Annotated in this window: 56 protein-coding genes (2 of these 56 running past the window's edge); 30 read left to right on the top strand and 26 right to left on the bottom strand. The window is 29.7% G+C overall.

What is annotated here, in order from left to right:
• Together rsmI and HUE53_RS13395 are read right to left on the bottom strand one after the other, a co-directional pair.
• On the bottom strand, positions 1-505 hold the 5' portion of the coding sequence (gene rsmI / locus HUE53_RS13400) for a 16S rRNA (cytidine(1402)-2'-O)-methyltransferase (protein WP_014164403.1). It extends 170 nt beyond the left edge of the window; the window shows 505 of its 675 coding nt (coding positions 1-505); the start codon lies at positions 503-505; its stop codon lies beyond the left edge, outside the window.
• Between the two features lie 154 nt (positions 506-659).
• Positions 660-1,541 (bottom strand): hypothetical protein, encoded by an 882-nt coding sequence (locus HUE53_RS13395; protein WP_192188571.1) that lies wholly within the window; start codon positions 1,539-1,541, stop codon positions 660-662.
• A 144-nt stretch (positions 1,542-1,685) separates the two neighbouring features.
• Between HUE53_RS13395 and HUE53_RS13390 the strand changes: the two genes are divergently transcribed.
• The 8 genes from HUE53_RS13390 to HUE53_RS13355 all read left to right on the top strand — a co-directional run bounded on the left by HUE53_RS13390 (position 1,686) and on the right by HUE53_RS13355 (position 11,529).
• Positions 1,686-2,312: a thymidine kinase gene (locus HUE53_RS13390; protein ID WP_014164405.1), complete on the top strand. Its 627-nt coding sequence runs from the start codon at positions 1,686-1,688 to the stop codon at positions 2,310-2,312.
• Positions 2,312-4,756 carry a bifunctional UDP-N-acetylmuramoyl-tripeptide:D-alanyl-D-alanine ligase/alanine racemase gene (locus HUE53_RS13385; RefSeq protein WP_192188570.1) on the top strand — a complete coding sequence of 815 codons (2,445 nt, stop codon included), beginning with the start codon at positions 2,312-2,314 and terminating at the stop codon, positions 4,754-4,756. The genes HUE53_RS13390 and HUE53_RS13385 overlap by 1 nt, the downstream gene beginning before the upstream one ends.
• 65 nt (positions 4,757-4,821) lie before the next feature.
• Positions 4,822-5,232, top strand: a complete 411-nt coding sequence (gene mscL, locus HUE53_RS13380; protein WP_014164407.1) for a large-conductance mechanosensitive channel protein MscL — start codon at positions 4,822-4,824, stop codon at positions 5,230-5,232.
• Positions 5,233-5,372: 140 nt separating this feature from the next.
• Positions 5,373-6,191 carry a 3-methyl-2-oxobutanoate hydroxymethyltransferase gene (gene panB, locus HUE53_RS13375; protein ID WP_014164408.1) on the top strand — a complete coding sequence of 273 codons (819 nt, stop codon included), beginning with the start codon at positions 5,373-5,375 and terminating at the stop codon, positions 6,189-6,191.
• A gap of 99 nt (positions 6,192-6,290) precedes the next feature.
• Entirely contained in the window at positions 6,291-6,983 is a 693-nt protein-coding gene (locus tag HUE53_RS13370; protein WP_065213657.1) for an RluA family pseudouridine synthase, read from the top strand.
• A gap of 10 nt (positions 6,984-6,993) precedes the next feature.
• Entirely contained in the window at positions 6,994-8,313 is a 1,320-nt protein-coding gene (locus HUE53_RS13365; protein ID WP_065213656.1) for an aldehyde dehydrogenase, read from the top strand.
• Between the two features lie 7 nt (positions 8,314-8,320).
• Positions 8,321-9,040, top strand: coding sequence for a hypothetical protein (locus tag HUE53_RS13360; RefSeq protein WP_065213655.1), 720 nt, complete (start codon positions 8,321-8,323; stop codon positions 9,038-9,040).
• 299 nt (positions 9,041-9,339) lie between these two features.
• Positions 9,340-11,529: a glutamine synthetase III family protein gene (locus tag HUE53_RS13355; RefSeq protein WP_014164412.1), complete on the top strand. Its 2,190-nt coding sequence runs from the start codon at positions 9,340-9,342 to the stop codon at positions 11,527-11,529.
• A 93-nt stretch (positions 11,530-11,622) separates the two neighbouring features.
• Here the strand turns inward: HUE53_RS13355 and HUE53_RS14560 are convergent, their stop codons facing one another.
• On the bottom strand, positions 11,623-11,712 hold the full coding sequence (locus HUE53_RS14560; protein WP_077225431.1) for an IS3 family transposase: 90 nt from the start codon (positions 11,710-11,712) through the stop codon (positions 11,623-11,625).
• A gap of 841 nt (positions 11,713-12,553) precedes the next feature.
• Between HUE53_RS14560 and HUE53_RS13350 the strand changes: the two genes are divergently transcribed.
• From HUE53_RS13350 to HUE53_RS13320, 7 genes are all read left to right on the top strand, one after another.
• Entirely contained in the window at positions 12,554-14,962 is a 2,409-nt protein-coding gene (locus HUE53_RS13350) for an outer membrane beta-barrel protein (protein ID WP_107317823.1), read from the top strand.
• Positions 14,963-15,096: 134 nt separating this feature from the next.
• On the top strand, positions 15,097-15,321 hold the full coding sequence (locus HUE53_RS13345; protein ID WP_014164414.1) for a hypothetical protein: 225 nt from the start codon (positions 15,097-15,099) through the stop codon (positions 15,319-15,321).
• 189 nt (positions 15,322-15,510) lie between these two features.
• Positions 15,511-15,750 (top strand): hypothetical protein, encoded by a 240-nt coding sequence (locus HUE53_RS13340; RefSeq protein ID WP_014164415.1) that lies wholly within the window; start codon positions 15,511-15,513, stop codon positions 15,748-15,750.
• A gap of 91 nt (positions 15,751-15,841) precedes the next feature.
• On the top strand, positions 15,842-17,170 hold the full coding sequence (locus tag HUE53_RS13335; protein WP_077225329.1) for a radical SAM/SPASM domain-containing protein: 1,329 nt from the start codon (positions 15,842-15,844) through the stop codon (positions 17,168-17,170).
• Positions 17,148-19,364 (top strand): peptidase domain-containing ABC transporter, encoded by a 2,217-nt coding sequence (locus tag HUE53_RS13330; RefSeq protein WP_077225328.1) that lies wholly within the window; start codon positions 17,148-17,150, stop codon positions 19,362-19,364. The genes HUE53_RS13335 and HUE53_RS13330 overlap by 23 nt, the downstream gene beginning before the upstream one ends.
• Before the next feature lie 859 nt (positions 19,365-20,223).
• Positions 20,224-20,664, top strand: coding sequence for a hypothetical protein (locus HUE53_RS13325; protein ID WP_014164418.1), 441 nt, complete (start codon positions 20,224-20,226; stop codon positions 20,662-20,664).
• A gap of 3 nt (positions 20,665-20,667) precedes the next feature.
• On the top strand, positions 20,668-20,859 hold the full coding sequence (locus tag HUE53_RS13320; protein WP_014164419.1) for a hypothetical protein: 192 nt from the start codon (positions 20,668-20,670) through the stop codon (positions 20,857-20,859).
• Here HUE53_RS13320 and HUE53_RS13315 read toward each other — a convergent pair.
• Positions 20,854-21,321, bottom strand: coding sequence for a hypothetical protein (locus tag HUE53_RS13315; protein WP_014164420.1), 468 nt, complete (start codon positions 21,319-21,321; stop codon positions 20,854-20,856). The two genes, HUE53_RS13320 and HUE53_RS13315, sit on opposite strands and share 6 nt — an antisense overlap.
• Positions 21,322-21,824: 503 nt before the next feature.
• Positions 21,825-22,178, bottom strand: coding sequence for a hypothetical protein (locus tag HUE53_RS13310; RefSeq protein ID WP_014164421.1), 354 nt, complete (start codon positions 22,176-22,178; stop codon positions 21,825-21,827).
• A 110-nt stretch (positions 22,179-22,288) separates the two neighbouring features.
• Here HUE53_RS13310 and HUE53_RS13305 point away from each other — a divergent pair, with 110 nt between their 5' ends.
• Positions 22,289-22,483, top strand: coding sequence for a hypothetical protein (locus HUE53_RS13305; protein WP_014164422.1), 195 nt, complete (start codon positions 22,289-22,291; stop codon positions 22,481-22,483).
• A gap of 640 nt (positions 22,484-23,123) precedes the next feature.
• On the opposite strand, the gene HUE53_RS13300 is transcribed toward HUE53_RS13305, so the two are convergent.
• The 5 genes from HUE53_RS13300 to HUE53_RS13280 all read right to left on the bottom strand — a co-directional run bounded on the left by HUE53_RS13300 (position 23,124) and on the right by HUE53_RS13280 (position 29,630).
• Positions 23,124-25,343, bottom strand: a complete 2,220-nt coding sequence (locus tag HUE53_RS13300) for a RelA/SpoT family protein (RefSeq protein WP_014164423.1) — start codon at positions 25,341-25,343, stop codon at positions 23,124-23,126.
• Between the two features lie 388 nt (positions 25,344-25,731).
• Positions 25,732-26,346: a DUF937 domain-containing protein gene (locus tag HUE53_RS13295; RefSeq protein ID WP_014164424.1), complete on the bottom strand. Its 615-nt coding sequence runs from the start codon at positions 26,344-26,346 to the stop codon at positions 25,732-25,734.
• Between the two features lie 53 nt (positions 26,347-26,399).
• Complete coding sequence (locus HUE53_RS13290; RefSeq protein WP_065213651.1) at positions 26,400-27,350, bottom strand: NAD(P)-dependent oxidoreductase; 951 nt, start codon at positions 27,348-27,350, stop codon at positions 26,400-26,402.
• 17 nt (positions 27,351-27,367) lie between these two features.
• The gene (serC, locus tag HUE53_RS13285; protein WP_041253321.1) at positions 27,368-28,438 is read right to left on the bottom strand and encodes a 3-phosphoserine/phosphohydroxythreonine transaminase; all 1,071 of its coding nucleotides are present in this window, start codon (positions 28,436-28,438) and stop codon (positions 27,368-27,370) included.
• Positions 28,439-28,571: 133 nt separating this feature from the next.
• The gene (locus HUE53_RS13280) at positions 28,572-29,630 is read right to left on the bottom strand and encodes an acyl-CoA reductase (RefSeq protein WP_192188569.1); all 1,059 of its coding nucleotides are present in this window, start codon (positions 29,628-29,630) and stop codon (positions 28,572-28,574) included.
• 141 nt (positions 29,631-29,771) lie between these two features.
• Between HUE53_RS13280 and HUE53_RS13275 the strand changes: the two genes are divergently transcribed.
• Together HUE53_RS13275 and HUE53_RS13270 are read left to right on the top strand one after the other, a co-directional pair.
• Positions 29,772-30,122 carry a 4Fe-4S dicluster domain-containing protein gene (locus HUE53_RS13275; RefSeq protein WP_014164428.1) on the top strand — a complete coding sequence of 117 codons (351 nt, stop codon included), beginning with the start codon at positions 29,772-29,774 and terminating at the stop codon, positions 30,120-30,122.
• Positions 30,123-30,329: 207 nt separating this feature from the next.
• Complete coding sequence (locus HUE53_RS13270) at positions 30,330-31,049, top strand: lysoplasmalogenase family protein (RefSeq protein WP_014164429.1); 720 nt, start codon at positions 30,330-30,332, stop codon at positions 31,047-31,049.
• 581 nt (positions 31,050-31,630) lie between these two features.
• On the opposite strand, the gene yidD (HUE53_RS13265) is transcribed toward HUE53_RS13270, so the two are convergent.
• The 15 genes from yidD (HUE53_RS13265) to HUE53_RS13195 all read right to left on the bottom strand — a co-directional run bounded on the left by yidD (HUE53_RS13265) (position 31,631) and on the right by HUE53_RS13195 (position 46,491).
• Positions 31,631-31,858 (bottom strand): membrane protein insertion efficiency factor YidD, encoded by a 228-nt coding sequence (gene yidD, locus HUE53_RS13265; RefSeq protein WP_014164430.1) that lies wholly within the window; start codon positions 31,856-31,858, stop codon positions 31,631-31,633.
• Between the two features lie 193 nt (positions 31,859-32,051).
• Entirely contained in the window at positions 32,052-33,533 is a 1,482-nt protein-coding gene (gene cysS / locus HUE53_RS13260) for a cysteine--tRNA ligase (RefSeq protein ID WP_192188568.1), read from the bottom strand.
• A 73-nt stretch (positions 33,534-33,606) separates the two neighbouring features.
• Entirely contained in the window at positions 33,607-34,278 is a 672-nt protein-coding gene (gene folE, locus HUE53_RS13255) for a GTP cyclohydrolase I FolE (protein ID WP_014164432.1), read from the bottom strand.
• A 75-nt stretch (positions 34,279-34,353) separates the two neighbouring features.
• Entirely contained in the window at positions 34,354-35,547 is a 1,194-nt protein-coding gene (locus tag HUE53_RS13250) for a pyridoxal phosphate-dependent aminotransferase (RefSeq protein WP_065213650.1), read from the bottom strand.
• Positions 35,548-36,232: 685 nt separating this feature from the next.
• The gene (locus HUE53_RS13245; protein WP_014164434.1) at positions 36,233-36,727 is read right to left on the bottom strand and encodes a c-type cytochrome; all 495 of its coding nucleotides are present in this window, start codon (positions 36,725-36,727) and stop codon (positions 36,233-36,235) included.
• Between the two features lie 86 nt (positions 36,728-36,813).
• Positions 36,814-37,059, bottom strand: coding sequence for a cytochrome C oxidase subunit IV family protein (locus HUE53_RS13240; protein ID WP_065213649.1), 246 nt, complete (start codon positions 37,057-37,059; stop codon positions 36,814-36,816).
• A gap of 3 nt (positions 37,060-37,062) precedes the next feature.
• Positions 37,063-37,644 (bottom strand): cytochrome c oxidase subunit 3, encoded by a 582-nt coding sequence (locus HUE53_RS13235; protein ID WP_014164436.1) that lies wholly within the window; start codon positions 37,642-37,644, stop codon positions 37,063-37,065.
• A gap of 39 nt (positions 37,645-37,683) precedes the next feature.
• Positions 37,684-39,441: a nitric oxide reductase activation protein NorD gene (locus tag HUE53_RS13230; RefSeq protein WP_065213648.1), complete on the bottom strand. Its 1,758-nt coding sequence runs from the start codon at positions 39,439-39,441 to the stop codon at positions 37,684-37,686.
• Positions 39,442-39,537: 96 nt separating this feature from the next.
• Entirely contained in the window at positions 39,538-40,317 is a 780-nt protein-coding gene (locus tag HUE53_RS13225) for a CbbQ/NirQ/NorQ/GpvN family protein (protein ID WP_063743921.1), read from the bottom strand.
• A gap of 96 nt (positions 40,318-40,413) precedes the next feature.
• A complete protein-coding gene (locus HUE53_RS13220) occupies positions 40,414-40,992 on the bottom strand; it encodes an SCO family protein (protein ID WP_077225324.1) in 579 nt (192 codons plus the stop codon).
• A gap of 54 nt (positions 40,993-41,046) precedes the next feature.
• Positions 41,047-41,886 (bottom strand): formylglycine-generating enzyme family protein, encoded by an 840-nt coding sequence (locus HUE53_RS13215; protein ID WP_014164440.1) that lies wholly within the window; start codon positions 41,884-41,886, stop codon positions 41,047-41,049.
• 27 nt (positions 41,887-41,913) lie between these two features.
• Entirely contained in the window at positions 41,914-43,353 is a 1,440-nt protein-coding gene (gene nirK / locus HUE53_RS13210) for a copper-containing nitrite reductase (RefSeq protein WP_014164441.1), read from the bottom strand.
• A gap of 37 nt (positions 43,354-43,390) precedes the next feature.
• A complete protein-coding gene (locus HUE53_RS13205) occupies positions 43,391-44,647 on the bottom strand; it encodes an alginate export family protein (protein ID WP_014164442.1) in 1,257 nt (418 codons plus the stop codon).
• A 62-nt stretch (positions 44,648-44,709) separates the two neighbouring features.
• Positions 44,710-46,041, bottom strand: a complete 1,332-nt coding sequence (locus HUE53_RS13200) for a cbb3-type cytochrome c oxidase subunit I (protein WP_014164443.1) — start codon at positions 46,039-46,041, stop codon at positions 44,710-44,712.
• 15 nt (positions 46,042-46,056) lie between these two features.
• Positions 46,057-46,491, bottom strand: coding sequence for a c-type cytochrome (locus HUE53_RS13195; RefSeq protein WP_041253154.1), 435 nt, complete (start codon positions 46,489-46,491; stop codon positions 46,057-46,059).
• A gap of 200 nt (positions 46,492-46,691) precedes the next feature.
• Between HUE53_RS13195 and ric the strand changes: the two genes are divergently transcribed.
• From ric to HUE53_RS13175, 4 genes are all read left to right on the top strand, one after another.
• Positions 46,692-47,417, top strand: a complete 726-nt coding sequence (ric, locus tag HUE53_RS13190; protein ID WP_173668582.1) for an iron-sulfur cluster repair di-iron protein — start codon at positions 46,692-46,694, stop codon at positions 47,415-47,417.
• Between the two features lie 220 nt (positions 47,418-47,637).
• A complete protein-coding gene (locus HUE53_RS13185; RefSeq protein ID WP_097609640.1) occupies positions 47,638-49,341 on the top strand; it encodes an OstA-like protein in 1,704 nt (567 codons plus the stop codon).
• 222 nt (positions 49,342-49,563) lie between these two features.
• The gene (locus HUE53_RS13180) at positions 49,564-50,748 is read left to right on the top strand and encodes an aspartate aminotransferase family protein (protein ID WP_014164447.1); all 1,185 of its coding nucleotides are present in this window, start codon (positions 49,564-49,566) and stop codon (positions 50,746-50,748) included.
• Between the two features lie 136 nt (positions 50,749-50,884).
• Complete coding sequence (locus HUE53_RS13175) at positions 50,885-52,285, top strand: tetratricopeptide repeat protein (protein WP_014164448.1); 1,401 nt, start codon at positions 50,885-50,887, stop codon at positions 52,283-52,285.
• 160 nt (positions 52,286-52,445) lie between these two features.
• Here HUE53_RS13175 and HUE53_RS13170 read toward each other — a convergent pair whose 3' ends face one another.
• Positions 52,446-53,249, bottom strand: coding sequence for a hypothetical protein (locus tag HUE53_RS13170; RefSeq protein ID WP_065213644.1), 804 nt, complete (start codon positions 53,247-53,249; stop codon positions 52,446-52,448).
• Between the two features lie 324 nt (positions 53,250-53,573).
• Here HUE53_RS13170 and HUE53_RS13165 point away from each other — a divergent pair, with 324 nt between their 5' ends.
• From HUE53_RS13165 to HUE53_RS13130, 8 genes are all read left to right on the top strand, one after another.
• On the top strand, positions 53,574-53,789 hold the full coding sequence (locus tag HUE53_RS13165; protein ID WP_014164450.1) for a hypothetical protein: 216 nt from the start codon (positions 53,574-53,576) through the stop codon (positions 53,787-53,789).
• Positions 53,790-53,840: 51 nt separating this feature from the next.
• The gene (locus HUE53_RS13160) at positions 53,841-55,544 is read left to right on the top strand and encodes a tetratricopeptide repeat-containing sensor histidine kinase (RefSeq protein ID WP_065213643.1); all 1,704 of its coding nucleotides are present in this window, start codon (positions 53,841-53,843) and stop codon (positions 55,542-55,544) included.
• Between the two features lie 9 nt (positions 55,545-55,553).
• Positions 55,554-56,222, top strand: a complete 669-nt coding sequence (locus HUE53_RS13155; RefSeq protein ID WP_014164452.1) for a response regulator — start codon at positions 55,554-55,556, stop codon at positions 56,220-56,222.
• 245 nt (positions 56,223-56,467) lie between these two features.
• Positions 56,468-56,626, top strand: a complete 159-nt coding sequence (locus tag HUE53_RS13150; protein ID WP_155761353.1) for a hypothetical protein — start codon at positions 56,468-56,470, stop codon at positions 56,624-56,626.
• Position 56,627: 1 nt separating this feature from the next.
• Positions 56,628-56,858 (top strand): hypothetical protein, encoded by a 231-nt coding sequence (locus HUE53_RS13145; RefSeq protein WP_041253324.1) that lies wholly within the window; start codon positions 56,628-56,630, stop codon positions 56,856-56,858.
• A 1-nt stretch (position 56,859) separates the two neighbouring features.
• Positions 56,860-57,150, top strand: coding sequence for a membrane protein insertion efficiency factor YidD (yidD, locus tag HUE53_RS13140; RefSeq protein ID WP_065213642.1), 291 nt, complete (start codon positions 56,860-56,862; stop codon positions 57,148-57,150).
• 5 nt (positions 57,151-57,155) lie between these two features.
• A complete protein-coding gene (locus HUE53_RS13135) occupies positions 57,156-57,371 on the top strand; it encodes a hypothetical protein (protein WP_014164455.1) in 216 nt (71 codons plus the stop codon).
• Positions 57,372-57,436: 65 nt separating this feature from the next.
• Positions 57,437-57,671, top strand: partial view of an SH3 domain-containing protein gene (locus HUE53_RS13130; RefSeq protein ID WP_065213641.1) — the beginning only. It continues 272 nt past the right edge of the window; 235 of the gene's 507 nt are visible here — the first part of the coding sequence; its start codon is at positions 57,437-57,439; its stop codon lies off the right edge, out of view.

The raw sequence follows: 57,671 nt of genomic DNA, 5'->3' as shown, positions 1-57,671 counted from the left end.
CTAATGTTTTGATTAGTTTATGAGGAGAAACGTATAAAATCATAGTTCTGCTTTCTTCGGCTAACTGTAAAAAGCGGGTTTGTCTTCCTTTTTTATCGGGTAAGAAGCCTTCAAAGACAAATTTATCATTAGGCAAACCACTGTTTACTAATGCAGGAACAAAAGCAGTTGCACCTGGTAAGCACTCAACTTCTATACCGTTTTCTACACAAGCCCTCGTTAATAAAAAGCCAGGATCGGAAATAGCAGGAGTGCCCGCATCACTAATTAAGGCTATATTTTGTCCTGCTTGCAAACGCTGTATTATTTGATCAACGGTTTTGTGTTCGTTGTGCATGTGATGGCTTTGCATGTGAGTAGCAATTTCAAAGTGTTTAAGTAATTTGCCACTAGTACGGGTGTCTTCCGCCAAAATACAATCTACTTCTTTTAGAATTCGAATGGCTCTAAAAGTCATATCTTCTAAATTGCCAATAGGGGTCGGGACTATGTATAGTTTACTCATTTGTTGAATCGTAAATAGAGAGCAATAATTTATTAATTATCTTGAAAAGAAAAAGTTTAAAAAAGGAATGACTAAATAAGTTTATGAAAACAAAAGTAATAGTCGGAATTTTTATTCCGACTGTCTGTCTCTTTATTAGAAGTTGAGAGGGCAATTATGTAAACTTGCTTATGATATATTCCATAAAACGTTCCTCATAATCTTCTCGACCCAACCAGTTGTTGTAATCAGGTTTTACCATTTCTTCTATAAAATCTTTGGCTTCTTGATAGTTTTTAAAAGTTTCTAATTGTGATAGGACACGATTTAAATCTTCAGTACTTCCATCAAATAAGTTTTTCTCAAATGCCATACGATCGTTTAAAGATAATCCAACGGATTTAGAAATTTTATCATTTAAATTACTTACGGGCTTTTCTATTACGCGCTCAAAAGTAATTTCATTAAAATTAGACATGAATTCAGGAAAAATTTCTTTTACAGCTGATGTATGAATTTCGTTGGAAATGCTTTTTACCTCTTCTGGTTTACCTTCTGTTTCTGTATTTATTTTTTCAGAAACAGTTTTAGAATGTATTTGACTGAAAAAGGCATCCATTGAAATTTTTTCGGATTGGTTATTATCTTCTTCGTTTTCTATGATTTGAGGTGTGTTTTCTTTTTCGGCTGTCTCTTCTTCGGATTTTTCTACAGCCGAAATAGCTTCTGCGATTGGTGTAATTTCCTTAATTTCAGTTTCTGTACTTTCAATAGGTAGAATGGATTCATTTTCAACAGTTTCATCCAATTCTTCTTCTAGCTGAGCTACTACTATTTTTTCATTATAATCAAAAGCATGTTCTAATTTTTCTTCTATTTGTTTTCTTCCAATAGTGGGTTGTATTTCACTAAAATTTTCTTCGACAAATAACAAAACAGAAAGTTTTTCATACAACCGTTGTGCCTCACGATGTAATTCGCGTACATCTTCTTTATGTTTTAATTGTAAAACTTTATGGGCAATACTAATCAATTCGGCTTCCAATTTCTTTTTCATTGCGTTTAAATTTTTAGTGATGAAAGAATTAAATTTTATTAATAACTTTATCAGTCGAGCTGTAAAACAACCAGTCTTTTTTAATAATTTTGCGAGTTACAAAGTAATAAAAACTATTCATTTTTATCATTATAAAATTAAAAAATGTTTTTAGAAAATACAGTAAACCCAAAAGAACAATTTGGATGGATTGAAGTAATCTGTGGTTCAATGTTTTCCGGAAAAACGGAAGAATTAATCCGTAGATTAAGAAGGGCTCAGTTCGCTAAGCAAAAAGTTGAGATATTTAAACCTAGTATTGATACACGTTATCATGAAGAGATGGTTGTTTCTCATAATAAAAATGAAATTCGTTCTACACCTGTTCCAGCCGCGGCTAATATTCGTATTCTAGCACAAGGTTGTGATGTAGTAGGAATTGATGAAGCCCAATTTTTTGATGAAGAAATCGTTTCTGTTTGTAATGACTTGGCAAATGCAGGGGTTAGAGTAATTGTAGCAGGATTAGATATGGATTTTAAGGGAAACCCTTTTGGTCCTATGCCCGCTCTAATGGCTACTGCGGAATACGTTACTAAGGTACATGCCGTATGTACGAAAACAGGAAATTTAGCACATTATAGTCATAGAAAAACAGCTAATGATAGTTTGGTTCTTTTAGGAGAAACAGAAGAATATGAGCCTTTAAGTAGAGCTGCTTATTTTAACGCTATGCGTAATCATATAGACGTAATAGATGAACAAATTATAAAGAAAGAAGAAGATAAATAATGGCACTGGTACTTAAACAAATTGTAACAGCATTGTCTTGTGAATTTATAGAAGTTGATAGTTCTATTCTAATTGATACTGTTTCAGTAGATAGTCGATCACATCAAAATGCAGATTCAACACTTTTTTTTGCTCTCATTGGCCCCCATCATGATGCACATCAGTATATAGAAACTCTTATAGAACAAGGGGTGAAATCATTTGTAGTACAGACTATTAATGAAAAATGGTTGGGTAAAGCTAATTTTTTAAAAGTAGCTAATACTTTAGAAGCCTTGCAATTATTGGCTACTTATTATAGAAATTTATTTTCATTTCCTGTAATAGGAATTACAGGAAGTAATGGCAAAACAATTGTAAAAGAATGGTTAAACTTTTTGTTAAGTCCAGATTATACAATTATAAGAAGTCCAAAAAGTTATAACTCTCAAGTTGGAGTTCCTCTTTCGGTAATAGGGATCAACGAAATGCACAATTTAGGTATTTTTGAAGCAGGGATTTCTACTGTAAATGAAATGCAAAATTTGCAAAAAATAATTCAACCTACTATTGGAATTTTAACGAATATAGGTTCGGCTCACGATCAAGGTTTTATTGATATTTATGAAAAAATAAAAGAAAAATTAAAGCTTTTTAAGGAAGTAGAAATTCTAATTTTGAATAAAAATAAAACAATTGAAGCTTTTTTAGATCCATCCATAAAAACTTTTACATGGAGTATAGAAAATAAAGAAGCAGATGTTTTTTTTGAAAAAAAAGAAATAGAGCAGCATACCGATTTAAAAGTTATTTATAAAGAACATTGTTTTGAAATAACTCTCCCTTTTATAGATGAAGCTTCTTTAGAAAATAGTATGCACTGTGTTTTGACTATGTTGTATCTGGGGTATAATGATGGAGTTATTAAGGAAAGAATAGCTCAATTATATCCTGTAGAAATGCGATTGAAAGTTAAAACGGGTATTTATAATAGCACTTTAATAGATGATAGTTATAGTTCTGATTTTCAGTCGTTAAAAATAGCATTGGATTTTTTGCAAAATCAAAATCAAAACCCAAAAAAAACTTTAATTATTTCCGACATTTTTCAGTCAGGATTAACGAATGAAGAACTTTATTCTAGAATAGCACAATTAATTATATTTAATAAAATCACAAAGGTCATTTGTATTGGAAATACAATTACCAAATACAAGAATAAATTTCAGAATGCTATTTCTTTTGAATCAACGGCTTCTTTTGTAAATGCTTTTGATACCCTTGATTTTTCAGACGAAACCATTTTGATTAAAGGAGCTCGTGTTTTTGAATTTGAAAAAATTGTTTCTTTATTAGAAGAAAAAAAGCATGAAACCGTTTTAGAAATTAATTTAAATTCATTAAGTCATAACTTCAATTATTACAAAACTAAAATCAAACCCACGACTAAAATAATGGGTATGGTAAAAGCTTTTGGTTACGGAAGCGGAAGTTTTGAAATAGCAAAATTATTAGCTCATCATAAAGTAGATTATTTAGGGGTAGCTTTTGCAGATGAAGGAATTGAGTTAAAAAAAGCAGGAATAGAAGTCCCTATTATGGTTATGAATCCAGAAATGACCAGTTTTAGATCTATTATTCAATACGGGTTGGAACCTGAAATTTACAGTTTACGAGGTCTGAAAGCTTTTCTAAAAATTTTAGAAGAAAAAAAACAAAATCACTATCCAATTCATATTAAGATAAATACAGGGATGAATCGTTTGGGTTTTGATGAAGAAATAATACCTGAATTAATATCTATATTAAAACAAAATAAAAGGATTCAGGTTAATACTATTTTATCCCATTTTGCCGAAAGTGATAATGATGCAGATAGAACATTTAGTTTGAATCAAATAAACTTATTTGATCGCCTTTCTAAACAAATTATAGAAGTATTAGAATACAATCCGATCCGTCATATTTGTAATTCCTCAGGAATTAGTAATTATCCTGAAGGCGAGTTTGATATGGTTCGTTTAGGAGTAGGGATGTATGGCGTTTCTAATGATCTAAATGAAATGAAATATTTAGAAACTGTAGGTACCTTAAAATCTGTTATTTCTCAAATACGAACTCTAAAAATAGGGGATACCGTTGGATACAATAGACGTTTTGTTGTAGAAAAACCAACACGTATGGCTGTAATTCCTATTGGTTATGCAGATGGAATATCTAGAAAATGGGGTAGAGGCGTAGGGTATCTTTTAGTTAATGGAGAAAAAGCACCTATTTTGGGAAGTATTTGTATGGATATGCTTATGATAGATGTTACCAATATATCCTGTGCAGAAGGTAATGAAGTAGTTGTTTTTGGAAAAGATCTACCTGTAACTGTTATTGCAAACGCTATAGATACTATTCCGTATGAAATACTAACAGGTATTTCGCGTCGAGTGTCGAGAATTTTCTACAGGGAATAGATTTAGAGTTAATTATTTATATTTTAGCTTTGTAACTTCAATTAACTAAAAAAACAATTACAATTATGGGATTTATTTCTGAATTTAAAGAATTTGCACTAAAAGGAAGCCTTGTAGATATGGCTATTGCTTTTGTTATGGGAGGGGCTTTTGGTAAAGTTACTTCGGCTTTTGTTGAAAAAATGTTCGCTCCAATTGTTGGGCTTTTAATGGGAGGTATAGATTTAGCGGATAAAAAAATAGTATTAAAAGAAGCTGTTTTAGATCCGGCAGGGAAAGAAACAGCTCCTGCTGTAGCAATAGAATGGGGGTTGTTTTTAACAGCTGTTATTGATTTTTTAATTGTAGCTTTTGTAATGTTTTTAATTATAAAAGCAATGAATAAAATGAAGAAATCAACACCTGCACCCGCTGCACCTGCAGGACCAACACAAGAAGAGTTATTGATGCAAATAAGAGATCTATTAAAAAAATAATCATATAAAATTTTTTTATTTCTATATTTAAAACCTCAATCATACGATTGGGGTTTTTTAGTATCTATTATTCTGTTTTATAACTAATTTGCTACATCTATACTTTTTATTACATTTACCCTCTAAAATATTATTGAATTATGTCAACAGCTAAAAGTGATTATAAAAGAGTAACTACAAAATCATTATTTGATATGAAAGCCAAAGGTGAAAAAATTTCAATGCTTACAGCATACGATTACACCATGGCTAAAATTGTGGATTCATCAGGTGTAGATGTAATTCTTGTAGGTGATTCAGCTAGTAATGTGATGGCAGGTCATGAAACCACTCTTCCTATCACACTTGATCAAATGATTTATCATGCTTCTTCAGTTGTACGAGCAGCTCAAAGAGCATTAGTGGTTGTAGATTTACCTTTTGGGTCGTATCAATCGGATTCTAAGGAAGCGTTGCGATCTGCTATTCGTGTAATGAAAGAAAGTGGAGGGCATGCTGTCAAGTTAGAAGGAGGGAAAGAAATTAAAGATTCTATAAAAAAAATATTGCAAGCAGGGATACCTGTTATGGGACATTTAGGACTTACCCCTCAATCTATTTATAAATTTGGGACTTATACAGTAAGAGCAAAAGAAGATGCAGAGGCAGAAAAACTTATAGAAGATGCAAAATTATTAGAAAAACTAGGATGCTTTGCTTTAGTACTTGAAAAAATACCAGCTCATTTGGCTAAAAGAGTAGCGGAAAGTATTTTAATACCTGTTATAGGAATTGGTGCTGGTAGTGGGGTAGATGGGCAGGTACTTGTTCTACACGATATGATTGGGATGACTCATGAATTCAGTCCTCGTTTTTTGCGTAGATATATGAATTTATATGAAGATATGACACAAGCTATTGGACAATATGTGGCAGATGTTAAGGCGGTAGATTTCCCAAATGTTAATGAACAATATTAAACGGATATAAAACAATAATAAAATTTCACAAAAGCTATTTTTTAGGTTCTAACATAAATAAGTAAAAGCTTTTGCTATAATTTTTTCGCTCATTGAAAAATGAAAATAATTTCAAATAAGAATAATCTCGTGGTGTTGTATGAAGATAATCATCTTATCGTAGTTAATAAACGAGTAGGAGATATAGTACAAGGGGACAAAACAGGAGATAAACCTTTATCGGATGTAATAAAGGAATATTTAAAAGAAAAATACAATAAACCTGGAGAAGTTTTTTTAGGAGTCGTACACCGTTTAGATAGACCAACAACCGGTATTGTGCTTTTTGCTAAGACTTCAAAAGCTTTAAGTAGACTTAATGACCTTTTTAAAAATAGAGAAACTCAAAAAACCTATTGGGCAGTAGTCAAAAAGAAACCTCCTCAGAAGGAAGCTACTCTTGTGCATTATTTAAAAAGAAATCCAAAAAAAAACACATCTAAAGCGCATCTAAAAGAGGTGCCAGATAGTAAAAAAGCTATTTTGGATTATAAAATTATAAAAGAGTTAAATAATTATTTTGTTTTAGAAATAAATTTACACACAGGAAGACATCATCAAATACGCTCGCAATTAAGTGCCATTGGGTGTCCTATAAAAGGAGATTTAAAATATGGGTTTGATAGAAGTAATATAGACGGAGGAATTCATTTACATGCGCGTAATTTACAATTAGTGCATCCTGTTTCAAAGGAAATCATAAATATCACAGCCTCCGTCCCTGAAGATATTATTTGGAAAGCAATAGAATAAAAAAAGTACTATGTATACTGTATCTCAACGAAAAAAAGTCTTAAAAAAGTTATTAGATAATCTAGTAAAATACGAAACAGATATGCAAGATGCCTTGTATAAAGATTTTAAAAAACCCCGTTTTGAAAGTATGATTTCAGAAACGGAGTATATTATTAATGAACTAAGATATACCATAAGAAAAATAGATTCATGGGCTAAACCTAAAAGAGTTTTTCCTTCATTATTAAATTTTCCCTCAAAGGATTATTTATACTCTGAACCTTATGGTAAAATTCTTATCATCAGCCCGTGGAATTATCCCATTCAATTAGCTTTTTCACCTCTAATTGCAGCCGTAGCAGCTGGAAATAAAGTAACGCTAAAACCTTCAGAGCTTACCCCTAATAGTTCTTCTATACTATCTAAAATTATAAGGGAAACGTTTGATATAGATCAAGTAGTAGTAATAACTGGAGATTATACGATTGCACAAGACTTATTAAGTAAGCGTTGGGATTATATTTTTTTTACTGGAAGTGTACCAGTAGGAAAAATTGTGGCTAAAGCCGCTGCTGAGCATCTTACACCAGTTACTTTAGAATTAGGAGGGAAGAGTCCAAGTATTGTAGATCAAACAGCTGATTTAAAATTAGCTGCCAAAAGAATTATTTGGGGAAAAATATTTAATGCAGGACAAACTTGTATAGCTCCTGATTATTTAATCGTTCATAAAAGTATAAAAGAAAAAATTATTCCTTATTTAATACAAGAAATACAGAATGCCTTAGGTAATTCTATACAAGAATCAGAAGATTTTGCACGTATTATTAATCTAAAGAATTGGAAACGTCAACAGAGTTTGTTAGAAAATCAAACTATATTATTTGGAGGTCAAACAAATGAAACGGATTTATACATATCGCCAACTCTATTAGACGAACCTAGTTTAGAGAGTCCTGTTATGAAAGAGGAAATATTTGGTCCTATTTTACCTATTATTACTTATACAACCAAAGAAGAATTATATCAAGTAATTAATCGTTTTGAGAAACCTCTTGCCTTATATTTGTTTACAAAAGACAAATCTTTTGAAAAAGAGTTACTTTCTAAAATATCTTTTGGAGGAGGTTGTGTAAATGATACATTATCTCATTTTTCTAACAATAATTTACCTTTTGGAGGAGTAGGACATAGTGGTATCGGCGCTTATCATGGAAAATTAGGATTTGAAACATTCTCACACCAAAAAGCAATTGTAAAAAAATCAAATTGGATAGATTTACCCTTTCGTTATGCACCTTATAAAGGAAAAATTAAAATGGTAAAAAAAATCTTAAAATGGCTATAATTTTAAAATGAAAACATCAAAAAAAATTGATTTATATCAAATTATTAAAGAAAGTATAGAACTTTATAAAAAAAACATACTTCTTGTAGGATTTGTTTTTTTTATCCTAACAGTTGTCTTAGTAAGTTTACTGAATGTAGGACTTAAAACTTTCTATAAGGGAGAAGATTTGTTAGAATATTTAAAAAATTTTAATCCTGAAAAATTATCAATACAAGCCAAACTCCTATATTTATTAGGAGCAACAATAATAGTAGTTTTAGTAGCTCCTTTTAATGCAGGAATTCTAAAAATAATGAAAGATGCACAAGAAGGTAAAGAAGTTCGTATTAACACTTTTTTCCATTATATTAATAGTCCTTATTATTTTTCAATAGTGCTAGTTACCTTACTGATTAGTGGGGCAGGTTTGTTTATTAACACAAGTATAGAAGGACTAATTGGTGATTATAAGATTAAAAGTTTTATTTCATTTTTTATTTCGGTATCTACCTCTATTCTTACATTTACAGCTCTACCCAATGTTATTTTTAGCAATTTAAGACCTATAGATGGAATAGTGAAAAGCATCAAGGATTGTTTTTCAAATTTCGGTAAAATATTTTTATTAATGATAATATCTTTAGTCTTAGGCTATTTAGGATTTTTTGCATTTTGTATAGGAATCTTTTTTAGTTTTCCTTTTTATTTTGTCATACAATATAAAGTATATGATAAATTAAAATAATTACTTCTCATTTTGATAGATAAGGAGTCATGCAAATTGGTTGAAAAATAAAGACTAAGTGTAATGTCTCCTTATATTAATAAGAATAACAAGTACTACGATATCTTATAAGTTACATAAAAAAGATAATAAATAACACAAATAGATTTTTTGTTTTTTGAAATAAGGGGGGTGGGTGATTGAAATAATGTTTATTTGTTGTTTGTGTTGAAAAAATAAGGGGGGGATTGTGTTTTTATTCTTATTTTTTTTAATTTTGTCTAAAATGAATAGGGTACAAACTACTTAATACTATTTTTATGACAACATTTCGTTTTCAATCGCTTCAAAAAGCAACCAGTCGTCCAACTATAGTAGTGGAAGAGCTAGGTAGAAAGTCTGCCATTTTTGGTAGCAATGTATTTAATGATAAAGCAATGCGTCAATTTTTAACATCTGAGGCTTACAAAGCGGTTCAGAATGCTATTTTGCATGGAATAAAAATTGATAGAAAAATTGCTGATTATATAGCAATGGGAATGAAAGAATGGGCTTTATCAAAAGGAGTAACCCATTATACCCATTGGTTTCAGCCTTTAACAGGTACTACAGCTGAAAAGCATGATGCCTTTTTTGAAACTTCTTTTGACGGTTCAGATCCAGTAGAAAAATTCGGAGGAAGTCAATTAGTACAACAAGAACCAGATGCTTCCTCTTTTCCTAATGGAGGCATTCGTAATACATTTGAAGCCCGTGGATATACAGCTTGGGATCCAACATCACCTGCTTTTATCTTTGGTACAACATTATGTATTCCTACTGTTTTTATTTCATATACGGGAGAAGCATTAGATAATAAAACACCTTTATTACGTGCTTTACAAGCTGTTGATACAGCGGCTACAGAAGTAGCTAAATACTTTGATAAAAATGTTAAAAAAGTTACACCTACCTTAGGTTGGGAACAAGAATATTTTTTGGTTGATTCCGCTTTAGCTTCTTCTAGACCTGATATTTTAGCTACAGGAAGAACATTATTAGGTCATACTTCTGCTAAAGGACAGCAATTAGAAGATCATTATTTTGGGTCTATTCCAACAAGAGTTCTGAATTATATGCGTGATTTAGAAAACGAATGTATGTTGCTGGGGATTCCTGTTAAAACACGTCATAATGAGGTAGCACCTAACCAATACGAGTTAGCACCTATTTTTGAAGAAACTAATTTAGCAGTAGACCATAACTCTTTATTAATGGATGTAATGCAAAAAGTAGCAGAACGTCATAATTTTAAAGTGTTAATGCACGAAAAACCTTTCAAAGGAGTAAATGGTTCAGGTAAACACAATAACTGGTCGTTAGCTACTGATACGGGTGTTAATTTATTATCACCAGGGAAAACACCTATGAGTAACCTGCAGTTTCTAACTTTCTTTATAAATACAATTAAAGCGGTACATGATTATGAAGAATTATTAAGAGCTTCTATAGCATCAGCAAGTAATGATCATAGGTTAGGCGCAAACGAAGCCCCTCCAGCTATTATTTCTGTATTTATTGGTCAACAATTAACAAAAGTATTAGAAGAATTAGAAGGCGTTTCAAATGGTAAATTATCGCCAGAAGAAAAAACAGATTTAAAATTAAATGTAGTAGGTAGACTACCAGATGTATTCCTAGATAATACAGATAGAAACAGAACCTCTCCTTTTGCTTTTACAGGTAATAAGTTTGAATTCCGTGCAGTAGGTTCTTCCGCTAATTGTGCTACTTCTATGGCTACTTTAAATACAATCGTTGCCAAACAATTAAAAGTATTCAAAACAGAAGTAGATGCTTTAATAGAAGAAAAAGGATTGAAAAAAGATGAAGCCATCTTTAATATATTAAGAGAATATATCAAACAAACTAAAAATATTTTATTTGAAGGAGATGGTTATAGTGACGCATGGGAAGAAGAAGCCGCAAAAAGAGGCTTAAGCAACCACAAAACCACTCCAAAAGCTTTAAAAGCTAAAGTTTCAGAAAAAGCAGTTAGCTTATTTGAAGAAATGGGAGTAATGAATCATGTAGAAGTAGAAGCTCGTTATGAAATTGAATTGGAAGAATACACTAAAAAAATTCAAATAGAAGGAAGAGTTCTTGGTGATATTGCTCGTAACCATGTAATTCCTACGGCTATTCGTTATCAAAATATTTTAATTGAAAATGTAAAAGGATTAAAAGAAATTTTTGGTTCTGATTTTCAAAATGTTGCTAAAGAACAAATTGGTTTAATTAAAGAAATTTCAGAACACATTGAAGGAATCAATAAAAATGTGGATCAAATGATTGAAGAGCGCAAGAAAGCTAATAATTTAGATTCTTCTGAAGCCATGGCACATGCGTATTGTGATAATGTAAAACCTTATTTTGATGTCATCCGTGAACATTGTGATAAATTAGAACTATTGGTAGATGACGAATTATGGACGTTAACTAAATACAGGGAATTATTGTTTACAAAATAGACTTTATATACAGTATTAAAATAAAAAAACAGGTAAAAAAGATAGACCGTATCTGTACTGCACACAAAAGGTTGGACAAATTTAACCTGAATTTTAACAATAATGAGCTCGATATTTTGTCGGGCTCATTTCTTTTAGATTCGACCTAATTCTTTCGTTGTTGTAGTAATGATAATAATGGATTCAGAAGGAATCTCGAATTGTAAACAGGTTTCGCTTGGGGCCAGGTGTTTGTTGTCAATATTCCGCAAAACGTTCAACTTAAAATTAGTAGCGTAACTTTAATTCGTTCTTGGAAGTAAGCCTTTTTCTTCAAAATCTTATAGGAATTAACCACTTCCTGATACTGAATTTGTTTAATCTTTTTAGTTTAGAGAAACATACTCGCTGGAATAATGATTTTCTAAAATCAACCTTACAGATTCTAAGTTTAAATGTATAATCATATTTAACTTTTCTTCCCATAAAAATGCTCCAAAAGTGTCTGGCTTTTTGGAGTGAGTGTAAAAAATCTTCTTTTTTATTTTTAAAAGGGTTAAAAATTGTTTGAATTTTAACAAAATGTATGGGAAAACCTCAATTGAATTAAGTAAAAACTAATTAAATTTCGATATTCTTTAAAATTACTGATTAACAGGTGTTTAAGTTGTTGTGTCTGTTGTTGGTAACAATTGCTGTTGTTTATTTTAAAAAGTTAAAATTACAGTTAAAATTAAAATAAGGATTGGACACCCTTGAACAAAATCTCTAAAAAGAATATGAAAGCGTGATAAGCATTAAATTTTAATGATCTTAAAAAAAATGAAAAACATAGCTTTTTAAACTTTTATATCTTTTAGAGTTTTTTTTAAAAACCGTAAAAAAAGAGAAACAGTTTAAATAAAACAACACCAAAAAGAACCAGTGAGTTAAATTATCAAATAGAATAAAATTATTTTTTAGATACTTTTTATGAGCATTAAACTAAAAATGTATCTAGATTTAAACAAACGAATAAAACTAAACGAATACATTTTATTAAAAAATGAAGCAGTTGAAACAAATCATTTTTTTGTTATTTCTTTTGGGAAACCCAGTAGTTATTAATGCACAATTTATAATTACAGGTAAACTTATGCAATCAACTAATGCACCTATAATATGGGCTGAAATAATTATATTAACTCCTCAAAATGAAGCAATAACTAGTCAACTAACAAATGAACAAGGAGATTTTAAAATAATTCTATCAGAAGGAAATTATACAATACAGATTAAACAATTAGGAAACCTTCTGATAGAAAAAGATATTCAAGTAAATCAAAATATTAATCTAGGAGTTTTATATCCTGAAATGACAAAAAAGTTAGAGGAAATATCAATTACATCTCAGAAAAAAATAATAGAGCGTAAAGTAGATAGAGTAATTTTTAATGTACAAAATTCTGTCAGAGCTTCAAATGGAGATGCTTTAGAAGCCTTAAAAGTAACCCCTGGAATAAGAGTGCAAAATGATGTAGTAACAATGATAGGAAAAGGTGGAATGGGGTTAATGATAGATGATAGATTAATGGCATTATCTGGTGAGGATTTAACAAATTATCTTAAAACAATAGCTGCTGATAACATAAAATCAATAGAAGTTATTACAACGCCACCAGCAAAATATAGCGCAGAAGGAAATAGTGGTCTTATTAATATTGTTCTTAAAAAAGCAAAAAAGGATACATGGAACACAAGTATTAGAACCAATTTAAAACAAAACACCTATTTTACAGGTGGTCTAGGAGGAATATTTACATACAAAAAAGATAAAAACAGTTGTGTTGTAAGCACACTTTATACGAATGGGAGTAATCAAGGTATTGAAAATTCAACCATTTATTATCCTAACCAACAATGGCAAAATAATGGTTTGGGAAGATATTACACGAATATTTGGAGTAATCGTTTAGGATATGATTATCAAATAAATAAAAAATGGAGTTTAGGACTACAATACGTAGGAAACATAAATAAACCAAATATTGATGACTCAAATAAGGTAAACCTAATAGATAATACAACACAAAAACAAATAGGAAATATTAATTCAAAAGGAGAAAGTAAAAGGGAAAAAGAATTAAATACGTTCAATCTTCATTCAAATATTGATTTAGATACGATCGGTAGAAAAATAAGCATGGATGTAGATTATTTACTGTATAAATCTAATGTTACTCGCAACTTTGATGCTACAATTTTTGCATTACCTCAATCAGGTTTGCAATCAGGAATTCAAAAAACTCTCAACCATAGCAATCAAACTATTAAAAATATTTCAACCCAGTTTGATATACAGCATCCATTGCGATGGATGAATTTGAATTACGGTATCCGATTCTCATTTTCAAAAACTCAAAATACAGTAGACCTATTTGATGCCTCTACAGGACAGTTAATATGGGATCCAAATCAAAGTAATAAGTTTGATTTTAAAGAAAACACACAAGCTATTTATATAAATGGAAATAAAACTTTTGGAAAAGAAAAATGGCAAACCCAAGTAGGATTGCGTGTGGAAAATACCCAAACAGAAGGAAAATCTATTACTTTAAATCAAATTACCTCTATAAACTATATACAATTCTTTCCTACAGTCTATTGTATGTATAAAGTAAATGATAATAAAACAATTTCAATAAGTTATTCTAAAAGAATTTATAGACCTAATTTTTCTAATTTAAACCCTTTTAGATGGTATACTTCAAATTTTTCTTATTCGGAAGGAAATCCAAATTTAAGACCTTGTATTTCAAATAATTTTGAATTAAACTTTAATTATAAAGATCATATAAGTTCAAGTCTCTTTTTTTCTAAAGAAACCAACAATTTTGGACAAGTAGTAATGCTTAATACTAATGAATACATTCAAAGAATAACACAACTTAACTATTTTGATAATTATAGTATTGGATTGAATCAAATGATTAATTATACTAAAAAAAGATGGTGGGAAAATCAAAATAGCTTATATGTTTATTTTCAACATTCTGATTCTAAAATTTATCCTTTAACACCTAAAACAAATGAAGGTTTAGGCGCGCAAATAAATACAAGTAATAATTTTATTTTAAAAAAAGACAAAACCCTTTCAGCAGGTTTTGATGTTAGCTATATTTTTCCAAATAAATCAGGTGATTTAGTATACAACTATGAAAGAACTCTTATAAGCCTTTATGGAAGAGCTTCTTTTTTAGAAAAAAAATTGCAAGCAACCATAACAGTTGAAAATATTCTAAAGACAAATGACTTTAATACATTAAGTACTAGAAATACTATTGATACTAGATACAAGGGATATTATGATTCTCGTTATATAAACGTACAATTAATATACAAATTTGGTAATACTAAAGTAAGTATTAAAAACCGAAAAGTAAGTAACGAAGAAGAAAAAAACAGAACAAATTAAAATATTTTAAATTTCTATAATTTGTAGTGTACAATACAAAAAATAGAATTTCTAAATATCCATTTGCGCAAATTAACTGACTGCTCGGTGAAATAATAAGCAGAAACAATACAATAATTTTTATTCTAGTAAAAATGAAAACAAACAAAACAGAAAAATTTGATCTATCAAAATTTGAGGCTCTTGAAATTAATGGAGAAACATTAAAAGGAGGTTTTTCTACTGCTTTAACAATAAATGCAGTAGGCGGTTTACTAAAAGAAGGTGATAACTACTATAAATGTGGTCAAACAAACAATTGTCAGAGTGGCAACTGTGTTGCAGGCTGCGGATCAGATATGAGTACAGCAGAAGTTTAGTAGTAAAATTGAGTTAGAATAATCAAAAAGAAGTGTCCGAAAAGTTATAACACTCAATGCAATCAAATATATTAGACTTTATAAATAAAGATAAAAAATAAAAAAATGAAATTTTCATTCTATTGAACAATAAATTGCATATTGATTTATACTTTTCGGATAACCTTATTGTAAGCAACAGAATAATTTATGAAACTTTTAAATTTTGAAAAACTAGATGAGGTTGATAAACAAAAACTTATAGGAGGATTTTCTTCTATCTTCAGTACAGTTGATAATTCTGATTACCAAGATTCAAACCTGACTAATAATTGTCATGGAGGAAACTGTGCAGCAGCTACTTGTAAAAAACAAAAAATAACGAAAGAAAAAGGTAAAAACAGTAATTGCGTAGGGAACTGTGTACCAGGATGTGGTACAAAAAAATAGATAGATCTTACTTATAACCAATCCTTTTATATCCTTTATTATATAAAGGCAAAGTATGTATTGTTTTAATTTTTATAAACTAACATAAAATATGAAAAAATATAGTCGCTTTAATACGATATTGCCTTATAAAGGAAAATATGCGTTGTATAATTCATTAGAACAAAAGGCTCTTTTTATAGAAAAAGAATTAAAAGAACTTTTAGAAGCCTCTATTATAGAAGGTGTTAATAACTTAAAAGAAATACATCCCACTTTTTTTGATTATCTATCAGAAAACAATTTTTTGATTAATAACGATATAGATGAGACAGAAAAAGTAAAAAAAATTAGCAAAAAAGCAGATGAAAATTTTTCTACTTTTTTATTAACAGTAAATCCTACTATGAACTGCAATTTCAAATGTTGGTATTGTTATGAAACGCATATAAAAGATTCTAAATTAGATTATTCAGTTCTAGATTCAGTAAAAAAAATGGTTACTAAAACCATTTCAAAACCTGAAATGAAATATTTTTCATTATCATTTTTTGGAGGAGAACCCTTGCTATATTTTAAAACGAATGTAATCCCGCTGATAGATCACGTAAGAGAAGAAAGTATTTATTACGATAAAAAATACTCAGTAAGCTTTACTACGAATGGGTATTTAGTTAGCGACCATTTTATAGACTATTTTAAAAACCATGATATGTATGCTAGTTTGCAAATTACTTTGGATGGTTATAAAGAAGAACATGATGAAGTCCGATTTGTAAATAAAAAGAAAGGAAGTTACGATGAAATTATAACCAATGTTAAAAAATTACTTCTAAATGAACGTTTTAACATTACTCTTCGTATCAATTACACCGATAAAAATATTCATAATTGTTTTAAAATAATAGATGATTTTGAAGACATTCCAATGGAAATTAGGAAAGAAAAATTACTTATAGATTTTCATCGCGTATGGCAGAACGATCAGTTAGATGATAGTAATAAAGTTTTAATGAATCATGTGGAAATCATGGAATCGAAAGGGTTTAAGACTCATGTTATTTATTCTCCAAACAATGTAAAAGCATCGTGTTATGCAGATAAAAGAAATAGTGCAACCATAAATTATAATGGTGATTTATTTAAATGTACGGCAAGAGATTTTCTTTCTGAAAATAGAGCAGGATATATATCAAAAGAAGGTGATTTAATTTGGGAAAACGGTTATTTAGATAAAAGAATGAATTCTAAATTTAAAAACAAACCTTGCCTTACTTGTAAAATTATGCCCTTATGTAATGGCGGATGTACACAACATGCTATGGAAAACGAAGGAAAAGAATATTGTGTTTTTCATGGAGATGAATCTGAAAAAGATAAAGTTGTTTTAACCAAGATAGAGGAAATATTACAAGAAAATGCTACGTTACAAGAAGCCTAAAGTCACTTTTTACAATCAGCTTGAAAGTACTGATTGTGGAGCTGCATGTTTGGCTATGATTATTAGTTATCATGGTAAAAAAGTTTCTTTATCACAAGTAAAAGAACAGTTTGAATTGACCAGAATAGGAGTCTCTATTCAAGATATTATTCAAGTGGCATCAAATATAGGATTTCAAACAGTAGCTCTAAAACTAACACAAGAACAACTGGAAGAAATTCCATTACCCTCAATTTTGTATTGGAAACAAGAACATTTTGTAGTACTTGAAAAAATAATACACAAAAAAGGAGAGACTTTATATTACATACTTGATCCAGGTTATGGTAAAATAATTTTAGAAAGAAATATTTTTGCAAAAGAATGGCAGGGAAACAATGAAAAAGGAGTGGGTATCGTATTTCAAGAAACTGAAAATTTTAAAAAATTTAAGTGGCAAGAAGAAATAAAAAAAGAGCTATTAAAATCACCCTCCTTTACGACCGCCTACTCGTTTTTAAAAAACAACAAATGGAAATATGTAAGTTCAATTATACTATTAATTATTAGCTTGATAACTTCCTTTTTTATTCCATTTACTTTTCAAAAAGTTATTGATTCTGGTATTGTTTTAAAAGATATTCATGTCGTTTACTATTTTTTAGCTGCACAACTTGTACTTTTTATATCTAGTTTTATCTCGGATTTTTTAAGTACATTACTTTTAACAAAAATAAATTATCAGTTAAGTATTCTACTAAAAGAAAACTTATTATTAAAATTAATGCGTTTGCCTATTCGTTTTTTTGATACAAGGCTTAATACCGAAACATTACAACGGATTCAAGACCAAAACAAAATACAAAATTTTATTACTTGGAAAGGAATTGATTTTACTTTAAGTATTTTTAACATATTTATCTTTAGTGGCTTACTTTGTTATTTTAATCCTATTATATTTAGTATATATATTACTATATCCGTATTATCAATAGTTTGGGTCGTCTTTTTTTTACGTAAAAGAGCGATGTTAGAATACGCTATGTTTTTAGGACAATCTGAAAACAGCAATGGTATTTACGAATTCATAATGAATATGCCAGAAATTAAAATAAATCATGCACAATATAAGATCGTAAACAAAATATTAAACGTTCAAAAAAAATTAAATAAGCTAGAACTTCGTAACTTATTTTTGAATATGTATCAAAATATAGGAGTAGAATTTTTAAGCAAATTCAAAGAAATTATAGCTATTGCTATCTGTTCTTATTTTATTATAAAAGGGCAAATGACATTAGGAACACTATTGAGTATTTCGTACGTGATAGGTCAATTAACAAATCCTATTCAAAACTTCGTAATATTTGTTAGAGATACCCAAGATGCTACAATTGCAAATAAACGAATAAGCGAAATTTACGATAACAAAGAGGAAGATAATAAAACAAAAACAAATATAGAAAAGACTACTTTTCATACCATAAATATACAAGAAGTATCTTTTAAATATCCTGGAAATTTTAACCCATTTGTTTTAGAAAATCTTTCCTTTTCAATCCCTAAAAATAGTATTACTGCAATTGTGGGAGCAAGTGGAAGTGGAAAAACATCTCTTTTGAAATTATTATTGTCCTATTATCCTCCTACAAAAGGAAATATTCAGTTAGATACACTTGATTTACAAGAGGCTTCTGCTAACCATTGGAGAAAAAAATGTGGAATTGTTTTGCAAGATGGAAAAATATTTAGTGGAACAATAGCAGAAAATATTGCAATAGCAGATGAAATAATTGATGAAGATAAATTAATTAATGCTGCCAAAACAGCTAATATATTAGAATTAATAAAAGTGTTGCCTATGGGATTTAATACTAAGATAGGTAATTCAGGAATTGAGCTAAGTGGAGGGCAAAAACAGCGCATCCTAATTGCTCGTGCGGTTTATAAAAACCCCGATTTTATCTTTTTTGATGAAGCCACTTCCGCACTAGATGCCGAAAATGAAAAAATAATTCATGATAATTTACAAGAATTTTTTAAAGGAAAGACAGTTGTAATTATCGCACATCGTTTATCAACTGTAAAAAATGCAGATCAAATAATTGTATTAAAACAAGGACAAATAGTAGAAAAAGGGAAGCATCAAGAACTTGTAGATAAAAAAGAAGATTATTTTAACTTAGTTAAAAACCAACTAGAATTAGGGAACTAATAACTAAAAAATATTCTGTCAAAGATGAGAAGTACCTCTATTTTTTAATCAATACAATTAAAGAATCTTTTAATAATTAAGACGAATAAATGAGTATAAATGATACCCAATGCCTATTTTGAGAATAAAAAAAAGCTTTTGTGTTTTTTTTATAAGTATGTAAAGATAATGTTATATTTAACAAAATATACGGAAAAACCATAATTAAATTAATTTAAAACCAAGTAAATTGCGCCCCGTAAAACTTCTTGATTAACAGTAACTAAAGTAAAATTTTATTTATTGTTAGGAGGAACTTTTGCTGTTTACTTTATAAGATAAAAAAACAGCAAAAATTACAGTAAAAATAGAAAAGAGGGATTGGACCCCCACTTAAATGAAAACTCTGAAAAGAATATAAGAGTAAAATGAGCGCTAATACCTCCGGTGTTTAAAAGTGATTTATAAAAAATAGCTTGTTTAACTTTTGTATCTTTTAGAGTTTTTAAAAAGATAAAATAAAATTCTTAATATAGATGTACTCCAGTGATGGGAAAATATATGTAAACTTCTAAATAAAAAGTTCTTGTGTAATATACGTGATTTACATAAAAGGCAACAAAGAAATGCTATGTTCATTTTTTTGAAAACCAGCATCAGTTGTTTTTTTGTAAATTAAGATATCCTTGTGTAAGTGTACAATATTTTAAATATCAGCAATCTTTTATGATTAGAATGAGGTATACTTATTGAAAAAAAATATTAATTAGAATCAGAAAACCCACTCAAGGGATGAGTGATTTGGGTAATGAGTACTTTTGTTTAGAAATATAAAAAAAATTAAAGTAAGGAATAATTGACCTCCAAGAATTGATTAAAAATGTATAGAACGTTAGGCTCAATATGTATTATAGCATCTGCTTTAATATCTTATCTAGATAAATATGTAATGGTTTATAATATTAATTTTAATAATAATCATGGTTATAATAATTCGGCAGATTTAGTTTGGGCAACTTCTATTATTATAGCTCCTCTTTTGTTAATTATAGGAGCTAACATGAGGCCCTACAAGATTAGTTATATATTTCCTGTTTACACTTATACAACTTATTTATTTTGGGTGTTTAGAGAAGATAAAACAGATTATGGATGGCCTAAATTTTATGCTGTTTTTGTAACCCTTTTATTTATTGTTTTTATGATAGGAATGTCCAAAATAAAGAAAAAGGAAAAGATAGAAAAAGAAGAGATCAAAAAGAAAATTATGTTTCTTGAAAAAATGCTCGATTTGTCGTACATAGTAATAAATAAGTATTAGCTTATGAGTAAGTACGATGAATTAATACGTCTTTCAAAATTAGCCAATGAGTCGTATGATAATAACGAAATTGATGAAGAAACGGTTAGGAAGATATTTTCTCAATGTTTGAAAGAATACAGGAGAATACAAGCTGAAGAGAATTCAAAGATGAAAAAAAAATGTATTAATATGTTCTTTAAAAAGCCTCTATAATAGAGGCTTTTCTGTTTTTTCTCTCATTTTATTTAATTGATTGATTAATTCTTTCTCTTTAAATGTTTCATATAAATAATCAACTTTGTCGTCAATTGTTTTTACTAAATGATCATATTGCGTACTTGAATATTTTTCCTTATAAAAGGAAACCTGCTCTCTTAAAAAATCATTTTGTTCTTTAAGAAAAGTAATTGTATCATAAGCTGTTTTTAATTCTATTTTTAAAGAATCTATCTCAAATAATTCATCTGTATTAAGATTTACCTTAGAAAATTGATTTAAATCATTTTGATTAACTAAATAATTATGTAATATTCTTAGGGTAGATTTTCTTGGTTTTTTTGAAGTTCCATTAAGTATTTTGTTAATACCTACTTCTGTAAGTTTTGTTTTTTCAGCTATTTTATAACCTGTTAAACCTCTTTTTTTAATTTCTAAAATTATAGAATTAGCATCCATTTTTATTCATTTTAGCTTTTAAAAGCATAATAGTTATGTTAAAAAAATATATTTAGTTTTGTATTTACATAACTATTATGTATGTTTGTCTCACACAAATCTAGCAAAAAAAACTAATTGTTTGAATTGAGAAATACAAAACAATAGTAATATATAAAGAAATAGTTAAAATATTTTAAATTCTCTAAATATAGAATAAAATAAAAAAATATAAGTAAAACTTCTTAAATTTATGACTCATGTTTATCCTTTAAAAAAGTAAAGTTGTTTTTTATATCCATTGGAATATGAATAGATTGTTAAATAAAAACATCCTTAGATTAATTTGAGAAAAATGGGAGATAAGATAGTAAAATTAATATAGTAAGATGCAGATATACATAATTAAGTTGGTTAATGATAAGGGGGAAATTAACTAACACGAAATAAATTTTATTTAGAATTATTTAATTAAAACATAATTATTGTAAGATTTCAACATTTTTAGAGGGTTCTATTTTTTATTATTTTGTTAGACGAGTTTTTAAGGCGTGATTTTCTTCTGTAAGTATATTTATCTTTTCCTTTAATAAATTTATTATTTCTTCTCTTGCTTCTGCTAGTTCTTTATAATTTATTTTTTCATTATCATTAATATTTTTCTCAGTGGTACAATCTTTTAACATATTGCCCTCTCCTTTTAATAGCCATTCTGGGTTCAGGTCTTTATAGTGTTCTATAATTTTCAAATAGTTATCTGTTCTTATAGCTCCCCTTTTATCAAGGTAACCCATTGCAAAGCCTAATTCTTTACAAAATTTATAGGGTGTAATTGTTTTGTAATTAATATATTGTAGGATTCTTTCTTGGATGGACATGGTGTTTGAAAAAAAGTTAATAAATCATAATTTGTTTGAAAAAAAGTATATATATTTGCTTGTGCTCTTTATGAGTACATTTACAAATGTAAATATAATAAAGTAAGTTTATGGGGTCGTCAATTAATTTAGGTACTAAACATCATCAAGTTCTTAGAAAAGAGTTTCAAGAGGTTTCAAGACAAACAATTTATAGCGCTCTTAGATATTTTAATAATTCGGAAACAGCACAAAAAATTCGTAACCGAGCTATTGAGTTATTAGAAGAAGAAATAAAAGAGTATAAGGATTTTAATAATAAATAGTATACTTGAATTAGTTTTTAATATTGAGTAAAAGAATAAAGTCATAAATTATGTGTTTATATATACCTTCAAATATGTTGAACTAAAAAGTTTACTATTTATTTTATTACTTTATGCTATAGAGTAATTTTTAATTTTTTATCACACAGATCTAAATTATTTTATTGTGGATTTTTAATCGTTAACAAAGATACAAGGAAGATGGGGACTTTTTTGTTATTTCTTAGTTATTTAGTTATTAAATTATCATATCAATAAATTACATATCCAAATAGGTATGGTCTTTTGGCTGTGGGTATTTTAATCTCAAGCAAAAAGCTTAAGATAAAAAGGGCTGGTTTTACAAGAGTTAAAACCAGCCCAAATGTTTTTATAGCAGTTCTTTTTCATTGAATTTTAGGGTTAAGTATGGGTAGTAAATTAAAAATTTGTCTTGGTTACTATAATCACAAAATAAGTAATAGTAATTTGTTTTATAACAGTAAGGGGGCTTTAGTACCATAAAATAGTTTGACGGTTATTTTATAAAAGTTCTGTAATTTTTTCTAGAAATAGCCTTTATTACACACCCCCTTTTTTTTAATAAAAGGGGGGTAAAATTGTTAATATTTTTATTACTTATAAAAAAATAATTGTTCTATTAATTGGTGTATTCTCTTGTTACTTTTTCAACACCATCAATCTTTTTAATTCCTTCTATCATTTTTTTAAGTATAGAAATGTTAGGCACTATAACTGTTATATGTCCTGTAAAAAGACCTGCTTCACCACTTAAAGAAATACTTTGGATATTTACATTTAAATTATTAGAAATCACTCTAGTTAATTCATTGGTAAGACCCAGAGTATCCATTCCTGTAATTTTTAAGGTAGCTTTAAAATCTTGTTGTGTAGAATCAATCCATTTTGCAGGAATAATGCGATAAGCATAATTAGATTGCAAACTGATAGCATTGGGACAATCTTTTTTATGTACCTTGATGCCTTCGTTTATTGTTACAAAACCAAAAACAGGGTCACCAGGTATGGGGTTGCAACAGCTAGATAGTTTATAATCTAGACGATCTTGTTCAATTCCAAATACAAGGAGGTCGTATTTTTGAGTAATTTCTTCTTTTTGAATTATTTCTGGATTAGTTATTTGTCCTTTTTTTATTTTTCCTCTGAAGAAATTAATAAAGGTGTTGCTTTTTTGTGAAGCATAATCTTTTAGTTGTTGATTGTCTATAGAGCCAATACCAACTCTGTAAAAAAGGTCTAAACTGGTCTTTAATCTTAAAAAAGCAACGAGTTCGTTAATTATGTTTTCATTGAAATTTATTTTTAAATGGCGAAGTTTTCTTTCTAAAATTTCTTTTCCATCTTCTGCTATTTTTTTTGTATTTTCATTTAAAACATTTCTAATTTTATTTTTAGCTCGGGAAGTAGTAACATAATCTAACCATGTAACAGTGGGTTTTTGATGTGCAGAAGTAATGATTTCTACTTGATCACCACTTTTTAATTCATGATTTAATGGAACTAATTTACCATTAACTCGTGTCCCACGTGTTTTTATGCCTATTTCTGAATGTACCGAAAAAGCAAAATCTAAGGCAGTAGCTCCTTTAGGTAAGGATTTGATTTCTCCTTTTGGAGTAAATACATAAATTTCTTTTGCATAAAGGTTCATTTTAAAATCTTCAACAAAGTCAACAGCATTGCTATCAGCATTTTCGAGTGCTTCTCTTAAAAGATTTAGCCAAGTGTCGAGACTGCTTTCTTCAGTAGCACCTTGTTTATATTTGTAATGTGCAGCATAACCTTTTTCAGCAATTTCATCCATTCGTTCGCTTCTAACTTGTATTTCTACCCAGCGACCTAAGGGCCCCATAACGGTTATATGTAGCGCTTCATAACCTGTAGATTTGGGAGAAGAAATCCAATCTCTTAAACGACTGGGTGAAGGACGGTAATGATCTGTAACTATGGAATAAATTTTCCAAGCAAGAAATTTTTCGTCATGTGGATTGGATTTGTATACAATACGCAAAGCAAATTTGTCATATACTTCATCAAAACTTACTTTTTGTGCAGCCATTTTTCTTCGAATGGAATAAATAGATTTGGGTCTTCCTTTTATAATATAATCTATTCCTTCTTCATCTAATGATCTTTGCAAGATATCGGAGATACTTTTTATATAAGCATCTTGTTCTTCTTTGGACTCTTTAATTTTACCTACAATATCATTATAAACAGAAGGTTCGGTGTATTTTAATCCTAAATCTTCTAATTTGGTTTTTATGTTATAAAGGCCAAGACGATGGGCTAATGGAGCATAAATATAAAGTGTTTCAGAAGCAATTTTTAATTGTTTATGCTCTGCCATTGATTCCATGGTTTGCATATTATGCAAGCGATCAGCTAATTTAATGATAATAACTCGAACATCGTCATTGAGTGTCAATAACATTTTTCTAAAATTTTCGGCTTGCATCGAGATGTTCATATCTTTTTTGACTTGCGAAATTTTAGTTAAACCAGCTACTAATTGAGCTACTTTTGGGTTGAATGCTTTTTCTATTTCTTCTACGGATATATCTGTATCTTCTACCACATCATGTAATAATGCAGCGGCTATACCTGTAGCTCCTAATCCAATTTCTCCTGCTACAATTTTTGCAACAGCTATAGGATGGAATATATAAGCTTCACCCGATTTTCTTCTTTGGTCTTGATGAGCATCAACCGCAAAATCAAACGCTTTACGGATCAACTTTTTATCTTCATCACTCAAAGTTTGATAACTTATACGAAGTAATTCTTTATATTCTTGAGCGATTGCTTTATTTTCTTTTTCGATATCGATTTCAACCATTGCTTTTGGGGTATATGTGTTGTTTAAATTTAATAAAAATCCAATAAAAATCCAATTGTATGGTAATGATTATTTTTTGAATAAAAGGAGGAATAGTTATGACTGAAAATTACTCTGTTGTTATGATATTATATGTTTGTTAATTTGATAGGGGGGATTTTTGTAGCCTCATATTTTTAGTATTGAAAGTGATTCATAGATGGAAAAAGGTTTTAAAATTTATTATTTAAGCGGCTTGAACCAGACTCTAATTGGTATTTATAAAAACAGATCACTACATTATTTTGTTGGAGTGATCTATTTTTAAAGATAAGATTATTTTAGAACCAATTTTTATGAATTAAAATAAAGTTTACTTTATTTTAAAAGTTTTACTTGAGTTCTTGTATTATTTTCCCAAAAGGTTTCCTAATAGACCTCCTAATCCTCCTTTTTTAGTTGCTACAGCAACAGCGTCTCCAATACCTAACTGACCATCACCATCTTGGTCTAACAATGATGTAATGTTTGAATTACCTATACTATTTCCCCCTAATAGGTTTCCTAATAAACCTCCTAAATCAGTTCCATTTTGTACGTTAGCCGATTTTGCTTTGTCTGCTAAAAAGGACATTAATAGGGGAGCAGCCATTTGTAAAATAGAGCTGATTTTATCATTTGAAACACCTGTTGATAAACTTAAGTTATTTTCTAAATTAGATTGATTGTTGCCTAAAATATGACCTAAGATTTTTCCACCCTCTTGTGGGTCTGTTCCGCCATTAAATAGATCTCCAATAGTATCTAATAAATTTCCATTGTGTTTACCATTTAGTAAAGCGCCTAGTAATCCTCCTGCATTTGTTTCGGTATTTGAATTATTTTGCATAGCATTTACTAATTGAGGGAGGGCAGAGCTTAACACACTTGAAGTTTCTCCTTCTGAAGTACCTACTTTATTACTGATATTAGTAACTATTTGTTTTCCTAAATCGCTATTGATTAAATCTGAAATTCCTGACATTTTATGTGTTTTTTGGTTATGACTATAAAAATAATGATTAAAATTGATATTTGTTATGTATATAAATCAATAATTTTATGAGCCATTTCAATACTCATGTTTTCAAAAGTTTCAGTAGTAGATCCTCCAATATGTGGAGTTAATGAAATATCAGGGTGCATTAATAACTGTACAGCAGGATTAGGTTCTCCTTGAAAAACATCTAAACCAGCAAAACTAATTTTTTTATTTTCTAAATACTCAATCAAATCTACCTCATTGATGAGTTCCCCTTTGGAACAATTGATTATTCCTACCCCTTGTTTCATTCTTTTGAATTCAGTAGCAGTTAAGAGGTATTTTTCTTGTGGAGGTATGTGCAATGATATAAAATCGGCTAAAGGGAGTAGATCATCTAAAGGCATTAGATCTAAAGGGATTGTAGTTTTTTGACCTGTGTAAAATTCAATTTCAACAGAGGTTTGTTTTCTTTCATTTGCTGTAGCAATGACTTTCATTCCTAGTGCTAATGCTTTTTGAGCAACGGCTTTACCAATTTTTCCAAATCCTATAATTCCTAAGGTTTTTCCTTTTAATTCTAAACCAGTACTGTATACTTTTTTTAGTTGATTAAAATGAGTATCACCTTCTAAAGGCATATTCCTATTAGAATCATGTAAATATCGAGCTCCTGAAATAAGGTGTCCTATTGCTAATTCAGCAACGGCATTTACCGAAGCGTTTGGTGTGTTTAATAGTTTTATAGTGTTTGGATGGTTAGTATCTATTATAATGTTATCCATTTCAAGACCCAACTTGCCTATTATTTTTAAATTAGGACAAGTATTTATGATAGATTGATTGATTTTGGTAGCATTGCCTACAATAAGTATTTCTATTTGGTTTTTATTTAAATAGTTACTTAGTTGTTCTTGTGCTACTTTAGTAGTTAATACTTCAAAGCCATTGTTATCTAATAATAAAAGGGCTTGATTGGATAAACCATCATTGGCTAATATTTTCATCTATAAAGCGTTGTTTTTTAAACTAAATTTTCAAATTCTCGCATTACATCTACTAAAACGTGAACACTATTTAGTGGTAAAGCATTATAAAGAGAGGCTCTATAGCCACCAACAGAACGATGTCCTTTTAGTCCCGAAATACCTGCTTTTTCCCAAAGTTGATCAAAGATGGATTCGTGCTTTGGATTTTCTAAAACAAATGTGGCATTCATTAGGCTTCTATCTTCTGTAGTGGCCGTTCCTTTAAATAAGGGATTTCGGTCTATTTCGTTATATAAAAGATCGGCTTTTTCCTTATTTATTTTTTCAATACTGTGAATTCCCCCCATTTTTTTTAGCCATTGCAATGTTAGTAAAGAGGCATAGATAGAAAATACGGGCGGAGTATTATACATACTTTCTTTGGCAATATGTAGTTGATAATCTAACATAGATGGAATCATACGTCCTGTTTTTCCTAATATTTCTTCTTTTACAATTACTAAAGTTGTACCGGCAGGTCCCATATTTTTTTGAGCTCCAGCATAAATTAAATCAAATTTACTAAAGTCTAATCTTCTTGAAAAAATATCTGAACTCATGTCACAAACCATAAGCGTGTTAGTTTTGGGAAATGAATTCATTTGAGTTCCGTAGATGGTGTTATTACTGGTACAATGGAAATAGTCCAGATTGTTTGGTATTGTGTAATCTTTAGGAATATAATTATAATCTTTATTTTTGGAAGAAGCTAAGACAATGGTTTCTCCAAAAAGAGTTGCTTCTTTAATAGCTCCACTTGCCCATGTACCTGTTTCAAGATAGCCTGCTTTTCCGTTTACTTTCATTAAATTATAAGGAACCATTAAGAATTCTAGACTGGCTCCACCATGTAAAAAAAGAGCTTGATACCCTTTGTTTTCTAGTTCTAAAAGTTCAAGAGCTAAAGCACGTGCTTCTTCTATAACAGCAACAAATTCATTGCTGCGATGTGAGATTTCTAAAAGGGATAATCCCATATCGTTAAAATCTAAAATAGCCTTTGCCGATTGATCAAATACTTCTTGTGGCAAAATACAAGGGCCTGCACTATAATTGTGTTTTTTCATAGTTTGTTTTTTATTTGATTTTATTTGTAAACGATTGGCATTAATGCGCGCTTCTAAGTTAAAACGAGGTTGGTGTATATGAGTTTCTTGTTCCTTTTGTTTTTTTATGATATCTGAAAAATTGATGCTCATTTTATAGTGAATTTAAAAAAGCAATAGTGTCAATATCGTCTGCATAATCCCAAAGTTTTGGTTTTTGTGTTTGACCAAAAGAAATGCTGTTTTTAGTTAATTGATTGGAAACAATGCACTGAATGAGATCTTTATCTTTTATAAGCCGATTTTTAAGGTCTTCTAAATTTTCATAATATTCATAGAATAAGGAAGAAATAGGGGAGGCGTAACTTATATCTTCTTTTATTGTTAGAAATTCATTATCTAAAATTTTAAATAAACTCATTAAGAAAACCGCTTTGTTATAGTCATAGTTATTGGCATATTTTTCATAATTGATAATTTCACCATAAGGATAAATGGCTTCAAAAAATAATTTAAAATCATAACCTTTAGGTACGAAAATCTTGGAAACATTACGACAGCCTAATCCAAAATACCTAAAGATATCTTCACCTAATAAGAATAAGTTTTCTTTACTTTCGGTACCATCTAGTATAGCTACGGAATTTCTGTTTTTTCGTATAATAGAGGGCTTGTTTCTAAAATAATATTCAAAATAACGTGCCGTATTATTGCTTCCTGTGGCAATTACAGCATCAAAATTTTCTAATTTTTCTTTTGTAAAAAGAATTCTTTCTATGAGTTTTGGTTCTATCTTTTTTAGATAATTAGCCAAAAAGGGGAGTAATTTTTGATCATTAGATGATAATTTGGCTAATATCTTATTTCCGCTTGCTAAAACAGATATAAAATCATGGAAACCAACTAAAGGAATATTGCCAGCTAAAACAAGAGCAATTGTTTTAGGCGTTTGTTGATTATAATTATATGGAGCCAACCATTGAACTAAATTATCTTCTGTTAAGGCTTCTGCCCAAGATTGAATTGAAAAATATACTTGTTCGGGGGTAAACCACCCATTATGTGCTTTTGATGTTTGAATAAGTTCAGCAAATGAGTCAAAAAAGAGTTCATTGTGGACTACTTGGTCGTTTGCTAGATTACCTTGTGGAGTAAACTGTTTTAAGAAATTTCCTAATTTCGAAAATGCAATAATAATTTCTTTTTGTGACATAGGTTACTTGCTTATGTATGGTTTAGATTGTATTTTTGCACAAAAATAAGATATTTAGCTTTAGGCTGTATGTACTTCCTGAAGCTTTTAGAGTAGTTGAACGCTTATAGCTTAGGGCTTGAGGCATAAAGCATGAAAATTATGGCAATTATAATTACAGACGAATGTATTAACTGTGGGGCATGCGAGCCAGAGTGTCCGAATACTGCAATTTATGAAGGGGCTGATGATTGGAGATGGAAAGACGGTACAAAATTAATAGGGAAAATAGTTTTACCAGATGGAACAGAAGTAGATGCTGAAGCAGCACAAACACCTATTTCAGATGACATTTATTATATTGTTCCTGGTAAGTGTACTGAGTGTAAAGGTTTTCATGAAGAGCCACAATGTGCCGCAGTATGTCCAGTAGATTGTTGTGTTCCCGATGACAATCATGTAGAAACAGAAGAAATTTTACTAAATAGACAGTCTTTTTTACATAATGAGTGATTTTTTATGTTAAAAAAAATAACCAGCTGTTTGTAAATGAGCAGCTTTTTTTGTGTTTTTTTGTAAATAGTTGAAAAAAATGACTTGTATAGTACTAATTCCTTTTTTTATGCAATATTAAAGGAAATATATCGTGTATATTATTTCAGAAAATAAATTTAATTGTAATTTTAGATCCATAAAAAAGTTTAATTTATTGTTGAATATATGCTCAATAGCGAAAAAAAATCTCAAGAAAAAGGTTTTTTGATTTTATTTTTTATAATTGGATTATTTGAAGTTGTAGCCGAATATTTCAATGAAATTTTAATGATGTATATTTTAAAACCTTTATTAATGCCCATCATGATGTTGATGTATTGGAAGGTTTCTAGCAAAAGAAATATTTACTTTTTGTTGGCTTTGTTTTTTGTTTTAATTGCAAATATATTGTTTGTATCTAAAAATTTTAATAGTGCTATAATAGCTTCCATCTTCTTTTTTATATATAGAGGTATTGTCATATACTTAGTAATTCAGGATGAACCTATTCAAAAAAAGTTACCTGTAGTCGTTGGAACGCTTCCTTTTTTTACAGCATTTGCTTATTTAACTTTTTTGACTAAAAATGAATTAGGAAAAGGAATTTATATTTATTTGATTCAGGTATTATTCCTTTCTTTTTTAGGAGGTTTAGCTCTTTCAAATTATATGATTAAAGGGTGTAAAAAGAATTTTTGGCTCTTAATTAATGCTGTTTTTTTTGCAATTATTCAATTTGTTTTAGTTCTAAAGCTTTTTTATGTATCAATTGCTATTTTTTCTTCTATTTCTATGTTTTTATATCTTTTTGCCCAGTTTGCATTGTATAGATATATGTTAGAACGTGAAAAAGAAATTTCTAATTTTGAGGATTGTGATTCCTTTCTGATAGAAGATATAGAATAATAAGATCTTAAAATAAAAATTTTCTATTTTTAATAGAAAAGCTTATTTAAACCCAGATTACGCATTAGAAATTTGTTATGGATATAAATGACTTTGGATCTAAAAAACAACCCCTTTTTTACCCTCAATGCAACAAAACTATATGTACAGAAAATTTTTTTCGTGTCTTTTAATTTTCATCAGAAAGGCTAACGCATGATCTGGTTTTTTAAGGGTGGTGGTATTTTACGATAAAAGAAGAAGAGTTTTAAGCAAATAAAAAGTTATCTCAAAGGAATAAATTGAGCGTTTCGTTCGTTACTTCATCGGTAAGAGGAGTTTAATTATGATCTGATCCTCTAAAATTAATTGATTCAAAAGTTTGCTGTCTATATTCTTATTAGTTTCATATTTAAAAGGAACAATTATTAGAATCTTTTTGACTTGTATGCTTCAGAATATTGTTTTAAAACTTATTGTTATTGCTTAATTTAGGGCTAAATGTGGTGAATTAATTCTAATTTTAGTAAGCTAAATGAAATAAGAAAGAAAGTTAGAATATATGTTTATTGTAGAGTTTTTTAGGATCTGTAATAAAATAATTAGGGTACAGGATCATAACCGCTACCTCCCCAAGGATGACATCGTAATATACGTTTAGTTCCTAACCATAATCCTTTTAAAGGACCGTGTTTTCTTAAAGCATCTACCATGTAATGAGAGCAAGTAGGTTGGTATCTACAAGTAGCAGGCATCAAAGGTGAAAGCACGTATTGATAAATGCGTACTAGAAAAACGAGAGGAAGAGTTAATATTGTTTTTAGATTCATATTGTTTTTTAGAATAAAAAAGAGGAGACTATTCAAAAGACTGACTATCTTGATCTTTGATTCGTTATTTTGAGAGGTGAAGTTCTATAGGCCTCGTTTGTTCACTTCGGTTCGTGTTAAGGAACCGAAGTGATTAATTAAATTATTGAACGAAGTAAATGATATGCCTTTTTAGGATAGCCTATTTATGTTTTTAATAACTATAAGTTGTTCCTTCTTTACCATCTTTTAATTGAATGCCCAATTCTAATAATTGGTCTCGAATTTGATCAGATAAGGTCCAATTTTTATTGATACGTGCTTCTTTACGCATTGTAATGAGCATTTCTATTACACCATTTAATTTACTGGAATCGTACCCCGCTGCTGATTGGTTTTCGATACCTAAAATCTCAAATACGAAATCATTCATTGTTTTTCGTATTAAATCTAAATCGTTTTGTGTGATTGTTTCTTTACCGTCTTTTATGATGTTGATAATACGAGCTCCTTCAAATAAATTAGCGATTAAAATAGGAGTATTAAAATCATCATTCATGGCTTGATAGCAACTTTCTACCCATTCAGGAATATTAATAGAGGATTGATTTTTAGGTGTAATTGAATCAATATTTTTAATAGCTTCCATTAATCGGTTATAACCTTTTTCGCTTGCCATCATAGCGTCGTTAGATATATCCAATTCACTGCGATAGTGGGCTTGTAAAAAGCAAAAACGGATGATACTTGGACTGAAAGCTTTTTCAAAAAAAGTATTATCACCTGAAATTAATTCCATGGGAAGAATAAAGTTACCAGTGCTTTTGCTCATTCGTAATCCGTTCAATGTTAGCATGTTGGCGTGCATCCAATATTTTACAGGTGAAGAGCCATTGCATCCTTTTCCTTGTGCAATTTCACATTCATGATGGGGGAACTTTAAATCCATACCCCCACCGTGAATGTCAAAGCTTTCTCCTAAGTATTTGGTACTCATGGCTGTACATTCCAGGTGCCAGCCTGGAAACCCTTCGCCCCATGGGGAATTCCATCTCATGATATGTACAGGAGAAGCAGATTTCCATAACGCGAAATCTTGAGGATTTCTTTTTTCGTTTTGTCCGTCTAGATCACGCGTATTAGCAAGTAATTCATCAATATTTCTATTACTTAATTCACCATAATTAAGACCTTGTTTGTTATATTCTTCTACATCAAAATATACAGAACCTTGACTTTCGTAAGCGAAACCTTTGTTAATTAATTTTTGAATTAACTCTATTTGTTCAATAATATGTCCTGTTGCTGTAGGTTCTATATTAGGAGGTAAAAAGTTAAATAGATCTAAAACTTTATGAAAGTACACAGTATATTTCTGTACGACTTCCATAGGTTCTAATTTTTCTAAACGGGATTGTTTGACAAAACGATCATTATCTACATTTCCATCATCGGTTAAGTGTCCAGCATCTGTTATATTACGTACATAGCGAACATTATAGCCTAAATGTAATAGATAACGATAAATAACATCAAAACTCATGAAAGTTCGAACATTGCCTAAATGTACATAGTTGTATACGGTAGGACCACATACATACATACCTACATTGCCATCATGTACAGGGATAAAGGGTTCTTTTTCGCCACTTAAGGTGTTATAAACTTTTATAGGGTTGGATGTATGTAAACGCATTTGTTAAAATTTGAAAATAAGTGATTGAATTTGTGTGTTTAATAGTTTTTTGTTCAATCACTTAATTGAATACTTAAAACTTAGTTTCTAATTTTATATAGTCTAAAAATTCTTTACGAGTTGCTTCGTTTTTGAATTTACCACCAAATTCAGCAGTAACTGTGCTGCTTTCTATATCTTTAATACCGCGTGAGTTTACGCACAAGTGTTTGGCATCTATTACACAAGCTACGTCATCAGTACCTAGTACGTTTTGTAATTCTTGTACGATTTGCATGGTTAAACGTTCTTGTACTTGTGGTCGTTTTGCATAGTAATCTACTATACGATTCATTTTAGAAAGCCCTATTACAGTACCATTAGAAATGTAAGCAACATGTGCACGACCAATAATTGGTAGAAGGTGATGTTCACAAGTAGAGTAAACGACAATGTTTTTTTCTACCAACATTTCATTGTATTTATAATGGTTTAGGAAAGTTGAAGATCCTGGTTTTTTATCTGGGTTTAAGCCTCCAAAAATATCTTTAACAAACATTTTTGCCACACGATTGGGGGTACCGCTTAGGCTATCATCTGTTAAATCCATTCCCAAAGTTTTTAAAATACTTTCAACATCTTTACGGATTGAAGCAATTTTTTCTTCGTCTGATAAATCAAAAGCATCACTACGCAAAGGGGTAGTGGCGCTAGTTGCTATATGACTGTGTCCTAATTCGTCGTGAAATTCTTCGTTATGAGCCATTAATATAAATATAATTTATTTCAAAATTTTTTGAACTGCAAATATAGTGAATTACTAAAAACTAAAATAATTGTATTATTTGTTGTATGCTTTTAGTGCTTCGGCTAAAATTTGAGCCGATTTGATGATATCTTCTTTTTTTAATACGTAAGCAATACGAACTTCGTTAAGTCCTACACCTGGTGTTGAATAAAATCCAGCTGCGGGAGCTACCATTACGGTTTCTCCATTAAAATTAAAAGATTCTAAGAGCCATTGTGCGAAATCATCAGCATTTTGTACTGGTAATTGTGCAATACAGTAGAAGGCTCCTTTGGGAGTGGCAATTTTTACTCCTGGTATTTTATTCATTTCAGTAATTAGAGTATCTCTTCTGTCTTTATACTCTTTTATTACTTGATCAAAATAGCTCTGTGGTGTATCTAAAGCTGCTTCACTAGCTATTTGTTCGTAAGTAGGAGGGGAAAGTCTAGCTTGAGCAAATTTCATAGCTGTTTCCATTACTAATTTGTTTTTTGAAACAATACATCCTATACGAGCTCCACACATACTGTATCTTTTAGAAACAGAATCAATCATGATAGCATGATCTTCTATACCAGAAACGTTCATGATAGAGTAATGTTTTGCTCCTTCGTCGTAAACAAATTCACGATACACTTCGTCTGCAATCAAGAATAAATCATATTTTTTTACCAATTCGGCTAATTGGTTGATTTCATCTTGTGAATATAAATAACCTGTGGGGTTTCCAGGATTACAGATTAATATTGCCTTGGTATTAGGGGTTATTAATTTTTCAAAATCAGCAATTGGAGGTAAGGCAAAGCTTGTTTCTATTCCTGACATTACTGGAACTACTTTTACTCCAGAAGCAGTGGCAAAACCATTATAGTTTGCATAAAAAGGTTCAGGGATAATAATTTCATCATCAGAATCCATTGTGCTTCCTAGTGCAAATAATAGTGCTTCAGATCCTCCAGTTGTTATAATTATGTCTTCTTTTGTAATAGGTAATCCTATTTTATTATAACTCTCAGATAATTTTTTTCTATAGCTTTCAAAACCAGCAGAGTGGCTGTATTCTAAAACTTTAATATCGGCATTTTGAATTGCTTTTAGAGCTACTTCTGGAGTTTGAATATCTGGTTGACCAATGTTTAAATGATATACTTTGTGCCCTTTTCTTTTTGCAGTTTCTGCATAAGGTACTAACTTTCTGATAGGAGATTCTGGCATTTGAAGCCCTTTATTTGAAACTTTTGGCATGATTTAATTAATTTGGTACTGCAAATTTGCAATAAAATATTTAAATAAACATTTTTTTTAGATATTGATTTAATTGATAGCTTAATAGTGTGATCTTATATACTGTGTTTTGAACTTATTTTAAATATAAAATTATATTGTAAAATGGTCTTATATATAAAAATAAAGGAACTTCTCCCACAGATGAGGGTTTTACCCTCAGATTACGCATTGGAAATTTATTACAGATAAAAATGCCTTTGAATCTAAAAAAGGACTCCATTTTTATCCTTAACGGGAGTAAAACTACAGCTGCGGTAAAAAATTTCCGTTTTTATCTTCATCACAAAGTCTAATGTATAATCTGGGTTTAAAAGAGAGAATTTTTTTATTTAATTTGGTTTAGTTACCTAAAGGAATATTTGATACTAAAAAGAGGTATAGGAAATAAATGTTACTTATAATGAGGTTTGTATTGGTTTATAAGATACCTCTTGAATTGTTAAGTTGTTGTTTATCAAAAGAATTATTATAATAGGTATAGGATTTAAACGGTGTGATATTAAATAAGGAATATTGGTAAAAAAGAAGGTTTGTTTATACTTTATTTGATTTTTATTAATATTCCTTATTTAGAAAAATTTTGTTAGTACGTTATTTACATAATGAATATTGAAGGAGAAGCTATTATAAATCTTGGGAGGGTTTATGCGCCATCATTTTTTCTCATATATTCAAGTATGTTTCTTGCTTCTGTATCTGTAAGGTTTTGATTAGGCATGCGTAATTTACATATTTCTAATTGTTTTTTTAATTCAGGATCTTTGTCAATCATTGGATCTGGGTTGCTAATAAAATTCATAATCCATTCAGGTGTTCTTCTTTGTGTTACACCTTTCCATCCAGGGCCGATTAATTGTTCATCGGTTAATTTATGACAAGAGATGCACTTTAATCCTGCTACTTTTTCTCCTTCAGAGGCCATTTTTTGATCGATTTTAGCTCCTAATTCAACTTTGTCATATTTACCTTCTCCTTTTTGAGCATCATATTTTTCAGTGGTTTGAGAGGTAGTTTCTACTGTTCCTTCTGAAACTGTAGGTTCATTAACTGGTTTTGAAAAATCTTCTTGTTCATTGTTTTTTTTACCACAGGCAATGACTAGACTTAGAGTGAGTGCCAATACTATAAATTTTTTCATAATTTAAATTTTAAGTTTAACAAATTTCATAATTCTAATATTTTAAGTTTATGATTTTAATCACAATTGAATATTTATTTGCTTTTTTAAATGTTTATTAAAATAACAGGTATTATGATTAGAAAACAAAAGCTTATTATGATAAGTTTCCAAGCGATATTTGCTTTTTTTAGTTCCATAAATTCAAATGCTATTACTAAGAATTTTATCGAAAAAATCAGCATTATAAGACCAATCTTAATAATATGATTTATTTCGAGAGGTTGTAAAACAAGTGTTAATAAGGTTAGTATTAACAAAAAGCTATACGTTTTAATTAAATGTTTTTCCATAGTTTAAAAGATTAAATATAAAACAGGAAATAGGATTAACCAGATTAGGTCGCACATGTGCCAAAAAGCAGCGGATGCTTCTATATCAAACAGATTTTTGGTTAAATCGTTTTTATCTTTGTTTAAATAAATAGCTAAGAGAATGAATAAACCAATTAATACATGTAAATAGTGAAAGCCTGTTAGTAACCAATAATAAGTAAAGAATGTATTTGTTTCTAAGTATATATTATGACTTAGTTTTTCAAAATATTCATAGCTTTTTAAGACTAAGAAGAAAGCTCCTAATAGCATGGTTATTTTTAGGTATAGATTAAATTTTTTATGATTATTCTTTTTAGCATAATTAACAGAAACAACCATAAAGAAACCACTTGTGAGTAATATGAAAGTATTGATAACTCCTATTAGATTATTTAATTTTAAACGTGATTCGTTAAATATTTTTATTTCTTCTTGTGCATTATAGCTCATAGCTATAATTGCCATTCCGAAGGTTAGAATTTCTAAAAGGATAATTATCCATAGTAAAATACCTCCAGGAGGATAATAAAAGTTTTTATAATTTTTTATCGTTTTTTCCATTTATGTTTTTTTAGAATGAAATGGTTTTAGAATTATACATTATTGTTTTTTAATTTTATCAAATAGATAGACTAGGGCGTTGATGAGTTCGATAGGGTTTTTAAGTATTTGAAAATGATTTTGACCAAACATTTGAGGTAAATAATATTTAGCTTGTGCCTCTATAGTTAAGGCATAAGAATTTATTTGATTTCTATATAATTCTTTTAATGCTTGTTTTACATCATTTATGCCATATTTACCCTCATATTTATCATAATCATTTGGTTTTCCATCTGAAATTAATATAATCCATTTGTTTTTAGTTTTACGTGTTTTTAATCTATTTCCCGCGTGTCTAATAGCACCTCCAATGCGTGTGTAACCTCCAGGTTTTATATAACCAATTCTTTTTTTACCGATGTCCCAAGTTTCGGTAAAGTCTTTTAGTGTAATATAATTTATATGATTTCTTGTTTTTGATGAAAAGCTGTCTATTGAAAAGTCAATATTAAATTCATGTAAAATTTCACCAAATAAGATAGAAACTTCCTTTTCTACATCTAAAACTTTGTTTCCATCTACATAACTATCACTAGATAAGCTGACATCCAGTAATAATAAAATGGAAAGATCTTTCTCTTTTTTTCTATTTGAAAAATAAATATTTTCAGAAGGTGTTTTTTTAGTGTGTATATCTACATATAAATCAGTTAGAGCATCAATATCAAATTCGTTGCCTTGTGTTTGTTTTTTTTGTTGTAATAATTTGTTATTTATATGAGTTAATGATTTTCTTAATTTGTTTAGAACAGGAGTATAGTTTTTTATAGTATCATAATAAAACTTAGGATCTGTTTTTAGTTGAAGTTTTGGATATACTTTACAAAAATTAGTACGGTATTTTAGTGCAGAAAAATCCCATTCATTGTAGTATATATAAGTTCCTTTTGCATCTTTTTCGGCTGATTCCGCTACGGTTAGGTTTTCAATAAAATCAGATTGATAAATAGAATGTGCTGTGTCATCTACTCGTACAGTAAAACGCATTTTTATTTCTTCTAAAGCATCGTTATGTTCTTCTAACTCGTCTTCTCCATCAAAATTTTTCCAATTTCCATAAAATTCATCTACGGTTTCTACTTTTTCAAAACTATGGTTAAGTACATCATCTTCTTGTTGCTTTTTATTTATTTGAAGGGATTTTATTTCTTCAACTCCCACAGTTTTTAAGGTTGTTTTTACCTCATTATTTTTTGTAGATTTTAAACTTGTATGATTTGTATTTTCTTCTTCTATATTTTCTTCTTTTTTTGCAAACATAAATTTACCATATAACCAGTACAAATGTGGGTTCGTTGCTTTTTTAGTAAGAAAATGATCTAATAAAAAAGCATATATATATCTAGTTTTAGGGAAATTTTCAAAAAGGATAGGAAGTATTTGAGTGGAAGCTATTTTTGCTTCATTTTGTGATTTTTCTACGTCATTTTCTGGCTCATTCCAATTTAATTCAAGGGATTGCTGTGTTGAGAGGTATAGAATTCTAAAGAAATAAAAAGCAATATTTTTTTCATAGGATTCAAATTGGTTAAAATATTCAGGCAAAAAGAAGTTGTTGTTTTTGTAACCGCCTTCTTTTTCAGCGGGATAAATAGTAATAGATTTTCCACTAACGGCATTAGCTATAAGTGTTAATCGTGGTGTAATGTCTTTTAAAAAAACGGTATTTTTATTGGATTCTAGAGCTTTTTTTTGTGATTTTCGTAGATATTTTGCTACAAAACTAAATATTATTTCGTCTAAATCTATACTCATAATTGATTCCTTTTTTAATTTGAAATTTAGGGTTGTTAATTTGTACTATATGATTCATAGATAAAGAGTTCAGTCAATTTTGACATTGAAAAGATATTATATCATTAAATCACACAAATCTTTTAAGGATTGAACGGTTTGTAAATCGTCCGTTAGAGGTTCTACAACAGCGGTGTGTATAGACAATCTTTTGGGCAATCCTGAATGAATAAGTTTAGCGGCATCTACGAGTAATCTTGTTGAAACGGTTTCGGTTAAACCAAGTTCTGTTAGATTTCTAATTTTATTAGCAATGGTTACAATTTTATTAGCAATGTTAGGATCAATACCCGTTTCGCTAGCAATGATTTCAGTTTCAATTTTACTTTTTGGATATTCAAAAGACAAGGCCACAAAACGCTGTCTTGTAGAAGGTTTTAGCTCTTTGAATCCTCTTTGATAACCAGGGTTAAAGGAAGCAACGATCATAAAGTTTTCATGTGCTTTATAGGTTTTTCCAAGTTTGTCTATGAATAGTTCTCTTCTATGATCTGTTAATGAATGGATGGCCACAATTACATCAGGACGAGCTTCGGCTATTTCATCTAAATATAAAATAGAGCCTTCTTTTAAAGCAGTTGTTAAAGGACCATCAATCCAGATTGTTTCGGCTCCTTTTATGATAAATCGGCCTATTAAGTCAGTAGAAGAAGTTTCTTCATGACAACTTACGGTTAAGAGTTTTTTATTGAGTTTATATGCCATATACTCAACAAATCTAGATTTACCTGTTCCAGTAGGACCTTTGAGTAAAAGAGGAAGTTTATTTTGATAAGCATGAGTAAAGACATCTTCTTCTTTACCTAAAGCAAAATAATAGGGTTTTATATCTTTCATGATTAAATAAGATAAACGGAATCTTATCCCATTTTGTAAATAAGGTATGAACGTGTGTAGAAAGGGATAAAGATTCCGTTTGATTGTTTTTATAAATTAATTTTTTAGAGTTTCAATAATTTTATGGATTGTATTTTCATTGTTTACTCCTAATCCTTCTTGTTGATAAATAAGTTCTCCGTTTTTATTAAATACACTTATAATATTTGAGTGTGAAAAATCCATAGGAGAAATTTTTTTATACTTAACAGCAAGTACGTTAGCAAATTCTTGAACGGTATTTGGATTACCTTGCAAAAAAGTCCAATGTGGTGCATTCATTAGGTTTTCTTTGGCAAATTTTTTCAATCTTTCAGGGGTATCGTTTTCAGGATCTATACTGACTAAAACAAAATTTAATTGTGTTAGTTTGTTTTTAGGTATTTTTGATTCTATATCGCGCATATCCGCTACTAATCTAGGACAAGCGGCTTTGCAGCTTGTATAAATCATAACCATTACACTTACCTTTCCCTTTAAGTTTTCAAGGTAAATGGTTTTGTTATCTTGGGTTTTCCATTGGCTGGTTAGGTTAAAAATAGATTCTTCTGATATAGTGTTATTTTCTGTTTTTGGATCTATTTTTTTACATCCCAATAATGAAAGAAAACTAAGTATAAATACTAATTTTTTCATGTATATAAAATTTATTTGTCATAGGTTAGATGGAGTATTTCATGTTTCTAAATTTTATCTTTTTATAGAATCTTTTACGCATCTAAATCCAAGGTTTTGTATGGCATAATTAGCTTTTATACTACCTCTAAAAGCGTATCGCATAAAGGCGGCATAATTCATTAGGTCCGATGCGTTTAATGAGCCGCTGCCACAAAATAGGTTTTTGTCAGTAGTAACATCATTTCTAGATTCTCCCGTTAAAAGGATGGAGCTAAAGTCAGAAGTCCATTCCCATACTAATCCGTGTAAATCGTATACACCATAGTAATTTTTGAATGTTTTTCCTACTTCGTGATCATACGCTTGTGGTTTTTCGTACCAATCTAAAATGAATTGATTATATGATTTTTGTTTTCGTGCATCGGGGAGTTTATCATTTGCCATAGCCACATATTCCCATTCGTCTACTGTGGCTAGACGTTTGCCTTGACATTCGCAATAGGCATTTGCCGCATACCAAGAAACATTTGTAACAGGGTAATTTAATTTATCTTTATTCTCAATTTCAGTATTAGATTTCCAATTTTTAAGATAGTTTTCATCAGCAAAAATTTTTTTGATTTTTGATCTTTGCCACCTGTTATTGGTTTTTACAAAAGCTAAAAAGTTTTGATGGGTTACAGGATATACATCCATATAAAAACTAGAAATATCAACTTTTTTATTGTTTTTTCCATAAAGAGGGATATAAGCCCCTCCTTTTATGTATACCATCTGAGTTTCTACTCCAAAAGACTTGTCTTTAAGAGTAGAAATAGATGGTTGGTTTATATTTCGATTCGTTTCTACGTCTGTTTTTTCTTGACAAGAAATAAAAATAAGTATGATTATAAGGAAATATAAACGTTTCATAGAATTAATAATTAAAAAATTTGGATATTATTTTTTAGCTCTAACAGCTGCAACCATGGCAGGTGTAACTTCTTTTTTACTATTACCCCATTGGCTATATACGTAAGTAAGAACATTTGCTACTTCTTCATCTGTAAGTGTTTGAGCGGTCATAACACTATTAAATTTTTTACCATTTACAGTTATTTCACCTGTTTTACCTTTTAATATAATTTCAATAGCTCTATTAATATCAGCATTTAAGAAATCAGATTTGGCAAGAGGAGGGAAGGCATTAGGTAATCCTTCGCCACTAGCTTGATGGCATGCAAAACAGGTTTTTCCATAAACTGATTTACCGTCAGCAATACGTTCAGTAAGTGTAACTGCTTTAGCAGGTTTAACGACTCTTTCATTAGGCATAGACTGAATTGTTCCTCCTTCAGGAAGATATACCTGATCTGATTGAGTTCCAGAATATACTTTTTTATTATCCTCTCCAGTAACGTTAATCATTCCTAAACTACCTTTATTAAAGGTTCTAAAGATCGAGTGGTCTACTAGAATTAGAGTACCAGGAACTTCTACTTTAAAATCTACAATAGCAGCGCCACCAGCAGGTACTAGAGTGGTTTGTACATCATGATTAATTGTTTTTCCTCCTTCTATGTGAACATTATCAAATATTTCGCCTATAACATGGAAAGAAGAAACTAAGTTAGGACCACCATTGCCTACAAACAAACGAATTCTTTCTCCGACTTTTGCGGTTAAGGCATTATCACCTACTAATGAACCTGTTTTACCATTAAAAACAACATAATCAGGTTCTTCTTTAATGGCTTTTGCCATATCAAAAGGTTGTAACCCTTTTTCACCGTTGGCTCCTTTTGTATAGAAATCACCTTGCATTACGTAGTATTCTTTATCAACTGGCGGTAACCCTCCTTCTGGTTCAACAAGTATTAAACCGTACATACCATTTGCAATGTGCATACCTACTGGAGCAGTAGCGCAATGGTATACATAAAGACCTTGATTGAGTACTTTAAACGAAAAGGTAACTTCATGACCAGGAGCCACAAACGAAGACTTTGCGCCACCACCAGGACCTGTAACAGCGTGTAAATCTATATTATGAGGAAGTTTGTTGTTAGGGTGATTTTTTAAATGAAATTCAACTTCATCGCCAATTCTTGTTCTAATAAAGCTTCCTGGTACAGAACCACCATAGGTCCAATATACATATTTTACACCATCCGCCATTTCACCTTCTTTTTCAATAATTTCCATATTGACAATAAGTTTTTTGGCAGATCGATCGCCTACAGGTTTGGGAACAAAAGGAGGAGCTGTTAATTCTGCCTGAATTGGATCGCCTTCTACTTCGATTGAAGCGGGATCAATAGATGAGGAATTAGATGCTTTCTTACAGCCAATAAGCAATAAGCTGGCTAAAGAGGCCGAGAATATTAAATGCTTAATCATAATGTAAATTTTAAATATTATTGTATTTGTATTAGGGTTAATTTTGAGTCTTAAAGTTTGAATAGAATAGGTTGGGGTTAATTTTTATGGATAAAAAACCCCAATTATTACCATTGTTTTTATTACCACCTTTTATAATTTCCATAGAGGTTGTGGCAAACATTTGAGAGAATCCACCGTCTAGGGTTATATTTTCAAATAGTTTATAAGAAGCTGTAAAATCAATTTCAGTACCTAAATAATTATCTTTTTTTTCTCCTAATTGATAAATATTTGCACTTGATAAAAAGTAATGAGGTGAAAGACGTGCAGAAAATTTATCTTTTTCGTATTGTAAATTCAGATAAAAATCAGTTAAACCTACAGTATTAATGTGATTTCCTACATAAAAATAATCCATAGATCCATTGAACTTATGATTTGTTCCATACAACGGATTAAACGATTTAATGTCGCTACTAGTATCATCTTGATCTTTTCCAGATATATATTCAAAACCAAGACCTGCTAGGAATGACGGAACAAATTTGTAATTTATGTTTGTAGTAAAGTAATTAGCCATTACACGATTTGTATTTATTTTTCCTGTTTGAAGATAAGTAGCTCCATCAATATTCCAATTTCCTTTCTTGAATACGAATCTAGGTCCGAATGTTTGACTATAATCTATTTTTTCTTCTCCATTTATCAAATAAGGCATACCATTGTTTAAGATTAATAAGCTTAAATTTAAATTCTTAAAAGTTCCATTATACCAAGCATATTGGAGCGATTTATATTGAGAAGGAACATAATTTTCTTTAAAATTAGTTTCTTTATTTGCATTGTATGCAAGACCTAGATGTATGATTTGTTTACTAGAAGGAGTAATCTTAAATAGAAAAGCATCATGACTTTTAGCCTGCATTGTCCAGTCTATACTCCCAAAAATTCTATGATCGTCATACGCTATTTCTTGTCGTCCTATTTTAAAAGACAATTTGTCATTTAATTTTACTTCTCCATAAGCTTCATGGAAATTTATACCTGTATCATTTTTTGAATTAGTTAATACATCCCCCCAAGTTCTCACGTTTTGAGGCGAAGCGACTAATTTTAAATGATTATGGCTATAATCAAAAGAAATACGAGTTCTTTGAGAAGTAAAAGTGGCCGCTTTTTCATTAAAGGGTTTTAGTGTGCTATAACCATTTCTATTTTCTAGTCGTGCTCTTAAATCAGCATTTACATTAAGTTGTTGAGAAAAAACCACAGATGAGAATAATCCCGCAATTGTTAAATACACAGGTTTCATAACTATTAAAATTTATTTGTTAGTAACTGTTGTTTTAGTTTGTTTTTCAGCTGTTATATTTTTTAGCCAATGAAGGCCTCATCGTTCGTTTTACCGTGTTTAATAAAATCGTATATGTATAAAGAAATTCCTATAGTGAATAATGTGGCACATAGTAGCAGTACTACAAAATGAATAGCTATTTCATTTTGAACGGTCATAAACTCCATTTTAAACTTTCTTTCAAGGTATACTTGAGCGACTCCAGCTACCCCAAAAGCGGTGGTCATACCTAACATACCAATATTTGATAACCAAAAGGCCATACGTCCTGTAACTGAATCGTATCTTTTTCTTCCTGTAAGATTAGGTATTGCATAACTAATAATTGCTAATACAATCATGGCGTATGCTCCCCAAAATGCTAGATGTCCGTGCATTGCGGTAACTAGAGTTCCGTGTGTATATACATTGGTTTGAGGAAGGGTATGAGCAAAACCCAGTAGACCTGCACCTATAAAAGATACAATTGCGGACCCTAATGTCCAGTACAGAGCTAATTTATTAGGATGCTTTTTTTCTCCTTTTCTATACATATTCACCGCAAATAAAGCCATACCTAAAAAAGCTAAAGGTTCTAGAGCCGAGAAAATGCCTCCTATGATTAACCAAATTTTGTTTACACCTATGTAGTAATAATGATGACCTGTTCCAAGAATACCTGATAAGAATGTTAATCCCACAATTACATATAACCATTTTTCAATAACTTCACGGTCAACACCTGTTAATTTGATTAATAAGAATGATAAAATACCTCCCATGATTAATTCCCAAACGCCTTCTACCCATAAATGAACTACCCACCAACGGAAAAAAGAATCCATTACCTGACTATCAAACCAAATCATACCAGGTAAGTATAACAAAGCCGCAAATACTAAGCCCATTGATAGAACCAATGCAGTTGTTGTTTTTCTTTCTGCTTTAAATAGGGTTGTAATTATTAATCCTAGGAATAAAAGCACATTTATGACTACTAAATAATCTAATTCTCTTGGGATTTCTAAAAATTTTCTACCTTCCCAATGATTAAAGTGATAGCCTATTACAGCTACTACCCCCACAACAGCCAGTGATATTAATTGAACATAAGCTAATTTTACATTTACTAATTCTTGTTGTGCTTCTTCGGGAATAATGTAGTAAGCAGCTCCCATAAAACCTGTTAATAACCAAACTACAAGTAAATTAGTGTGTACAGCTCTGGCAGTATTAAAAGGGATGATATCATGTAACCCATCTAGTCCAATTCGGGCAAAGCCCATAATAAAACCATAGATTATTTGAAGTGCTAATAATAGCATACATAAGGCAAAAAACCAATAGGCTACTTTTTGTGATTTATATTTCATATCAATTACTTTTTATTAATTATTTACTTTTGATAATGGTGAAACGACTCTGTCAAATCCATTTAAATCAATACCACCAATCCATTTTAAGTAGGCTACCATAGCATCGGCATCTTCAGAACTCATTTTATAGGCTACCATTTTTCTTCCGTTAGGAGCCCAAGGTATAGGTGACATTAAAACAGCTTTAATATAATTTTCACCTCGTCTATCAATAACTTTGGTTAACTCAGGAGCATAATAAGCACCCTCTCCCAAAATCGTATGACACCCCATGCAATTATTAGATTCCCAAATTTCTTTGCCACGGATTACCTGTGCGTTAATCTTAGTGTAGTTTGTTTGATCGTTGTTTGAGGAAAATGAATAGATTGTTAATCCAATAAAAATTAGAAACGTTACTAATGTACCTCCCAAAAAAAACATTCTTGCCTGCGATTTTGATAGCATAATTATTCTTTTTTTAATTATTATTAATGAGATGTTTTTGTCTTATTTGAATAACAAATTTCATTAACATTACCTTAACTATATATGATATTTGTCATACAAGGTCTTTTTAATCAAGGTTTTTTACTATATGATCTGAGTCATAAAAAGAAAAAGAATTAAGAAGTAATTTCGAGAGGTTAATTATAAAATGGACAAAAATGGATGTAATAAAAAATAAACTAATAGGCGAATATGTTGCAGAAGATTATAGAACGGCTCAAATTTTTTCAAAATATGGAATCGATTTTTGTTGTAAAGGAAATAGAACCATTAATGAAGTATGTGAGATAATAGGAATTAAGGAAGAGATTTTATTAGATGAATTAAATTCCTTTGATAAAGATTTAAATGATGATTTAAATAGTTTTAAAACGATGCCATTGGATAGACTTATTGAACATATAGAATCAAGACATCATACCTATGTCGAAGAAAAACTACCTATCATAATACAATTTCTAAATAAAATTTGTGATGTTCACGGGACGAAGCACCCAGAACTTTTTGAAATAAGAGCACTTTTTGTAGCCAGTTCAAATGATTTAACCCAGCACATGAAAAAAGAGGAATTAATTCTTTTTCCTTTTATAAAAAAAATGGTAGAAGTAGTCACTGATAATACGGAAATTTCTCTACCTAGTTTTATAACCGTTAATAATCCTATTCAAATGATGAAGCATGAACATGAGAATGAAGGAGATAGATTTAGTAAAATTAGTAAGCTCACTAACCAATATACACCCCCTCAAGGAGTTTGTAACACATACAAAGTTACTTATGCAATGCTGAAGGAATTTGAAGAAGATTTGCACAAACACATTCATCTTGAAAACAATATTCTTTTTCCTTCTGCTATACAATTAGAAACAAAATTAGTTTATTAAAAAATTGCTATATCCTATTAAAAATATTGATAGGAGAGTGTATATGTTAGATTTTTTGAGAAGAAAAAAGAATCTTAAGATTCTTTTTTCTTCTCAAGTCATTTTATAAATTTAACCAAAGAGACCAAAATTAAATAAGAACCACTTTTCATCTTAAAATTTTATGATTATATTATTACTCAAATGGTCATAATTAATTAATTTTGGCAGAAAAAACACTTTGAACTCTATATTATACAAAATACTTATTGTAGTTACTTTCTTAAGTATTCAAATTACAACTGCTCAAATTACTAGTCCAATAGAAGCTTTACCTGTAGAAACAGGCAAACAAATTATAATTGAAGGCGCCGACTTTTTGGACAAATCAGAAACAGAAGTACCTGGAGCGATTGTTTTTACAGGGAATGTTCGTATTTTACACCAAGGCATACGTATGTCTTGTAATAAAGCATATCATTTTACTAAACAAAATTATGTAAAAGCATTTGGAAATGTAAACTTAGTTCAAGGTGATACGCTTACTATGTCTAGTCGTTACGCCGAATATAATGGAAATACCAAATTTGCTTTTGCAACAGGAAATGTGGTAATGACGGATCCTAAAATGACTGTAACTACCGATACTATTAACTTTGATCGTAAAAGCCAACAAGCTTACTATAATACCTATGGAACCATTCGAGATGCTGAAAATACGCTTACTAGTAAATCAGGACGTTATCATTTAAACCAAAAGAAATTTGAGTTTAAAACGGCTGTTACAGTAAATAATCCTACTCATACAATTCGCACAAATCATCTTGATTATTATACTAATTCAGGACACGCGTATGTTTTTGGCCCCTCAACCATAGCGTCCGCCAATAATACAATTTACACAACTAAGGGTTTTTATGATACAAAAAAGGATGAAGGAAAACTACAAAAGGGTTCTAAAATCAAGTATAGAGATCGGATAATAGAAGGAGAAGATTTGTATTACGATCGAAAAAATGATTTTGCACGCGCTCGTAATAATGTTAAGGTAACGGATACAATTAATAAAACAATAATAAAAGGACATTATGCAGAAGTATATAAGAAAAAAGATTCTATGTACATCACTAAAAAAGCATTAGTATCAGGACTTTTTGAGAAAGATTCAGTCTGGTTTCATGCAAAACGTATTGTAATTACAGGAAAAACAAAAAAAAGGATCATAAGAGGATATAATAATGCTCGTTTTTTTAAAAAAGATATGAGTGGTAAATGTGATTCTATTCATTTTAATGAAAAAAAAGGACTTACCCAAATGATTGGAAAACCAGTATTTTGGAATGAAAAAAGACAGCTTACAGGCGATTTAATACATATTATTTCAGATACAATTGCTAAAAAAGTAGATTCCTTAAAAGTATTTAATAATGCTTTTATCATTTCAAAAGATACCATTGGAGATGGATTTAATCAAGTAAAAGGAGTTAATTTATACGGTAAATTTATAAATAATAAATTAAAAGAAGTAGACCTGATTAAAAACACAGAAGTTATTTACTACATGCGTAATGATAAACAAGAACTAATCGGTATAAATAAAAATGTAAGTAGTAAAATAAATATGTTAATGGGAGAGGGAAATGCTATAGATAGCGTTACATTTTTTACCAAACCAGATGGGCAAATTTATCCAGAAGACGAACTTCCCGAAAATGATAGAAAACTAAAAGGTTTTCTTTGGCGAGAAAACGAACAAATTTTAAAACTAGAAGATATTTTTCCAAAAGAAGAAATAGAACTAGATACTAAAGCCAAAGCAGAAGTTAAGAAAAAAGAACAAGAACCCAATGTACCACTAAGTCCTACTAAAGAAACATTGGAATTTCATAAAACCAATAAAATTAAAACAAACAAAGAAAAAAATAAATCAAATTATAAAAAATAATCCAAAATTATTTTAATCCAAGATGATGTGTTAGATTTTTGATGAAGATAAAAAGATACAAAAAAAGATCAGAGATATAGTTTTTCTAGATTGACGATAAAAAAGAATATTTTTTTAGATTCAAAATTATTTTTATCAGTAATAAATTTCCAATACATAATCTGAGTTAAAAAACAAATTATTCTTTTTTATTTTTATTTTAGAATATTTAGATAATAATCCATGTTAAAAGATTTTTATAAATACCAAGCACAAACCTCTCCTCATCCACTAGGAATGGAAGTATCTCACGCCATAGGTTCTTATATATACGATACAAAAGGGAAGAAATATTTAGATTTTGTGGCTGGAGTTTCAGCTTGTACCCTAGGACATCAGCATCCACGCGTCAAACAAGCCATCATAGACCAAATGGATAAGTATGCTCATGTAATGGTTTATGGCGAATACGCACAAGATCCCGCAGTCCAATTTTGTACGTTACTAGCTCAAAATATGCCTACTCAGTTAAACAAAACCTATTTAGTAAATTCAGGTACCGAAGCAACAGAAGGGGCTCTTAAATTAGCTCGAAGAGTAACAGGACGTAGTCAATTAATTTCTTGTTATAATGCGTATCATGGAAATACTATGGGATCAATGAGTGTTATGGGATTTGAAGAACGAAAACAAGCCTTTCGTCCATTAATTCCAGATGTAGACTTCATTACGTTCAATAATGAGGAAGATTTACAAAAAATTACAACACGTACAGCAGGTATTATTTTAGAAACAATTCAAGGAGGAGCTGGATTCATTCAGCCTCAAAATGATTTTCTAAAAAAAGTACGCCAGCGTTGTGATGAGGTGGGAGCTTTAATGATTTTAGATGAAATTCAGCCTGGTTTCGGACGTACAGGAAAACTATTTGGTTTTATGAACTATGATGTTATTCCTGATATTGTTGTGATGGGTAAAGGAATGGGAGGAGGAATGCCAGTTGGTGCTTTTACAGCCAACGAAAAACACATGGATTTATTGAGTCAAAATCCAAAATTAGGGCATATAACCACTTTTGGAGGGCATCCTGTAATAGCAGCAGCTAGTTTAGCTACCTTAAAAGAATTAATTGAAACAGATTTAATGTTTCAATGTTTGGAAAAAGAACAATTATTTCGTAAATTGTTGATCCATCCACTAATAAAAGAGATTCGTGGTCAAGGACTAATGCTGGCTATTATGACAGATAGTCCAGAAATTACAAATCAAGTTATTTTTAAATGCCAAGAAAAAGGATTAATCCTTTTCTGGTTACTATTTGAAGGAAATGCTATACGTATAACACCACCTCTGACCTTATCAAATGAAGAAATAGAGGAAGGATGTGGCATTATTATTGATGCTATGAATGAAATAGAGGCTGATTAATAATCAAAAATTGAACGAAAACAATAATCAAAAACGTCTTTATTTTGTTCATTAAATTGTTCAAAAAAATCGTTTTTTAACCCATTATAAACGCCAACTTTACTATTTTTAGTAAGGATAATAAAAACTTAGGAGTATGGATTTGAGTCACAATGAAGAAGATTATAGTTTATCCTTATCAAAATTTGAATCAATGTTAAAAACCAATAAGGTCTTATTTTTTGATTCAGAAGAATTTGAGGATATCATCCTCCATTATATGGATATTGGCAAACCTAGTCTAGCCAAAAAAGCTCTAAAATTAGGGCTAGAGCAACATCCCAAATCCTTTGGATTGAAGTTGGTTCAGGTAGAAATGCTGTTATTTGAAGACAAAATCGAACAAGCCGAAAAGCTGCTGAATGATTTATACGCTATAGAACCCACCAATGAAGAAATTTTTATACAAAAAGCAAACATTTGTTCTAAACGAGACGATCATAAACAAGCCGTTGAGTTTCTAAAAACAGCCTTACAATACACAGATGACTATGCTGATGTTCATAACCTTTTAGGGATGGAATATTTATTCATGGATGAACTAGAACTCGCCAAAACACATTTTATAGCTTGTTTAGAAGAAGAACCCGAAGAACAATCCGGACTCTATAACGTCATCTATTGTTTTGAATTTTTAGAACAATACCAAGAAGCCATTTCCTTTTTACAAAACTATATAGACACAAATCCTTATAGTGAAATTGCATGGCACCAACTAGGTAGATTAAACTTTACTATAAAACAGTACCAAGAAGCCTACATAGCATTTGATTATGCAACCGTTATTGACGATCAATTCATGGGAGCCTATATGGAAAAAGCCAAAGCACTTGAACGTTTAGAACGCTATGAAGAAGCCATCTGGAACTATCAAGAAACCATTCGATTAGAAGATCCAACCTCTTACGCCTTATTACGAATAGGCAAATGTTTTGAAAAAATGGGCAATGATTCAGAAGCTTTAAATTATTATAACAAAACAGTACATGAAGATCCTTTATTAGATAAAGGATGGATAGCCATAACGGATTTTTATATGCGCCAAGAAAACTTTCAAAAGGCTCTTTATTATGTAAACAAAGCCCTTGGTATAGATGCAGAAAACCCTTTATACTGGAAACGGTATGCCTCTATAAATAAAGAGTTAGCACTATTTGAAGAAGCAGAAGAAGGATATCGAAAAGCTATAGAATTAGGAGATACAGAATTAGAAACCATTCTATTTTGGGCGGATACACAATTATTTATTGGGGAATATGAAGCTTCTGTAGAAACCTTAATAAAAGCAAATGTCTTGTTTTTAGATCATTATCAAATAGAATACCGTTTAGCTGGGTTGTATTATTCTTTAGATAACCCTACCAAAGGATTATATCACTTAACAAATGCTTTACATCATAATTTTAAAATGAAGAGTATTCTACAGGAACTATTTCCTGCCGTATTTGATATGAAAGCTATTCAAAAAATTATAAATAAATTCAATGAGTTACAATAAATCTAAAATTTATTAAGGTAAAAAATAACAGAAAAAAGGTTGTAGTATTTGCTTAAATTAAAAGAATGAATTTTTCTAAAACATTAAGCAAAAAAAGGGTAATCTGAAAAAGAGAAATCAATTTTACCACACTTCTAAATTCTGATTTTTAATAAACCACCTATTTTAGATACCGTTCAATTATATATTCCGTTATAGCCTTCAAAGGCTTATTGGTAACAGGATGATGACCCGGTTGATTGAAAAGTTCAATATGATCTTCATCCATCTTACAATACCAAATAACGGCCTTACCATTTTTAAAATAAGTAATTGTATCGTTAGGTATTATTCTGCGTAATAAAAGCAATCTTTCATTATACGGAACCTTTGTATTTAGTTCAGCAAAACCATTTATTTCTTTATTACAAGCAACTTTAATATAACGGTTATTTTGCCATTCTAGACAAGAATTTTCCCTTTTAAAATTCCAATACACAATAATTGATAAACACAAAAATAAGCATATAAGGATTAAAAGCCTGTTACGACTAGAAGAAATCATTTTTTTAGGTAAAAGATCCATAGGCTTATTAGATAAAACAACTGAAGATCCAGTTTTGTCAATTGCATGATTTTTAGGTGGATTGTGTTTGGATTTCAAAAAGTCTCCTAAAGGTCTAGGTTGTAAATTTACTAATAAGGCCATTACATCTAAAATATCTTGATTAGGAGCCGATGTCTTTCCTTTAAAAAAATTACATATCGGGCGAAATTTATCTACATCAAAATTGGGTAAATTGTAAAATGTTTCAAGAATCATTGAATCTTTTTGAGACAATCCTTTTTGCTTTAAAATTTTACAAAAATCATTTAGTAAAGCTGGTGATGGTTTTGATAAGTAACTCGCATAAATACCCTTTTTTTCAACTTCATATTGAGCTTTTATTTCTGTAATATAATCTTTATAAGTAATGTTTTTCATAAGCATTATACGGAATTATTTAGAACTATCGGAATCCTTTGGAATTATTGGAATTTCTTTACAAACCCCTAGTAAAATCAACACACCTTTGCCTCAGAATTAGTTCTTGTTCTATTTCGCGATAAGAACAAATGTACAAAACTACTTCTAAAAAAGTGAGACTAATCCGTTCGTATTTTCTGTCTTGGGGAGTACATAAAAAACTTTCTGATATAGCCCACTTCACTTCCCAAGATGGTGCCATAAGCACTAAAACTAGGTGGTAAAAAATTCGAAAACTTATTTCGAATAGCCACAAATATGTCAAAAATTAATTAAAAAAGTATGAAAAAAATAATATTAATTGCAGTTCTAAATACGGTAGGTTTTACTATAATCTCTTGTGAAAAAGAAAATTTAAATACAGCAAATACAAAAGAAATGGAAATTAAAAAAGAAAGCAGGTTATTACAATTTGCAGATTCTACAAGTATTGAAAGGATCATACCTGTAGAAGGAACAGGAGATGATTTGGTTCCTATTAAACCTCCAAAATCTTAATTTTTTTAAATTAAATTAAAAAAAAATAGTAAATTCGGGGAAAGTATCTGTATGAAATTTTTCCTGAGTTTACTGTTTTTCGTATGGTTTATAGTAATTAGTTGTACAAAAAAGCAAGAACATAAAATTGAACATAAAAAAATAAATCCTGTAGAAAGAATAGCCTTTCAACTCCAAAATAAAGCCGAAAAAGAATGGAATGCTAATAACTTTCACAGTGCATATTACTATTACGACAAAGCAAAGTCATTGTATCAAACACTTAATAAAAATGAAAACATTGTTTATTGCCTTATTCAAATGGCTAGTATCCAGCAGCTTGAAGGGGATTATTTTGGTAGCGAATCCAGTTTGATTGAAGCGTTACCTTACATAAAGAAAAATAAAACCTATCAAGCTGCTATTCATAATCTATTGGGTATAGCCTCTAAAGAACAAAAAAATTATAATAGTGCTATTGAACATTATAATATGACTTTTAATCTTGCTGAAAACAAACTTACTCAAATAGTTTCTTTAAATAACATAGCAAATGTATATATTCAACAAAAAAAATTTGATAAAGCACAAACAATTCTTAATAGAATTTTAAAAGAAAAAGGGCTAGATTCCTTACCCTTTCGAAAGGCTATATATTTAGATAATTTAGGATATAGTTTATATAATTTAAATCAAAAGGAAGAAGGATTAAAACTTTTAAAAAAAGCGCTTCAGACAAAACTTCAAAGCAATAATACTTACGAAAGAGTAGAAAGCTATTTGCATTTAGCCGATGTGTATATAAAGTTAAATCCTCAAAAATCCTTTTATTATGCTACAAAAGCTTACCAAAATGCAACCTTACATAAAAGTATTGATCAAAGGCTTAAGGCTTTATTACTAATCATTAAGTTGCCACAAAGTACTCAAAAACAGGCATTACAATATGCTAACTTACAGGATAGCATTACACAAATAAGAAGTACAGCTAAGAACCAGTTTGCCAAAATAAGATACGATGCTCGTGTAGCTAAAGAAGAAAATTTAAAACTAAAAAACGAAAAAATAGCTACGGATCTTAAACTACAAAAAAGTCAAAATGAAAAAAATATTTGGATTTCAGCTTCTGCTTTACTAGCAACTTTAATTTTTTTTATTTATAATTATTTAAAAAATAAAACACAATTAGAAAAACAAAAAGCAACCTATTTTACAGAAACTAAAATTGCTAAAAAAATTCACGACGAAATTGCCAACGATGTGTTTCAAACCATGTCATTTGTAGAAACCCAAAAAATCGAGAAACCAGAAAATCGAGAAATTTTAATTAGTTTGTTGGATACTCTATATCAAAGATCTAGAAATATTTCAAAAGAAAATGAATCAATAGAAACAGGGATTTTTTTCTTTGAAAGTATATTACAAATGATAAACGGATATAAATCAAATACACAAAATATTATTATAAAAAAAGAAGATACAATAGATTGGGAGAGTTTATCAGAAATCAAAAAGATTACTTTATTTAGAGTATTACAGGAACTTTTAGTAAATATGAAAAAACACAGTCAAGCGACTATTGTGGTTGTTTGTTTTTCAACTCATAAAAAAGCTTTAAAAATAGACTACTCAGATAATGGAAAAGGGTTTAATATAGAAAGTATAAAAAAAAGCGGTTTGGCAAATGTGGAAAACCGTATTATAAACATTAACGGAACCATTACTTTTGATGCTACTGATAAGGGATTAAAAGTAAAGATAAATATTCCAAAATAAAGTATTACTATGTTTTCAAAAGTTTTAGTGGTTGATGATATCGATCTGAATAATATTGCTACAGAAAAGACACTTAGTGAATTTGATATTTCGGTTGTTGAATATGTAAAATATTGTGACGATGCCATTTTAAGATTAAAAAAAGCACATATAGACAATTTACCATTTGAGTTGTTAATTACAGATTTATCTTTTAAAATAGATCATAGAGATGCTAAAATAACTTCAGGGGAACAATTAATAACAGAAGTTAAAGAAAAATTCCCGTCTATTAAAATAATTGCTTTTTCAATAGAGGATAGACCTCACAAAATTAAAAAACTAGTATACGATCAAGGGATTGATGCCTACGTGGTTAAACATCGTTATACGGCAAGCGAACTAAAAAAAGCTATTGAAACAATATGGATAGGAAAAGAAAAATATATTTCACCTAGTATTCAACTTATATTACAAGATAAGACCACCTCCGAAATAGATACATACGATATTCAATTACTGACGCAACTGTCTTTGGGAATTCCGCAAGAAAATATGGAAGCTAAGTTTAAAGAACTTCATATTACACCTAATAGTAAAAGTACCATCGAAAAACGTATAGCAAAACTTAAAGATTATTTTAAAGCCAATAATACCGTTCATTTAGTTGCCATTGCAAAAGATATGGGAATTATTTAACCACATATTTTTAAAAATATAGAGAAGGTCTCCTAAAAGTTGAACTCACTTTATAAGAATCGGATATATGAAAATCATATTCGATAGGTATCTGAATATTATAGTAATAAAAAAGGCTGTCCAACTTTGCACTGCCCCCAAAAAGTTAGATACTATTTGGGGGTATTTTTATGCATTACGGTTTTCCGTAAGGAAATGGTTATTGTTGGAGGTAAGTTTGCCATATAAACATAAAAAAAATAATTATGAAAAGACGAACTGTTTTATTTACAATGTTTTTATTCTTACTAGGAACTAGTATTAATGCACAAAAAGGACACTATAAAGGTGGAAAGGGGAGTTCTCATAAAGGAGGCCATTATAAAAATTCTTCTACTAATGACCATTATAGAAAAAGAAAATAATATGAAATACAAAGTAGTACCCTTCATAGCTTCATTGGATCCCAAAAAAAGAACTTCAGACAATGTCGCAATTCAACTAGAAAATTTAATCAATGATCTTTCTAATCAAGGCTGGAAATATGTTCGTTTAGAAAGTGTGACCACATTTGTAAACCCTGAGACAGGTTGTTTTGGATTAGGAGCAAAACCAGGTTATATGACAACTAGACAAATGGTAGTTTTTGAAAAGTAGTATGAAGTATTTAGTCCTATTGAGTATTCGATTGTATTGGTTAACTAAGCCAAAGAATAAAAAACCAAGATGTATTTTTAGAAAATCTTGCTCACATTTTATATATGAAGAAACGCTACAAAATGGTTTTTTAAAAGGATTAAAGGCTTTTCATTACAGATTTAAAAATTGTCGAAGTGGATTTGAAGTTTTTAAAAATCCAATATCAAATCAAGTTCAAATGTTATTGACTTCAAATCAAATAATTGAAGAAGAAGAAATAGCTAAAAGATTAATAACTCATTTAAAATAATTTTTTTGGAAAGATATAGAAACTTAAGTGGAACATCTGCTGTATATAGCTATCAAATTGGAAATGATTTTATAAAAATCAGATTTGCTTCAGGAGCTATCTATACGTATAGTTATAACAAAGCTGGAGCATATCATATTAATCAAATGAAAACATTAGCACTTAAAGGATTAGGGTTAAATTCCTATATAAATAGAAATGTAAAATATAAATACGATTAGAACTATAATTTTTATCATAAAGTATTCTTAAATTAAAAAGAATATTCACTTTTAAACAATTAAATATGAAGGCAATAGGATTATTAATAACATTTCTATTTTGTTTTTTCTCCTTTTCGAAGAATAATGAATTAATTACATCAAATTATGAATGTCTAATACCTAAAAAGGAAGCTGGCAGATGTACAGGTTCTGCATATTGTACAGCTTGTAGAAATTGTTCGAGATGCGCACATTGTTCCAGTGGTGGTAGTTGTGGTGTATGTAGTAGTACTACTACTAGTACCCATTATTTATATA

The organism is Flavobacterium columnare, assembly GCF_014844295.1.
Classification (GTDB): domain Bacteria; phylum Bacteroidota; class Bacteroidia; order Flavobacteriales; family Flavobacteriaceae; genus Flavobacterium; species Flavobacterium columnare.
The sequence above is the reverse complement of the archived record's forward strand: the minus strand, read 5'-3'. Positions and strand labels throughout refer to the sequence as shown.

Excerpts from the sequence above, each read along its gene's own strand:
- HUE53_RS13365 (WP_065213656.1), top strand. The coding sequence starts at position 6,994 with ATGTATACTGTATCTCAACGAAAAAAAGTCTTAAAAAAGTTATTAGAT.
- HUE53_RS13295 (WP_014164424.1), bottom strand. The coding sequence starts at position 26,346 with ATGTCAGGAATTTCAGATTTAATCAATAGCGATTTAGGAAAACAAATA.
- HUE53_RS13220 (WP_077225324.1), bottom strand. The coding sequence starts at position 40,992 with ATGAAAAAATTAGTATTTATACTTAGTTTTCTTTCATTATTGGGATGT.
- HUE53_RS13305 (WP_014164422.1), top strand. The coding sequence starts at position 22,289 with ATGGGGTCGTCAATTAATTTAGGTACTAAACATCATCAAGTTCTTAGA.
- HUE53_RS13360 (WP_065213655.1), top strand. The coding sequence starts at position 8,321 with ATGAAAACATCAAAAAAAATTGATTTATATCAAATTATTAAAGAAAGT.
- HUE53_RS13325 (WP_014164418.1), top strand. The coding sequence starts at position 20,224 with ATGTATAGAACGTTAGGCTCAATATGTATTATAGCATCTGCTTTAATA.
- HUE53_RS13385 (WP_192188570.1), top strand. The coding sequence starts at position 2,312 with ATGGCACTGGTACTTAAACAAATTGTAACAGCATTGTCTTGTGAATTT.
- HUE53_RS13235 (WP_014164436.1), bottom strand. The coding sequence starts at position 37,644 with ATGGAAAAAACGATAAAAAATTATAAAAACTTTTATTATCCTCCTGGA.
- cysS (WP_192188568.1), bottom strand. The coding sequence starts at position 33,533 with ATGCGTTTACATACATCCAACCCTATAAAAGTTTATAACACCTTAAGT.
- HUE53_RS13300 (WP_014164423.1), bottom strand. The coding sequence starts at position 25,343 with ATGGTTGAAATCGATATCGAAAAAGAAAATAAAGCAATCGCTCAAGAA.
- folE (WP_014164432.1), bottom strand. The coding sequence starts at position 34,278 with ATGGCTCATAACGAAGAATTTCACGACGAATTAGGACACAGTCATATA.
- HUE53_RS13230 (WP_065213648.1), bottom strand. The coding sequence starts at position 39,441 with ATGAGTATAGATTTAGACGAAATAATATTTAGTTTTGTAGCAAAATAT.
- HUE53_RS13165 (WP_014164450.1), top strand. The coding sequence starts at position 53,574 with ATGAAAAAAATAATATTAATTGCAGTTCTAAATACGGTAGGTTTTACT.
- HUE53_RS13145 (WP_041253324.1), top strand. The coding sequence starts at position 56,628 with ATGAAATACAAAGTAGTACCCTTCATAGCTTCATTGGATCCCAAAAAA.
- HUE53_RS13390 (WP_014164405.1), top strand. The coding sequence starts at position 1,686 with ATGTTTTTAGAAAATACAGTAAACCCAAAAGAACAATTTGGATGGATT.
- HUE53_RS13180 (WP_014164447.1), top strand. The coding sequence starts at position 49,564 with ATGTTAAAAGATTTTTATAAATACCAAGCACAAACCTCTCCTCATCCA.
- HUE53_RS13315 (WP_014164420.1), bottom strand. The coding sequence starts at position 21,321 with ATGGATGCTAATTCTATAATTTTAGAAATTAAAAAAAGAGGTTTAACA.
- HUE53_RS13355 (WP_014164412.1), top strand. The coding sequence starts at position 9,340 with ATGACAACATTTCGTTTTCAATCGCTTCAAAAAGCAACCAGTCGTCCA.
- HUE53_RS13340 (WP_014164415.1), top strand. The coding sequence starts at position 15,511 with ATGAAACTTTTAAATTTTGAAAAACTAGATGAGGTTGATAAACAAAAA.
- HUE53_RS13270 (WP_014164429.1), top strand. The coding sequence starts at position 30,330 with ATGCTCAATAGCGAAAAAAAATCTCAAGAAAAAGGTTTTTTGATTTTA.
- HUE53_RS13350 (WP_107317823.1), top strand. The coding sequence starts at position 12,554 with ATGAAGCAGTTGAAACAAATCATTTTTTTGTTATTTCTTTTGGGAAAC.
- HUE53_RS13290 (WP_065213651.1), bottom strand. The coding sequence starts at position 27,350 with ATGAAAATATTAGCCAATGATGGTTTATCCAATCAAGCCCTTTTATTA.
- HUE53_RS13395 (WP_192188571.1), bottom strand. The coding sequence starts at position 1,541 with ATGAAAAAGAAATTGGAAGCCGAATTGATTAGTATTGCCCATAAAGTT.
- HUE53_RS13175 (WP_014164448.1), top strand. The coding sequence starts at position 50,885 with ATGGATTTGAGTCACAATGAAGAAGATTATAGTTTATCCTTATCAAAA.
- HUE53_RS13275 (WP_014164428.1), top strand. The coding sequence starts at position 29,772 with ATGGCAATTATAATTACAGACGAATGTATTAACTGTGGGGCATGCGAG.
- HUE53_RS13195 (WP_041253154.1), bottom strand. The coding sequence starts at position 46,491 with ATGCTATCAAAATCGCAGGCAAGAATGTTTTTTTTGGGAGGTACATTA.
- HUE53_RS13150 (WP_155761353.1), top strand. The coding sequence starts at position 56,468 with ATGAAAAGACGAACTGTTTTATTTACAATGTTTTTATTCTTACTAGGA.
- HUE53_RS13370 (WP_065213657.1), top strand. The coding sequence starts at position 6,291 with ATGAAAATAATTTCAAATAAGAATAATCTCGTGGTGTTGTATGAAGAT.
- HUE53_RS13335 (WP_077225329.1), top strand. The coding sequence starts at position 15,842 with ATGAAAAAATATAGTCGCTTTAATACGATATTGCCTTATAAAGGAAAA.
- HUE53_RS13205 (WP_014164442.1), bottom strand. The coding sequence starts at position 44,647 with ATGAAACCTGTGTATTTAACAATTGCGGGATTATTCTCATCTGTGGTT.
- HUE53_RS13225 (WP_063743921.1), bottom strand. The coding sequence starts at position 40,317 with ATGAAAGATATAAAACCCTATTATTTTGCTTTAGGTAAAGAAGAAGAT.
- HUE53_RS13240 (WP_065213649.1), bottom strand. The coding sequence starts at position 37,059 with ATGGAAAAACATTTAATTAAAACGTATAGCTTTTTGTTAATACTAACC.
- HUE53_RS13330 (WP_077225328.1), top strand. The coding sequence starts at position 17,148 with ATGCTACGTTACAAGAAGCCTAAAGTCACTTTTTACAATCAGCTTGAA.
- HUE53_RS13200 (WP_014164443.1), bottom strand. The coding sequence starts at position 46,041 with ATGAAATATAAATCACAAAAAGTAGCCTATTGGTTTTTTGCCTTATGT.
- HUE53_RS13170 (WP_065213644.1), bottom strand. The coding sequence starts at position 53,249 with ATGAAAAACATTACTTATAAAGATTATATTACAGAAATAAAAGCTCAA.
- yidD (WP_014164430.1), bottom strand. The coding sequence starts at position 31,858 with ATGAATCTAAAAACAATATTAACTCTTCCTCTCGTTTTTCTAGTACGC.
- HUE53_RS13320 (WP_014164419.1), top strand. The coding sequence starts at position 20,668 with ATGAGTAAGTACGATGAATTAATACGTCTTTCAAAATTAGCCAATGAG.
- yidD (WP_065213642.1), top strand. The coding sequence starts at position 56,860 with ATGAAGTATTTAGTCCTATTGAGTATTCGATTGTATTGGTTAACTAAG.
- HUE53_RS13215 (WP_014164440.1), bottom strand. The coding sequence starts at position 41,886 with ATGAAACGTTTATATTTCCTTATAATCATACTTATTTTTATTTCTTGT.
- serC (WP_041253321.1), bottom strand. The coding sequence starts at position 28,438 with ATGAAAAAACACAATTATAGTGCAGGCCCTTGTATTTTGCCACAAGAA.
- HUE53_RS13245 (WP_014164434.1), bottom strand. The coding sequence starts at position 36,727 with ATGAAAAAATTTATAGTATTGGCACTCACTCTAAGTCTAGTCATTGCC.
- panB (WP_014164408.1), top strand. The coding sequence starts at position 5,373 with ATGTCAACAGCTAAAAGTGATTATAAAAGAGTAACTACAAAATCATTA.
- HUE53_RS13250 (WP_065213650.1), bottom strand. The coding sequence starts at position 35,547 with ATGCCAAAAGTTTCAAATAAAGGGCTTCAAATGCCAGAATCTCCTATC.
- HUE53_RS13345 (WP_014164414.1), top strand. The coding sequence starts at position 15,097 with ATGAAAACAAACAAAACAGAAAAATTTGATCTATCAAAATTTGAGGCT.
- HUE53_RS13310 (WP_014164421.1), bottom strand. The coding sequence starts at position 22,178 with ATGTCCATCCAAGAAAGAATCCTACAATATATTAATTACAAAACAATT.
- HUE53_RS13280 (WP_192188569.1), bottom strand. The coding sequence starts at position 29,630 with ATGTCACAAAAAGAAATTATTATTGCATTTTCGAAATTAGGAAATTTC.
- nirK (WP_014164441.1), bottom strand. The coding sequence starts at position 43,353 with ATGATTAAGCATTTAATATTCTCGGCCTCTTTAGCCAGCTTATTGCTT.
- mscL (WP_014164407.1), top strand. The coding sequence starts at position 4,822 with ATGGGATTTATTTCTGAATTTAAAGAATTTGCACTAAAAGGAAGCCTT.
- HUE53_RS13155 (WP_014164452.1), top strand. The coding sequence starts at position 55,554 with ATGTTTTCAAAAGTTTTAGTGGTTGATGATATCGATCTGAATAATATT.
- HUE53_RS13160 (WP_065213643.1), top strand. The coding sequence starts at position 53,841 with ATGAAATTTTTCCTGAGTTTACTGTTTTTCGTATGGTTTATAGTAATT.
- ric (WP_173668582.1), top strand. The coding sequence starts at position 46,692 with ATGGATGTAATAAAAAATAAACTAATAGGCGAATATGTTGCAGAAGAT.